Annotated in this window: 41 protein-coding genes and 4 pseudogenes (1 of these 45 running past the window's edge); 23 read left to right on the forward strand and 22 right to left on the reverse strand. The window is 60.4% G+C overall.

The window, feature by feature from the left end; all coding sequences use genetic code 11:
* Positions 1-649: the 5' portion of a LysR family transcriptional regulator gene (locus AC07W4_RS04070; RefSeq protein ID WP_495031625.1), read on the reverse strand. It extends 302 nt beyond the left edge of the window; the window shows 649 of its 951 coding nt (coding positions 1-649); its start codon is at positions 647-649; its stop codon lies beyond the left edge, outside the window.
* 405 nt (positions 650-1,054) lie between these two features.
* On the opposite strand from AC07W4_RS04070, the gene AC07W4_RS04075 reads away from it, so the two are divergent.
* The 10 genes from AC07W4_RS04075 (at position 1,055) to AC07W4_RS04120 (ending at position 13,689) form a co-directional block, all read left to right on the forward strand.
* Positions 1,055-1,384, forward strand: a complete 330-nt coding sequence (locus tag AC07W4_RS04075; RefSeq protein ID WP_495031587.1) for a DUF485 domain-containing protein — start codon at positions 1,055-1,057, stop codon at positions 1,382-1,384.
* Positions 1,381-3,030 carry a cation acetate symporter gene (locus AC07W4_RS04080; protein ID WP_495031588.1) on the forward strand — a complete coding sequence of 550 codons (1,650 nt, stop codon included), beginning with the start codon at positions 1,381-1,383 and terminating at the stop codon, positions 3,028-3,030. Before AC07W4_RS04075 ends, AC07W4_RS04080 begins: the two co-directional genes overlap by 4 nt.
* A 173-nt stretch (positions 3,031-3,203) precedes the next feature.
* Positions 3,204-4,454, forward strand: a complete 1,251-nt coding sequence (locus AC07W4_RS04085; RefSeq protein WP_495031589.1) for an OprD family porin — start codon at positions 3,204-3,206, stop codon at positions 4,452-4,454.
* A 288-nt stretch (positions 4,455-4,742) separates the two neighbouring features.
* Positions 4,743-6,446 (forward strand): AMP-binding protein, encoded by a 1,704-nt coding sequence (locus tag AC07W4_RS04090; RefSeq protein ID WP_495031590.1) that lies wholly within the window; start codon positions 4,743-4,745, stop codon positions 6,444-6,446.
* A 103-nt stretch (positions 6,447-6,549) separates the two neighbouring features.
* Positions 6,550-8,058, forward strand: coding sequence for a CoA-acylating methylmalonate-semialdehyde dehydrogenase (locus AC07W4_RS04095; RefSeq protein ID WP_495031591.1), 1,509 nt, complete (start codon positions 6,550-6,552; stop codon positions 8,056-8,058).
* Positions 8,059-8,147: 89 nt separating this feature from the next.
* Positions 8,148-9,038: a 3-hydroxyisobutyrate dehydrogenase gene (gene mmsB, locus AC07W4_RS04100; protein ID WP_495031592.1), complete on the forward strand. Its 891-nt coding sequence runs from the start codon at positions 8,148-8,150 to the stop codon at positions 9,036-9,038.
* Positions 9,039-9,040: 2 nt separating this feature from the next.
* A complete protein-coding gene (locus AC07W4_RS04105) occupies positions 9,041-10,129 on the forward strand; it encodes an enoyl-CoA hydratase/isomerase family protein (RefSeq protein ID WP_495031593.1) in 1,089 nt (362 codons plus the stop codon).
* 18 nt (positions 10,130-10,147) lie between these two features.
* Complete coding sequence (locus AC07W4_RS04110) at positions 10,148-11,299, forward strand: acyl-CoA dehydrogenase family protein (RefSeq protein ID WP_008050927.1); 1,152 nt, start codon at positions 10,148-10,150, stop codon at positions 11,297-11,299.
* Positions 11,300-11,365: 66 nt separating this feature from the next.
* On the forward strand, positions 11,366-12,994 hold the full coding sequence (locus AC07W4_RS04115; protein ID WP_495031594.1) for a methyl-accepting chemotaxis protein: 1,629 nt from the start codon (positions 11,366-11,368) through the stop codon (positions 12,992-12,994).
* On the forward strand, positions 12,991-13,689 hold the full coding sequence (locus AC07W4_RS04120; protein ID WP_495031595.1) for a TetR/AcrR family transcriptional regulator: 699 nt from the start codon (positions 12,991-12,993) through the stop codon (positions 13,687-13,689). Before AC07W4_RS04115 ends, AC07W4_RS04120 begins: the two co-directional genes overlap by 4 nt.
* Before the next feature lie 4 nt (positions 13,690-13,693).
* Here AC07W4_RS04120 and AC07W4_RS04125 read toward each other — a convergent pair whose 3' ends face one another.
* Together AC07W4_RS04125 and AC07W4_RS04130 are read right to left on the reverse strand one after the other, a co-directional pair.
* Positions 13,694-18,103 carry a response regulator gene (locus tag AC07W4_RS04125; protein WP_495031596.1) on the reverse strand — a complete coding sequence of 1,470 codons (4,410 nt, stop codon included), beginning with the start codon at positions 18,101-18,103 and terminating at the stop codon, positions 13,694-13,696.
* A gap of 54 nt (positions 18,104-18,157) precedes the next feature.
* Positions 18,158-19,315, reverse strand: a complete 1,158-nt coding sequence (locus tag AC07W4_RS04130; protein WP_495031597.1) for a response regulator — start codon at positions 19,313-19,315, stop codon at positions 18,158-18,160.
* A 270-nt stretch (positions 19,316-19,585) separates the two neighbouring features.
* On the opposite strand from AC07W4_RS04130, the gene AC07W4_RS04135 reads away from it, so the two are divergent.
* Positions 19,586-20,287, forward strand: coding sequence for an EthD domain-containing protein (locus AC07W4_RS04135; RefSeq protein WP_495031598.1), 702 nt, complete (start codon positions 19,586-19,588; stop codon positions 20,285-20,287).
* 50 nt (positions 20,288-20,337) lie between these two features.
* On the opposite strand, the gene AC07W4_RS04140 is transcribed toward AC07W4_RS04135, so the two are convergent.
* The 5 genes from AC07W4_RS04140 to AC07W4_RS04160 form a co-directional block, all read right to left on the reverse strand.
* Positions 20,338-21,336 carry a 3-hydroxybutyryl-CoA dehydrogenase gene (locus tag AC07W4_RS04140; RefSeq protein WP_495031599.1) on the reverse strand — a complete coding sequence of 333 codons (999 nt, stop codon included), beginning with the start codon at positions 21,334-21,336 and terminating at the stop codon, positions 20,338-20,340.
* Positions 21,336-22,442, reverse strand: a complete 1,107-nt coding sequence (locus AC07W4_RS04145) for an NAD/NADP octopine/nopaline dehydrogenase family protein (RefSeq protein ID WP_495031600.1) — start codon at positions 22,440-22,442, stop codon at positions 21,336-21,338. The genes AC07W4_RS04140 and AC07W4_RS04145 overlap by 1 nt, the downstream gene beginning before the upstream one ends.
* A 96-nt stretch (positions 22,443-22,538) precedes the next feature.
* Positions 22,539-23,513, reverse strand: coding sequence for an AraC family transcriptional regulator (locus AC07W4_RS04150; RefSeq protein WP_495031601.1), 975 nt, complete (start codon positions 23,511-23,513; stop codon positions 22,539-22,541).
* An 85-nt stretch (positions 23,514-23,598) separates the two neighbouring features.
* On the reverse strand, positions 23,599-24,960 hold the full coding sequence (locus tag AC07W4_RS04155) for a spinster family MFS transporter (protein ID WP_495031626.1): 1,362 nt from the start codon (positions 24,958-24,960) through the stop codon (positions 23,599-23,601).
* Between the two features lie 160 nt (positions 24,961-25,120).
* Entirely contained in the window at positions 25,121-26,371 is a 1,251-nt protein-coding gene (locus AC07W4_RS04160; protein WP_495031602.1) for an OprD family outer membrane porin, read from the reverse strand.
* Between the two features lie 599 nt (positions 26,372-26,970).
* On the opposite strand from AC07W4_RS04160, the pseudogene AC07W4_RS04165 reads away from it, so the two are divergent.
* Positions 26,971-27,567 (forward strand): annotated as a pseudogene (locus tag AC07W4_RS04165) (transposase); the annotation flags it as partial.
* Here AC07W4_RS04165 and AC07W4_RS04170 read toward each other — a convergent pair.
* Entirely contained in the window at positions 27,554-28,447 is an 894-nt protein-coding gene (locus tag AC07W4_RS04170; RefSeq protein ID WP_495031603.1) for a LysR family transcriptional regulator, read from the reverse strand. The pseudogene AC07W4_RS04165 and the gene AC07W4_RS04170 sit on opposite strands and share 14 nt — an antisense overlap.
* Before the next feature lie 132 nt (positions 28,448-28,579).
* Between AC07W4_RS04170 and AC07W4_RS04175 the strand changes: the two genes are divergently transcribed.
* The 4 genes from AC07W4_RS04175 to AC07W4_RS04190 all read left to right on the forward strand — a co-directional run bounded on the left by AC07W4_RS04175 (position 28,580) and on the right by AC07W4_RS04190 (position 31,516).
* Positions 28,580-29,560 (forward strand): aldo/keto reductase, encoded by a 981-nt coding sequence (locus AC07W4_RS04175; protein ID WP_495031604.1) that lies wholly within the window; start codon positions 28,580-28,582, stop codon positions 29,558-29,560.
* Positions 29,561-29,647: 87 nt separating this feature from the next.
* Complete coding sequence (locus tag AC07W4_RS04180) at positions 29,648-30,337, forward strand: carboxymuconolactone decarboxylase family protein (RefSeq protein WP_495031605.1); 690 nt, start codon at positions 29,648-29,650, stop codon at positions 30,335-30,337.
* Positions 30,338-30,432: 95 nt separating this feature from the next.
* The gene (locus AC07W4_RS04185; protein WP_495027918.1) at positions 30,433-30,744 is read left to right on the forward strand and encodes a putative quinol monooxygenase; all 312 of its coding nucleotides are present in this window, start codon (positions 30,433-30,435) and stop codon (positions 30,742-30,744) included.
* A gap of 190 nt (positions 30,745-30,934) precedes the next feature.
* Positions 30,935-31,516, forward strand: a complete 582-nt coding sequence (locus AC07W4_RS04190) for a hypothetical protein (RefSeq protein WP_495031606.1) — start codon at positions 30,935-30,937, stop codon at positions 31,514-31,516.
* Between the two features lie 53 nt (positions 31,517-31,569).
* Here AC07W4_RS04190 and AC07W4_RS04195 read toward each other — a convergent pair.
* Positions 31,570-31,809 (reverse strand): annotated as a pseudogene (locus AC07W4_RS04195) (NYN domain-containing protein); the annotation flags it as partial.
* Between the two features lie 272 nt (positions 31,810-32,081).
* Here AC07W4_RS04195 and AC07W4_RS04200 point away from each other — a divergent pair.
* Positions 32,082-33,134 (forward strand): alpha/beta hydrolase family protein, encoded by a 1,053-nt coding sequence (locus AC07W4_RS04200; protein ID WP_495031607.1) that lies wholly within the window; start codon positions 32,082-32,084, stop codon positions 33,132-33,134.
* 237 nt (positions 33,135-33,371) lie between these two features.
* Here AC07W4_RS04200 and AC07W4_RS04205 read toward each other — a convergent pair.
* Positions 33,372-34,910, reverse strand: a pseudogene (locus AC07W4_RS04205) (DUF1254 domain-containing protein).
* 22 nt (positions 34,911-34,932) lie between these two features.
* The gene (locus tag AC07W4_RS04210; protein ID WP_495031608.1) at positions 34,933-36,447 is read right to left on the reverse strand and encodes a DUF1254 domain-containing protein; all 1,515 of its coding nucleotides are present in this window, start codon (positions 36,445-36,447) and stop codon (positions 34,933-34,935) included.
* A 240-nt stretch (positions 36,448-36,687) separates the two neighbouring features.
* Between AC07W4_RS04210 and AC07W4_RS04215 the strand changes: the two genes are divergently transcribed.
* From AC07W4_RS04215 to gfa, 4 genes are all read left to right on the forward strand, one after another.
* Positions 36,688-36,747 carry a two-component regulator propeller domain-containing protein gene (locus AC07W4_RS04215; protein ID WP_495031627.1) on the forward strand — a complete coding sequence of 20 codons (60 nt, stop codon included), beginning with the start codon at positions 36,688-36,690 and terminating at the stop codon, positions 36,745-36,747.
* 142 nt (positions 36,748-36,889) lie between these two features.
* Positions 36,890-37,762, forward strand: coding sequence for a GNAT family N-acetyltransferase (locus AC07W4_RS04220; RefSeq protein WP_495031609.1), 873 nt, complete (start codon positions 36,890-36,892; stop codon positions 37,760-37,762).
* Positions 37,762-38,655: a polysaccharide deacetylase family protein gene (locus tag AC07W4_RS04225; protein ID WP_495031610.1), complete on the forward strand. Its 894-nt coding sequence runs from the start codon at positions 37,762-37,764 to the stop codon at positions 38,653-38,655. The genes AC07W4_RS04220 and AC07W4_RS04225 overlap by 1 nt, the downstream gene beginning before the upstream one ends.
* 278 nt (positions 38,656-38,933) lie before the next feature.
* Positions 38,934-39,512 carry an S-(hydroxymethyl)glutathione synthase gene (gene gfa / locus AC07W4_RS04230; RefSeq protein ID WP_008046900.1) on the forward strand — a complete coding sequence of 193 codons (579 nt, stop codon included), beginning with the start codon at positions 38,934-38,936 and terminating at the stop codon, positions 39,510-39,512.
* Between the two features lie 169 nt (positions 39,513-39,681).
* Here gfa and AC07W4_RS04235 read toward each other — a convergent pair whose 3' ends face one another.
* From AC07W4_RS04235 to mhpA, 7 genes are all read right to left on the reverse strand, one after another.
* Positions 39,682-41,001 carry an outer membrane protein transport protein gene (locus AC07W4_RS04235; RefSeq protein ID WP_495031611.1) on the reverse strand — a complete coding sequence of 440 codons (1,320 nt, stop codon included), beginning with the start codon at positions 40,999-41,001 and terminating at the stop codon, positions 39,682-39,684.
* A 150-nt stretch (positions 41,002-41,151) separates the two neighbouring features.
* Entirely contained in the window at positions 41,152-43,053 is a 1,902-nt protein-coding gene (locus AC07W4_RS04240; protein WP_495031612.1) for an acyl-CoA synthetase, read from the reverse strand.
* Between the two features lie 2 nt (positions 43,054-43,055).
* Positions 43,056-44,012 carry a fumarylacetoacetate hydrolase family protein gene (locus AC07W4_RS04245; protein ID WP_495031628.1) on the reverse strand — a complete coding sequence of 319 codons (957 nt, stop codon included), beginning with the start codon at positions 44,010-44,012 and terminating at the stop codon, positions 43,056-43,058.
* Positions 44,013-44,187: 175 nt separating this feature from the next.
* A complete protein-coding gene (locus AC07W4_RS04250) occupies positions 44,188-45,279 on the reverse strand; it encodes a VOC family protein (protein ID WP_495031613.1) in 1,092 nt (363 codons plus the stop codon).
* Between the two features lie 87 nt (positions 45,280-45,366).
* Positions 45,367-45,981: a TetR/AcrR family transcriptional regulator gene (locus tag AC07W4_RS04255; protein WP_495031614.1), complete on the reverse strand. Its 615-nt coding sequence runs from the start codon at positions 45,979-45,981 to the stop codon at positions 45,367-45,369.
* 353 nt (positions 45,982-46,334) lie between these two features.
* Positions 46,335-46,979 (reverse strand): TetR/AcrR family transcriptional regulator, encoded by a 645-nt coding sequence (locus AC07W4_RS04260; protein WP_495031615.1) that lies wholly within the window; start codon positions 46,977-46,979, stop codon positions 46,335-46,337.
* 2 nt (positions 46,980-46,981) lie between these two features.
* Positions 46,982-48,640 (reverse strand): bifunctional 3-(3-hydroxy-phenyl)propionate/3-hydroxycinnamic acid hydroxylase MhpA, encoded by a 1,659-nt coding sequence (gene mhpA, locus AC07W4_RS04265; RefSeq protein WP_495031616.1) that lies wholly within the window; start codon positions 48,638-48,640, stop codon positions 46,982-46,984.
* Positions 48,641-48,856: 216 nt separating this feature from the next.
* Here mhpA and AC07W4_RS04270 point away from each other — a divergent pair.
* Positions 48,857-48,981: pseudogene (locus AC07W4_RS04270) on the forward strand (winged helix-turn-helix domain-containing protein); the annotation flags it as partial.
* 106 nt (positions 48,982-49,087) lie between these two features.
* Here AC07W4_RS04270 and merR read toward each other — a convergent pair.
* Positions 49,088-49,486 carry a mercury resistance transcriptional regulator MerR gene (gene merR, locus AC07W4_RS04275; RefSeq protein WP_495031617.1) on the reverse strand — a complete coding sequence of 133 codons (399 nt, stop codon included), beginning with the start codon at positions 49,484-49,486 and terminating at the stop codon, positions 49,088-49,090.
* A gap of 201 nt (positions 49,487-49,687) precedes the next feature.
* On the opposite strand from merR, the gene AC07W4_RS04280 reads away from it, so the two are divergent.
* Entirely contained in the window at positions 49,688-49,912 is a 225-nt protein-coding gene (locus AC07W4_RS04280; protein ID WP_495031618.1) for a GDCCVxC domain-containing (seleno)protein, read from the forward strand.
* Positions 49,913-50,198: 286 nt separating this feature from the next.
* On the opposite strand, the gene AC07W4_RS04285 is transcribed toward AC07W4_RS04280, so the two are convergent.
* Together AC07W4_RS04285 and AC07W4_RS04290 are read right to left on the reverse strand one after the other, a co-directional pair.
* A complete protein-coding gene (locus AC07W4_RS04285) occupies positions 50,199-50,963 on the reverse strand; it encodes a tetratricopeptide repeat protein (protein WP_495031619.1) in 765 nt (254 codons plus the stop codon).
* A gap of 223 nt (positions 50,964-51,186) precedes the next feature.
* The coding region (locus AC07W4_RS04290; protein WP_495031620.1) for a beta strand repeat-containing protein at positions 51,187-54,651 on the reverse strand (3,465 nt) is incomplete at its 5' end.

Genomic DNA, 54,651 nt, shown 5'->3' on the forward strand with positions numbered 1-54,651 from the left:
GGTCGTTCAGGTAAAGCAGCTTGAAGCTGAAAGCCAGGTCTTCGACGTAGGTCACGAACGGGTGGCCGGCCAGGTCCTCGCGACAGCTGATCGGCGGATGATTGGCCAGGTACTCTGGCGTTGCATACAGGCGCAAGCGGTAGTCGCACAGCCGCGAGCACACGTACGGACCACGCTCGGGCCGTTCCAGAGTGATGGCGATGTCCGCCTCGCGCCGTGACAGATTGATGAAGTGCGGGACCGGCAAGATGTCCGCCGAGATATTCGGGTAGTGCTCGAGGAAGTGGCTCATCTGCGCAGTGATGAAACAGGTCCCGAAGGCTTCTGTACAGCCGATACGCAGGTGCCCGGAGAGTCCCCCGGTGGTGCCGAAAACCTGCTCGCAGGCTACCAGCAGCGTACTTTCCAGGGATTCGGCGTGGCCGACCAGACGCTGCCCCTCCACGGTCAGGACAAAACCGGAAGTCCGCGATTTCTCGAACAACAGGGCGCCCAGGCACTGCTCCAGGGCGCGGATGCGCCGTGACACCGTGGTGTAGTCCACTCCCAGGCGGCGGGCCGCGCCGCTGGCGGTGCGGGCACGGGCAACTTCGAGGAAGAAGCGCAAGTCGTCCCAGTTCAGTGGGTTCTGCGTTGTGCGTTTTTGCATATCCATCGGGCTTTTCTGCCAATACATATGGGAAATATGCACTTATATACTCGCATCTCACCCAGCTTGGCCAGCGTCGTTTTCAGGCCGGGAAGGCACCCTCCCCAATAATAAATATCGAGGGCTGACAGCATGAGCGCATGGATAAACACCGGCTTGCACGCCGGACACAAGCAACTGCGCAACGGCGCAATCGCGGCCACGATTCTTGTCTGCCGTCGGCCCGAGCGGCGGCACCACGCCGCCCTCGCGCACCGCCCTCTCTCCACCGCAAGGTCCTCCGGGCGGCAATAACTCCAGCACATCAGCATTCAGGTGGCGTCCCGCATCGGGTCGCTGCCCGGGTACCCGTACGCCCCTCAAAAGGCCGAACAACAAAAACAACTACAAATGCGGAGCCTCACCATGACGACCGACCACCCGAACCACGTCCAGACCTGTGCACGGGTCAGGGCCAACCCCAAGTTCCAGCGCCTCGCGCGCCAGCGTTCACTGCTGGCCTGGACGCTGAGCGGCGCGGTCCTGGCTATCTACTACAGCTTCATCATGGTGGTGGCTTTCGCCCCTGCCTGGCTGCACCTGCCGCTGTACGACGGCAGCCACCTCAGCCTCGGCATGCCAATCGGCGTGACGATCATCCTGTTGTCCTGGCTACTCACCGCCTGGTACGTGCACAGCGCCAACACCCGCTTCGATGTACTCAGCTCGCAGATCCTGCAGGAGTCCCGCGCATGAAACGCCTGTCCGCCCTTCTCGCCCTCAGCCCTGTGCTGGCCCATGCCGAGCCCATCATTGCGCAGAAGCAACCGCTCAACCTGCACGCCATCGGCATGTTTTTCGTCTTCGTCCTCGCCACCCTGCTGATCACCTGGTGGGCGGCACGACGCACCCGCTCCGCGGCCGATTTCTACAGCGCCGGTGGCGGTATCACCGGCTTCCAGAACGGCCTGGCCATTGCCGGTGACTACATGTCGGCGGCCACTCTGCTGGGCCTGTCGAGCATGGTATTCGCCAAGGGTTACGACGGCTTCGTCTACATCATCGGCTTCTTCGTCGGCTGGCCCATCGTCACCTTCCTGATGGCCGAGCGCTTGCGCAACCTGGGGCGCTACACCTTTGCCGACATCGTCTCCTACCGCCTCGATCAAACCCGCGTGCGCAGCTTCGCCGCCCTCGGATCGCTGACCGTGGTGTGCTGTTATTTGGTGGTGCAGATGGTCGGTGCCGGTCAACTGATCAAACTGCTGTTCGGTCTCGACTACCGCACGGCGGTGGTGGTAGTCGGACTGCTGATGCTGGTCTATGTGATCTTCGGCGGCATGCTCGCCACCACTTGGGTACAGATCACCAAAGCAGTCCTGCTGCTGGCGGGCGGCACCACCCTGGTGCTGATGGCCCTGAGTCGCTTCGACTTCAGCTTCGAGACGCTGGCCGCCCAGGCTGTGGCCGTGCATGCCAGCGGCGTGCAGATCATGGGCCCCGGCACCTTGCTGGCCGACCCGATCAACGCGGTGTCCTTATCCCTCGGACTGGTCTTCGGCATTGCCGGCTTGCCGCACATCCTGATGCGTTTCTTCACTGTGCCCAATGCCAAGGAGGCGCGTAAATCGGTGCTGTTCGCCACAGTGTTCATCGGCTTCTTCTTCCTGGTGGTCTGCGTCCTGGGCTATACCGCCATCGTCATCGTCGGCACGGACCCTCAGTACTACGTCGATGGCAAGCTCGGCGGGGCCATGATTGGCGGCGGTAATATGGTGGCCATGCACCTGGCGAAGGCGGTGGGCGGCAACCTGTTTCTCGGTTTCCTCTCTGCCGTGGCTTTCGCCACCATTCTCGCGGTGGTGGCCGGCCTGGCACTGGCCGGTGCCTCGGCCATCTCCCATGACCTTTACGCTTCGGTATTGAAGAAGGGCTGCGCCGACGAGAAACAGGAAATGCGCGTGTCGCGCATCGCCACCGTTTGCCTGGGCATCGTTGCGATTGCCCTCGGCATTCTGTTCGAGGGCCAGAACATCGCCTTCCTGGTCGGCCTGACGTTCGGCATCGCCGCCTCGGCGAATTTCCCGGTACTGATCATGGCCATGTACTGGGGCGGCCTGACCACACGCGGCGCCCTCTATGGCGGCCTGACCGGCCTAGTCAGCGCCTTGGCTCTGGTGATCGGCTCGCCGTCGGTGTGGGTCGGCGTACTGGGGCATGCCCAGGCGCTCTTCCCTTACGACCAGCCGGCGCTTTTCTCCATGCCACTGGCCTTCCTGGTCATAGTGGTGGCTTCCAGGCTTGACCGCAGCGAGCGCGCCGACCGCGAGCGCGCCGCCTATGCCGACCAGTTCGTCCGTGCCCAGACCGGCCTTGGAGCTGCCATGGCCAGCAGTCACTGACACTGCTTTTTCCGGGGCTGACGCCCCGAGCGCGAGTCCGCTCCTTTGCTTCGCGCTTTTTTACGCCCGACCTGCGCCCCTCGGCGCAGGACACCCCAAATGCGCCCTTCCCTCGCCAACTCCAAACGGCGCGGGAGCGGCTCGTCGACAACAAAAACAACAAAAGGCATCCAATGAAACCCACCACCCTTACCCTGCTCCTGGCCGGCAGCGGCCTCGCCGCACAGGCTCACGCCGACTTCCTGGCAGACAGCACGGCCAGACTGGAAACGCGCAACTTCTACTTCAACCGCGACTTCCGCCAGGCAAATGCCGCCCAGTCCAAGCAGGAAGAATGGGCCCAGGGCTTCCTGCTGCGCTACGAATCCGGTTATACCGACGGCATGATCGGTGTCGGTATCGATGCCCTCGGCCAACTCGGCATCAAGCTCGACTCCAGTCCCGATCGCGCCGGCTCCGGCCTGCTCAAGCGCGACAGCCAGCGGCCCAGGCGCGCCAAGGACGAGTATGGCGAACTGGGCCTGACGGCCAAGTTCAAGGCGTCCAACAGCGTGCTCAAGCTCGGCACCCTGACCCCGAAGTTGCCGGTGCTGCTGGCCAATGACTCGCGCCTGTTGCCGCAAACATTCCGCGGTGGCCAGTTGAACGTTCAGGAGATCAAAGGCCTGAGCGTCGATGCGGGGCGCCTGGATCGGGTCAACCAGCGCGACTCCTCGGACTACGAGAAAATGACCATCACCACCACCGGCGCCAAGGGCATTGTCAGTGGCCAGGCCCGCAGCGACGCCTTCAATTTCGCCGGCCTTGCCTACCAGTGGAACGACCGGCTGAACACGGGCTACCACTACGGCGGCCTGGACGATTTCTACCACCAGCACCAGTTCAATCTGGTCCACGTACTGCCGCTGGGCGCAGGCCAGACGTTCAAGAGCGACCTGCGCTACGCCCGCTCCACCGACGACGGCAACAGCAACATCGACAACAACGCCTTCGGCGCCATGTTCACCTATGCCCTGGGTGGCCATGCCTTGGGTCTGGGCTACCAACGCATGAGCGGCGAAACCGGCTTTGCCTACGTCAATGGCAGCGATGCCTTCCTGGTCAACTTCGTGCAGATCAACGACTTCGCCAACAAGGACGAGCGTTCCTGGCAGGCGCGCTACGACTACAACTTCGCGGCGCTGGGCATTCCCGGCCTGACCTTCATGACCCGCTACCTGTCCGGCGACAGCATCGATCTGGGCGCCGGCAAGCCCGACGGCCGCGAATGGGAGCGCGACACCGACATCGGCTACGTGGTACAGAGCGGCCCGCTGAAAAACGTCGGTCTGAAGTGGCGCAACGCCACGGTGCGCACCGCTCACTTCGGTAACGATCTCAACGAGAACCGCCTGATCCTCAGCTATACCCTGGCGCTCTGGTAAGTACCCGCACAAGGCGGGCGCTGCTTGCATCGCTTGACGGTGCGGGCAGTGCCCGCCTTGTGCATTTGCAGCGCATCAGGGATGCCGCAAGCCTGTGTTTTTTTGCACAACGTACCGGACTTTTTGAGCATTCTTATTTGATTTATGCCTGCCTATACTCGATTCAACCGCCTGGCCATGAACCAGGTCAGTCCCAATAAAAATAAACAGGGCACCCATCGTGAAGCCATCCTTGCTTGCCGTTGTCTCCGCACTTTCAGGTACCCGTGCGCGCCTCGGGAGACTCCAATGAACAACCACTGCCAACCCTTCCTGGCCGCTCGCGACTTCCTGCTGGCCCACCGTACCGACTACGCCACCGCCGTGCGTGACTTCCGCTGGCCGCAACTGAGCGAATTCAACTGGGCGCTGGATTACTTCGACGCCATGGCCGAGGGCAACCAGGCCAATGCCCTGTGGATCGTCGAAGAGAACGGCAGCGAACAACGCTACAGCTTCCAGCAACTGGCAGCACGCTCTAACCAGGTGGCCAATCACCTGCGTGCCCAGGGCGTGCGCCGCGGCGAACGCATCCTGCTGATGCTCGGTAACGACGTTGCCTTGTGGGAAACCATGCTGGCCGCCTTCAAACTCGGCGCCGTCGTCATTCCCGCCACCGCCCTGCTGACCCCCGATGACCTGCGCGACCGCATCGAGCGCGGCCATGTTTCCCACCTGGTAGTCGGTAGCGCCCATGTCGACAAGTTCGTCGGGCTGGGTGAAGGCTGCAGCCGCATCTGCGTCGGGCCGTCCCCCGCCGGCTGGACCCCGCACAGCGCCGCCTGCGAACATTCCGAGCAGTTCGAAGCCGAGGGCCGCACACTGGCCACCGACCCGATGCTGCTGTACTTCACCTCCGGCACCACTTCCAAGCCGAAAATGGTGCTGCACAGTCACCAGAGTTACCCGGTCGGCCACCTCTCGACCATGTACTGGATCGGCCTGCAGCCGGGCGACCTGCACCTGAACATTTCGTCCCCGGGTTGGGCCAAGCACGCGTGGAGCTGCCTCTTCGCACCATGGAATGCCGGTGCCTGCATCTTTATCCACAACACAGCACGCTTCAGCGCGCCAGCCCTGCTCGGCGTGCTGGAACGCTACGGCGTCACCAGCCTGTGCGCGCCGCCGACCGTGTGGCGCATGCTGATCCAGGAAGACCTGGCCAGCTACAAGTCACGCCTGCGCCTGCGGGAACTGGTGGGCGCCGGTGAACCGCTCAACCCGGAGATCATCGAGCAGATCCTGCATGCCTGGGGCCTGTTGCTGCGCGACGGCTTCGGCCAGTCGGAGACCACCGCCCTGGTCGGCAATACGCCCGGCCAGCGGCTCAAGCCGGGGTCCATGGGCCGTCCGCTGCCGGGCTACCGAGTGACCATGCTCGACCCTGATGGCGTGCCGGGTAACGAAGGTGAAGTGGCCCTGCCCCTGGACGTGCGTCCGCTCGGCCTGATGCTGTGCTACGAGGACAGCCCGGAAAAGACCGCCGAAGTGATGCGCGACGGCTACTACCGCACCGGCGACACCGCGCAGATCGACGAAGAGGGCTACATCACTTTCGTCGGCCGGGCCGATGACGTGTTCAAGGCCTCCGACTACCGTATCAGCCCCTTCGAACTGGAAAGCGCGCTGATCGAGCACCCGGCGGTGATGGAAGTGGCCGTGGTGCCAAGCCCCGACCCTGTGCGCCTGGCAGTGCCCAAGGCCTATCTGATCCTGGCCCATGAAGCCCAGGGTAGCCACGAACTGGCCGGCAGCATCTTCGCGTTCGCCCGCGAGCACCTGGCGCCCTACAAGCGGGTACGGCGTATCGAATTTGTCAGCGAGTTGCCCAAGACCATCTCCGGAAAGATCCGCCGGGTGGAACTGCGGCAAATGGAAACGCAGCGTCGCCAGGGCGACGCACGTGGCCCGCAGGAATACTTCGAAGAAGACTTCCCGCAACTCAAAGGCTGAACCCCGGGCCGGCACGCCGGCCCTTCCTGAATACAAATCTGACCGCTCGGCCACCCAGGCCGAGTGGCTTAACTCGACCCAAAGAAAGTAGGCAGAACTGAAAATGACCTCTTCCAGCATTCCAAGCGTCAAGCTCCTCATCAACGGCGAATTCGTCGAATCGCGCAGCACTCAGTGGCGCGACGTGGTCAACCCGGCCACCCAGGAAGTCCTGGCCCGCGTCCCCTTCGCCACCGCCGAGGAAATGAACGCCGCCGTGGCCAGCGCCAAGCAAGCCTTCAAGACCTGGCGCAAGACTCCGATCGGTGCCCGCTCCCGGGTCTTTCTCAAGTACCAGCAACTGATCCGCGAGAACATCAAGGAACTGGCCGCCCTGCTGACCGCCGAGCAAGGCAAGACCCTGCCGGATGCCGAAGGTGACGTGTTCCGCGGCCTCGAAGTGGTCGAGCACGCCGCCAGCATCGGTAATCTGCAGATGGGCGAACTGGCCAACAACGTGGCCAATGGCGTCGACACCTACACCTTGCTACAACCGCTGGGCGTGTGCGCCGGCATCACCCCGTTCAACTTCCCGGCGATGATCCCGCTGTGGATGTTCCCGATGGCCATTGCCACCGGCAACACCTTCGTCCTCAAGCCGTCCGAGCAGGATCCGCTGGTGACCATGCGCCTGGTGGAACTGGCGCTGGAGGCCGGGGTGCCCAAGGGCGTGCTCAACGTCATCCACGGCGGCGTCGACGCGGTGAACCTGATCTGCGATCACCCGGACATCAAGGCCGTGTCTTTCGTCGGCTCGACCAAGGTCGGCACCCACGTCTACAACCGCGCCACCCAGAACGGCAAGCGCGCGCAGTGCATGATGGGTGCGAAGAACCATGCCATCGTCTTGCCCGATGCCAACCGGCAGCAGACCCTGAACAACCTGCTGGGCGCCTCTTTCGGGGCCGCCGGCCAACGCTGCATGGCTCTGCCGGTGGTGATCCTCGTGGGTGAAGCGCAAACCTGGCTGCCGGACCTGATCGAGCGGACCAAAACCCTCAAGATCAATGGCGGCACCGAGCCGGGCACCGACATCGGCCCGGTGATTTCCTGCGCTGCCCTGGAGCGCGTCAACGGTCTGATCGCCAGCGGTGTCGAAGAAGGCGCCAGGCTTGAGCTGGATGGGCGCAACCCGAGCGTGCCGGGCTACCAGGACGGCAACTTCGTCGGCCCGACCATTTTCTCCGGCGTCACCGCGCAAATGTCGGTGTACCGCGAAGAGATCTTCGGCCCGGTGCTGTGCGTGATGCACGCCGCCAACCTGGACGAGGCGATCGAGATCATCAACGCCAACCCGAACGGCAACGGCACCGCCCTGTTCACCCGTTCCGGTGCTGCCGCGCGTCACTTCCAGGAAGAGATCGACGTCGGCCAGGTGGGCATCAACGTGCCAATCCCGGTACCGGTCCCGCTGTTCTCCTTCTCCGGCTCGCGCGCCTCCAAGCTGGGCGACCTGGGTCCCTACGGCAAGCAAGTGGTGACCTTCTACACCCAGACCAAGACGATCACCCAGCGCTGGTTCGACGAGGACGACACCGGCGGCGCGGTGAACACCACCATCACCCTGAAATGACCTTTGCCGGCCGGCGCCCGACGTCGGCCGACGACAAGCGCGCGCAGGATTTCCTGCGCCACTGCCCCCTATCGTAAAAGGTAGCCAACATGCATATCGGATTTCTCGGCCTCGGCAACATGGGCGGCCCAATGGCCCGCAACCTGCTCAAGGCCGGCCACAGCCTGACCGTCTTCGACCCCTTCCCCCAGGCGGTCGCCGCCTTGGTGGAGGCCGGCGCCAGCGCCGCCGACTCCCCCGCCGCCGTGGCCAAGGCCAGGGTTGAGGTGATCATCACCATGCTGCCGACCGCTGAACACGTGAAGCAGGTCTATCGCGGCAAGGACGGCCTGCTGGCCAATATTGGCCCAGGCGTGTTGTTGATCGACAGTTCGACCATCGACCCGCTGAGCACCCGCGAGGTGGCCAAGTACGCCCTTGCCCAAGGCAACCCGATGCTCGACGCGCCTGTATCCGGCGGCACCGGCGGCGCGGTGGCAGGCACCCTGACCTTTATGGTCGGCGGCCCGGACAGCGTATTCGACCAGGCCCTGCCGATCCTCTCGGCCATGGGCAAGAACATCGTGCACTGCGGTGCGGCGGGCAACGGCCAGGTGGCCAAGATCGCCAACAACATGCTGCTCGGCATCTCCATGGTCGGCGTCGCCGAAGCCATGGCCCTGGGTGTGGCCCTCGGGATGGACGCCAAGGTATTGGCCGGGATCATCAATACCTCCAGCGGTCGCTGCTGGAGCTCGGAGGTCAACAATCCGTTCCCGGGCGTACTGGAAAACGCTCCGGCTTCGCGCGGCTACAGCGGCGGATTCGGCAGCGACCTAATGCTCAAGGACCTGGGCCTGGCCACCGAAGCGGCCAGGCACGCGCGTCAGCCGGTCGCGCTCGGGGCTGTAGCCCAGCAGCTGTACCAGACCTTCAGCCTGCAAGGTAATGGCGGACTGGATTTCTCCGCAATCATCAACCTGTTCCGCGGGGAAGCCTGAACATGAGCGAGCAGCAAGCTCCGGTGCTGGCCAGCGTGCGCAACCGCGTCGGCCACCTGACACTGAATCGGCCAAGCGCGTTGAACACCCTGGACCTGCCCATGGTGCGTCTGCTCTGCCGACACCTGTGGGCGTGGGAGCAGGACCCGCAGATCGTCGCCGTGACCATTCGCGGCGCCGGTGAAAAGGCCTTCTGCGCCGGTGGCGACATCCGCATGCTGTACGACAGCTACAAGGCCGGCGACAACGAGCATGAGCTGTTCCTGGAGGAAGAGTACGCCCTGGACGAATACCTGCATGGCTACACCAAGCCAGTGCTGGCACTGCTCGATGGCTTCGTCCTGGGCGGCGGCATGGGCCTGGCCCAGGCGGCCTCATTGCGGGTGATCACCGAGCGCACGCGCATGGGCATGCCGGAAGTCGGCATCGGCTTTTTCCCCGACGTCGGTGGCAGCTATTTCCTGCCGCGCCTGCCGGGTGAACTGGGAACCTATCTGGGTCTCACCGGCTGCCAGGTGCGTGCCGCCGATGCCCTCTATGCGAACCTTGCCGACTACTACCTGCCCAGCGATCGGCTGGCCGAGCTGGATGCCTGCCTCGACTACCTGAACTGGACCGCCGCGCCCGACGAAGACTTGCAGGACCTGCTCGCCGACATGGCCACCGAGCGTCTTGCCGGGTCCGAGCTCAAGGCCTGTCGCCAGGCGATAGACGAGTATTTCGCCTTGCCCGATGTCCCGGCCATTCACGCCGCGCTGCAGCGCGAACAACGTCCCGAGCTGCAGGACTGGGCCGAGCACACGGTCAAGCTGCTCGACAGCCGCTCGCCACTGGCGATGGCCGCGACGCTTGAGTTGTTGCGCCGTGGTCGTTACCTGAGCCTGGCCGAGTGCTTCGCCCTGGAATTGCACCTGGACTACCAGTGGTTCGAAAAAGGCGACCTGATGGAGGGTGTGCGCGCCCTGATCATCGACAAGGACAAGTGCCCACGCTGGAACCCGCCAACCCTGGCAGAGCTGGTACCTGCCCGGGTGCAGGCCTTTTTCAACGACTTTGAACGCGCCTCCGGCAAGCCCGCACGCACCGCCTGATCGGCAGGAGACATTGCAATGCACGATATCGAATTGACCGAAGAACAACGCATGATCCGCGACATGGCGCGCGACTTCGCCCGCAGCGAAGTCGCGCCCCATGCCCAGGCCTGGGAGAAGGCCGGCTGGATCGATGACGCCGTGGTGGCGCAGATGGGCGAATTGGGCCTGCTGGGCATGGTCGTGCCGGACACCTGGGGTGGCAGCTACACCGACTATGTGGCCTACGCCCTGGCCGTGGAAGAAATCTCGGCCGGCGATGGTGCCCTCGGCGCGCTGATGAGCATCCACAACTCGGTGGGCTGCGGCCCCCTGCTGAAATACGGCACCCCCGCGCAACAGGACAGCTGGCTGCCGCTGCTGGTCAGTGGTCAAGCGATCGGCTGCTTCTGCCTGACCGAGCCACAGGCCGGCTCCGAGGCGCACAACCTGCGCACCCGTGCCGAACTGCGCGACGGCCAATGGGTACTCAATGGCGCCAAGCAGTTCGTCAGCAACGGCAAGCGCGCCAGCCTGGCCATTGTCTTCGCCGTCACCGATGCGCAGCTGGGCAAGAAGGGCCTGTCGGCCTTCCTGGTACCCACCGACAACCCCGGATTCGTGGTCGACCGCAGCGAACACAAGATGGGCATCAAGGCCTCCGATACCTGCGCGGTGACCCTGAACGACTGCACCATCCCCGAGGCCAACCTGCTGGGTGAACGCGGCAAGGGCCTGGCCATTGCCCTGTCCAACCTGGAAGGCGGCCGCATCGGCATCGCCGCCCAGGCGCTGGGTATCGCCCGCGCCGCCTTCGAGGCTGCCCTGGGCTATGCCCGCGAACGCGTCCAGTTCGGCAAGCCGATCATCGAGCACCAGAGCGTGTCCAACCTGCTCGCCGACATGCACACCCGGCTCAACGCCAGCCGCCTGCTGGTACTGCATGCCGCGCGCCTGAAAAGCGCCGGTCAGGCGTGCCTGTCCGAAGCCTCCCAGGCCAAGCTGTTTGCCTCGGAAATGGCCGAGCGCGTGTGCTCCAGCGCCCTGCAGATCCATGGCGGCTACGGCTACCTGGAGGACTACCCGGTGGAGCGCTACTACCGCGACGCGCGCATCACCCAGATCTACGAAGGCTCCAGCGAAGTCCAGCGCCTGCTGATCGCCCGCGAACTGAGTCACTACGCGCTCTGACCCCCTCCAGCCGGACGCGACTGCCGCGCCCGGCTTTCCCCTGTCCTGCCCCTTGTGGAGCTGCCCATGCCCGGCTTGCGCAATATTTCCATTAGCCGTCGTCTGTGGCTGATCTTGCTGACATCCATCCTGATGCTGCTGATACTCGCCGGCCTGATGCTCAAGCAGAGCCATGGTGACCTTTATGCGGCCAAGGCGCTGAAAACCCGCCATGTGGTCGAGACCGCCAGCGGCATCCTGCGCCACTTCCAAAGTCTGGAAGGCCAGGGTCTGACTCGTGAACAGGCGCAGCAGCAGGCCATCGCGGTCATGCGCGACTTGCGCTACGACCACGGGGATTACTTCTGGCTCGAAGACCTCGACACGCGAATGGTCATGCACCCCAATGCCAGGCTCGAGGGCAAGCGCATGGCCGGCACACTCGATCCGGACGGCAAGGCGCTGTTCGACGAAATGGTCGCCACGGCCAAACGCGATGGCGCTGGCCTGGTGAACTACCGCTGGCCCAGGCCGGGTTCCGACGCGCCGGTGGAGAAGGTTTCCTACGTCGAATTGTTCAAACCCTGGGGCTGGATCGTCGGCTCGGGCATCTACATCGACGACGTGCAAGTCGAGTTCCGCCGCCAGCTACTTCAGGCCTTCGTCATATTGGTGACGATCACCCTGCTGCTCAGTGCGCTGATCCTGCTGATTGCCCGCAGCATCGCCTCGCCACTGGCGCGGGTGGTCGATGCCATGGAGAACATCGCCAGCGGCGAGGCCGACCTGACCCGCAATCTGGATAACCGCTGGCGCGATGAACTGACAGACTTGAGCGGCCATTTCAACGTGTTTACCAACAAGCTGCGTGGCGTGATCGGCCAGTCCATACAGTCCGCCGACAGCCTCGACCAGGCTTCGAAGTCGCTCGGCGCAATCGCCGCCGATAGCCAGAACCACAGCCAGCAGCAATCACAACAGATGGAGTTGGTGGCCGCCGCCATCCACGAGGTCTCCTACGCTGTGCAGGAAGTGGCCAGGAACGCCGAGCACGCCGCCAATGAAGTTCGCCAGGCCCAAGAGCAGGCACGTCTGGGCCAGCACAACATTGACAGCAGCCTGCGCCAGATCGACCAGTTGTCCGATACCATCGGCCAGGCTGTCGAGGTGATCCAGAGCCTGGCCAACGAAAGCACTCAAATCGGCAGCGTGCTGGAAGTGATCCGCGCCATCGCCGAGCAGACCAACCTGCTCGCGTTGAACGCTGCCATCGAGGCAGCGCGCGCTGGCGAACAGGGTCGCGGCTTCGCTGTGGTGGCAGACGAAGTGCGCCTGCTGGCCCAGCGCACCCAGCAGTCCACCGCGCAAATCCAGGACATGATCGAGCGCCTGCACGGCAACTCGCAAGCCGCGGTGAATGTCATCAATGCCAGCAGCCTGGCCGCTCGACAAACCGTGGAGCAGGCCCACCAAACGGCGGAAAGCCTGCACCAGGTACTCGGCGCGCTACGCAATGTCACTGAACTGAACGCCTCGATCGCCAGCGCCACCCTGGAGCAGTCACACGTGGTCGAAGACATCAACCAGAACGTGACCCGCGCCGCCTCCCTGGCCAACGAAAGTGCCCAGGCAGCGGACCGGTCCAACGAGGCGAGCCAGGAACTGGGCCAACTTGCCGGTCAGCTCAATCGGCTGTTGGGGCAGTTTCGCGTATGAGGTGGATGAACAACATGCAGCCCTCCAAATCTCTTTTTGCGGTGTCTGTCGACGAAGAGCGCAACACGCGCTACCTGGAAACGCGGCACAAGGCGGTCGAGCTGTTCGCCAGGCATGGTTTCAGCCGGGTCAGCATGCGTGACCTGGCCACTTGTCTGGGGATCACCGCCGGCTCCCTCTACAACCACATCGAAAACAAGGAGGCACTGCTGTTTGAACTGATCGAGGAGCTCTACGAAGCGTTGCTTGACAGCGCCAGCCTGGTGACCCGGCGCAAATCCGCCCCCACTTTACGACTGCACGGTTTGCTTGAGGCGCACCTGCGGCTCCACGAGCGAATGGCCGCGCATTTCCGCCTGGCTGAGTACGACCTTCATTGTCTGAGCTGCGAACAGCAAGCCTCGATTCTGACCCTGCGCCGACGCTACGAAGAGCATCTGCTGGAGGCCATGGAGCAACTCACCGGTAAACCGACTGGCGCCCCTCTGCGCGCGACCATGAGCGGCATCGTTTCCCTGCTCAATCAGCTACCGGCCTGGGTCGGGGAGCCCCGGGCCGGCATTGGCGCACGCCGCAAGCTGCTGCATGAGATGGTGATGGGTGCTCTGCAGGGTGCATTGCGGGCAACTCAGGGCGCAGACCTGATGGGCATTGCCATCGCGGCGCAGATGGTCGATCCGCTGAAGTTGCGTTGATCCCTCAGGACAGGTTTTCAAGCAACTCCAGCGCCTGATCGAAATCGAAGCTCTGCGCTTGTCGCACAACCCTGAGCAATTGCTCGGTCATCCGCGGGTCTGAAGCCAGCCCCTGCAGTTTGAGCAAGGCCGTCAGCGCCTGGGTGTCGCTCTCGGCCAGCAGAGACCGGACGTGGGCCAATTGCGCATGCCATTCACTGCCTTGTGGCGCGCATGATGAGTCGGCGGACGATGTCGGTTCGCCGAGCACCGATAAGCCCTCCAGCACCGTTGTCAGGCAACGCTCAACCTCCACCAGCCGGTCAGCCAGGCCCTGCTCCGCCCCATTGCTCGCCCCATCGTTCAGGCACGCCAGCTCCAGCGCGGCGGCGGCGTTCGCCAATTCAACGGCACCGATGTTGCCCGCCGTACCGCGCAGGGTATGGGCCAGCCTGGCCGTCGCCGAAGGATCGCCCTGGCCTTGGGCAGCCAGGAACTCGGTGCAAAAAGCCTGGTGGCCGGAGCGAAACTTGCGCAGCAGGCGCAGATAGAGCTCGACCTTGCCCATGCAGGTGCCCAGGCCCGCTTTCAAATCAATACCGGGAAGGCTGGCAGGCAGGCTCGCCGCCGACACCGGGGTGAGCGGCGAAACGTCGGCCGACATCACGCCACGGTCAGCTCGTGGATGTATCCACTTGGCCAGGGTGGCGAACATGTCGTCGACGTTCAAGGGTTTGGTGATGTGGTCGTTCATGCCGCAGGCCAGCGCCCGCTCACGGTCCCCCGCCATGGCGTCGGCAGTCATGGCGATCACCGGCAGAGTCGTCCAGCGTGGCTGCTCACGTATCTTGCGCGTCGCGGTATATCCGTCCATCACCGGCATCTGGCAGTCCATCAGCACACCATCGAAGTCTGCGTCACGCGCCAGTTGGTCGAGCGCTTGCGCGCCGTGAACGGCCAGGCACAGCTCGATCCCGGCGCTCTCCAGCAGTTCACAGGCCAGCTCGCGGTTCAGCTCATTGTCTTCGACCAACAACAGTCGCGCGCCACGCAGGCTCGCCATGATGCTGGCGCTCTGGCCCAATCGCTCGCCGGCCCGGGTATGGGCCTCGGGGATCTTGCCGAGCACCGTGCCCAGCGCCTCAAGCAAAGTAGACGGCGTCACCGGCTTGGTCAGTACCACCGGTAATTGAATGCCGTGGCGACTGGCCTCTTCACGGGCCTCCTCGCGACCGAACGCAGTGACCATGATCACCGACGGTGTCTGCGCCAGCTTGGCGGCCTGCATCTGGCGCACCGTTTCCACGCCGTCCATGCCAGGCATGCGCCAATCCATCAGCACCAGATCATAGGGCAGCACCTTCGCTTCTGCCTCCACCAACATGGCCAGTGCGACCCGGCCACTTTGCGCGACGTCCACCTCCACGCCAAAACTGCGCGCCATGCTGGACAGGATCGCGCGCGCGCTGGCGTTGTCATCGACCACCAACACACGGCTGCCAAGCAATTCGTCGGCGGTCACCATGCGCCGTGGATGGCTGTCGCGTTGTACCCCCAGGCTCACCTCGAAATGGAAAGTGGAACCCAGGCCCGGCTCGCTCTGCACCCAAATGCGCCCTCCCATCAACTCCACCAGATGCCGGGAGATGGCCAGGCCCAACCCGGTGCCACCGTACTTGCGGGTGGTGGTGCTATCGGCCTGGCTGAAGGGTTCAAACAGGCGCGAGCATTGTTCGGCGTTCATGCCGATCCCGGTGTCACGTACCCAGAAATGCAGTTGCGCCTGCTCTCCTGCCGCGCCCCGCTGCTCTACACCGAGCACGATCTCGCCCTGCTCGGTGAACTTCGTCGCATTGTTGCCCAGGTTGATCAGCACCTGGCCAAGGCGCAACGGATCGCCGATCAAGGCGGTCGGCAGTTCGGCATCGGTGCTGAACAGCAATTCCAGGCCTTTGTCCTCGGCTTTGAGGCCGATCATGCTGGCAAAACCGTCGAGCACAGCCTCGAGGTGAAAGGGAATGTGCTCAAGGTGCATTTTGCCGGCTTCGATCCTGGAGAAGTCGAGGATGTCGTTGATGATCACCAACAGGTATTCCGCCGAGCGATGGACCTTTTCGATGTAGTTGCGCTGGCGGTGGTCGAGTTCGGTTCGCAATGCCAGGTAGCTCATGCCGATGATGGCGTTCATCGGCGTGCGAATCTCGTGGCTCATGGTGGCCAGGAAGTTGCTCTTGGCCCGGGTCGCCTCTTCCGCGGCCTCCCGTGCGCGCTGCACCTCGGCCTCGGCGGTCTTGCGGTCGGTGATGTCGAAGTACCAATTGGCCTCCATGCCCCGCTCTCCCAGCGTCATCGTGACGGCCGAAACCAGTACGTCGAAGCGCTCGCCTCCCGCGCGTTGCAGGGTGGTCTCGAAGTTCAGCACTGCACCTTGCGCCGCCGCTTCGTGAAAGCTCTGGTGTGCCTGCGGGTCGACCCAGAACTGCGCCGGATCCGTACCTTCGAGTTCAGCCAGACGCGTCCCGAACAGACTGTCGAACTGCGGATTGCAGTAGGTCGGGCGGCCATCGACGTCCCTGATCACCATGGCCACCGGACTGCTGTCGAGTACTGCACGCAACTGTGCCTCACTGGCCTTGAGCGCCGCCTGCAGATGACGCCGTTCACTCACGTCGCGCACCGAAGCGCACACGCAGACGCCGCCCCCCTCCAGACTCGGCAGATGCGAAAGGCTGATCTCCGCCGAGAACAGACTTCCGTCTTTGCGCACGCCTTGCAGGTCGTCCAGGTTGGCCCCCATCTGGCGAGTCTCGCCGTGGGCCATGAAGCCTTTGCGCAACGCCTCGTGGCGCCCACGACTGGCCAACGGCACCAGGCGATCGATGGTCTCGCCGAGCAACTCGCCAGGGCTATAGCCGAACAACTGATCCAGTTGGCGATTGGTGCGCAGGATTTGCCCCTGCGCATCCACCACCAGCATGCCGTCCGGCGCCGCTTCGATAATCCCGCGATACCAGGCCTCGGTGGCGCGCAACGCCGACTGCTGGGTTTCCAGTGCCTGGGCCTGCTGTTCCAGTTGCAGCGCCTGTTCCGCCATCTCATTGGCCTGGCGCCGGGTTTCCGCCAACAGGGTCTTGACCGCCTGATTACGCTCCAGAATCGCCATGGCCGCGGCCAGGCGTGGGGTGGCTTCCTGCAACAGCAGCCATTCACGCTCGGCCAAGGGTTCCAGCCCGGCCAGTTCGAGTACGCCCAGTAACCGCTCGCCACGGACAATGGGTTGCAGCAGCAGGCAACGGGCCGGGACCTCGCCAAGGGGCGAGCGCAAACACCAGTATTGCTCCGGCATCGCCTGAAACTGACGCGGCACACGATCCACCGCGCACTGCCCCAACAGACCATCGCCGAACATGACTTGCGCCTCGGGTGGCCGCTCGGAATCGGTGGCATAACGCCCCATCAGCAGCAGCGTACCGGCGTCTTCCTGTGCGCTGTACAGCACCCCCTGGCAGATTCCGTGCAGACCGGCCATGCATTGCAGAAACACCTGCGCCAGTTCGGCCGGGGTTTCGGCCTGCTGCAGATCGACCTGCAATTGGGCGGTATGGGCCTTGATCCAGCGCTGGCGCTCAAGCTGTTGGGACTCTGTCTGCAGTTTGGCGATGGCCCGCGCCAGATCGCCGGTCTCGTTATTCAGGTCGGTGTGGGGAATCGGTTGATCGAGCTGCCCGGCGGCCAAGTGATCTACCGCCACCCGCACGCGGTTGAGCGGGTGGCGGATCGACTGGCTGACGACCCAGGACAACAGCAGCGCCAACGACAAGCCACCGAACAACAGTACGTAGGTCAGCATGGTGCTGCGTTCGGCAAACCCGGCAATGTCCTTGGCGGTGTCGCGAATCGCGGCTTCCTTGATCTGGGCGGTCGCGTACAAAAGGCCGTCGGCCTTCTGGGCCAGTTGCTGGAATTCGCTGCTATTGAGCAGCACCAACGCCTTGTTCTGCTGGCCCTGGTCGATCAATACAAAGGCCTGGTCGCTTTGACGCTGCAACTGTTGCAGCAACAGGTCGAACTCGGAGAGGCGCGCCAGATTCTCCGCGCGCGTTATGGTCACTTTGGCATGGGCCACCGCCTGCTGCAGGCGCTCGCGGATATCCTGCAACTGCTGCCGGGACTCGACGCGAATCTGCGCGCTGTCGGTGCCCACCGCGCGCTGCAGTGCTTGCATCATATGGGGCAATTGCACACGTGCTTCCTGCAAGTGCTCCATGCCGACCAGTTCCTGCAGATAGAGGTTCTGCATGTCCTGCTTCAGCGATTGCTGGGTGCGCAGGCTTTGCACGCCGAGCACCAGCACCAACAGCAGCAGCGCTGAAAAACCCAGGATCAGTTTGTGAAGCAGCGCAAGGCGCTCAAGCAGGGTACGCAATCGAGCCATGACTATCCTCGTGGACCTGATGAAAACACTGACATAGAGGTGGTAGTTGCCGGTTCACGGAGTCTGGCCGATACGCTCCAGGGCAGCCCGCTTGCGGGCCATGTCCTGATCAGAATCGGCGAAACGCTCGGCAATGGTCTGGAACTGTTCAACGCAGGCCAGGAAGGCATCGCAGATGTCCGGATCGAAATGCGTGCCTCGCCCCTGGCGAATAATCTCGACCGCCTGCTCGTGGGGCATCCCCGCTTTATAGACCCGACGGCTGATCAACGCGTCATAGACGTCCGCCACTGCCATCAACCGGGCGCTGATGGGGATGTCGTCACCCGCCAGCCCTTGCGGATAGCCACTGCCATCCCATTTTTCCTGGTGACTGTAGGCAATCTCCTTGGCCAGGCTGAGGAACTCGGCGCGAATACCGAGCTGATCCTCGGCATGCTCAATGGCGTCACGCCCCAGCGTTGTATGAGTCTTCATGATCTCGAACTCTTCCTCGGTGAAGCGCCCCGGCTTGAGGAGGATATGGTCGGGAATGCCGATCTTGCCGATGTCGTGCAACGGCGCCGACTTGAACAATAACGCGATGGTGTCCCCGGTGAGAAAGTGACTGAAGCGCGGATGATCACGCAGATGCTCCGCCAGCACCTTGATGTAATGCTGGGTGCGCCGGATATGGTTGCCGGTTTCGTTATCGCGAGTCTCGGCCAGTGAAGCCATGGCCTGGATGGCCACATCCTGGATCGCAATCACCTCGCGGGTCCGGCGCGCCACTTCCGCTTCCAGATAGTCGTTGTGATCGCGCAGGAAGTCCGCCGCCGCCTTGAGCTTGAGCTGGGTATCCACCCGCGCCAGGACCAGCGCCGGCCTGATGGGTTTGGTGATGTAGTCGACGGCCCCCAGTTCCAGGCCATGGATCTCGTCTTCAGTCGCGGCCATGGCCGTCAGAAAGATGATCGGAATGTCGCGGGTACGCGGGTCGCGCTTGAGCTGCCGGGCCACTTCATGGCCAGACAGCCCGGGCATCATCACGTCCAGCAGGATCAGGTCCGGGAGTGTGTCGCCCTGCAGTACGCGCAAAGCCTTTTCACCGCTATTGGCGGCCTTGACCCGGTAGCGATCCTTGAGCAGATCCGTCATCAGCATCAGGTTGTCAGGCGTGTCATCGACCACCAGCAGGGTCGGCGGACTGTAATGACTCTGTTCGGTGCTCATGGCGGATGGCTCCCTTGCCGGCAATAGACATCCCGAGGCAACACTTGCACTGCCGCCCCAGCGCAAGAAAGCTTAGCTGCAGTTCTCCAGGGCTGCCCGGCGTCGAGCGGCGCAGCCATCGCCCTCATATTGCTGGTCAATAGTCTGTTTGAGGTATTACCCGGCGCGGGCCTTGATTGACTATGACGCCAGGGATTTCCGGTCATCCGGATGGACCAGGCAGCACGACCGCCGCCCCATCCATCAACCGCAACGAGGAGCTTGATAGCTATGGAAAAAGTCATCTATCTGCTGTGGCGTGATACTCAAGTCAGTCCTGATACCTTCGCCCATCGTCTGCGCAGTGAGGTTGCCGGGCAATTGCAGGCACTCGGTGCCCATGGTGTGCAATTGAACCTGTGCGATGCCGATGTGCAGCCAGCCGCCGGTCTGCGCCAGGAAAACAACCGGCCATTGCCCGATGGCAGCCTGTCGCTGTGGCTGGACAGTGCCAACGGGGCGGCTCGTCGCCCTTTCGACCAATTGATCGGCTCGGCAACGGCGCGCATGGCCGCCTACCTGGTCTGCGAGTCGGTCGCCATCGCCAATACCCGCTTCCCTGCAAAGCCCGGTGAGCGTACCCACGGCTTTGCCCAACTGGCCCTGCTGACCCGCCCTCCACGCCTGACTCCCGAGGCCTGGCTGGACGTCTGGCGCAATCATCACACGGCGGTGGCCGTGGACACGCAAGCCAACTTCCAGTACGTGCAAAATCTGGTGGTGTCGGCACTGACCCACGGCGCCCCACGGATCGATGCCATCGTCGAAGAATGTTTTCCGCCAGCGGCCATGACCGATCCCATGGCCTTTTTCGATGCAGCGGGCGACGAAGGGAAATTCCAGCGCAACCTGGCGGCGATGATGGACAGTTGCAGCCGCTTCATCGATTTCGACAAGATCGACGTGCTGCCCACCAGCCAGTACTGCCTGTAGAACCGGCAAATCGCCAAGGGTGTCAGGGCCCGGCCTCCGGGCCCTGATGCTCAGGCCTGTTTCAAGGCGCCATCGAACGCGAGCGTCAGCCCCGACAACTCCAGCTTGCGCACAAAGTCGCCGAGGCGCTGCTGCTTGTAGGCATCCACGTCCACATCACGGTAGTCGTAGAAACCCTGGCCATCGCGCAAGCCATTGCGGCCGTTTTGCATGTTGTCGGCGATCACCTGCGGCGATTCGAAGCGCGGTGACAGCGCGCCGCTCAGGTAGCGCGAGGCGTAGTACAAAGTGTCGCCGCCGCCCCAGTCGATGAATTCAAGCAGGCCCAGCACCGAGAAGCGCAAACCAAAGCCGACACGCACCGCGGTGTCGATATCTTCTGCGCTGGCCACGCCTTCCTCCACCATCCGTGCCGCTTCGTTCATCACCAATGCCTGAATGCGCGGCACGATGTAGCCGGCCACCGGATTGCACACCACGGGCACCTTGCCGATGCGCTTGAGCAGTTGCAGCAGCCGTTCGACCACCTGCGGGCAGCTCGCTTCGCTGCGGCTGACTTCCACCAGCGGCATCAGGTACGCCGGATTGAGCCAGTGCGCGTTCACGAAGCGCGCAGGCGTGCTGACCATTTCACTCAACTCGGTGACCAGGAAAGTCGAGGTGGTGGACGCGATGATGGCCGACGCCGGGACATGCTCGCTGACCCAGGCGAAGGTCTCCTGCTTGACCGCGATGACTTCCGGCACCGCTTCGAACACCAGGTCGCACTGAGGCAGTGTCGCCGCGGCCTGGGATTTTGATTGCACCGTCAGCCGGGCTATCGCGATGTCCGCCTGGTCCCCCTCGAGCACACCAAGGCGTACCAGCATCTGCAATTCGCTGCGGATGTTGTTGCGCACACGCTCGAAGTAGCCGTGCCGTTCCTCCTCGGAGCGATCCTTGATGTCGATGAGGGTGACCGGCAAGCCCGCATGGATGAACGCCAGGGCAATGCCCTCGCCCATCCGGCCGGCGCCGACCACGCTGACTTGGGGCAGCGCGGCGTTCATCAGTTGTAGCCCTTGGTCAGCAGTTCGGTCATCTGCGCCCGACTCAGTTTGGCCAGACCGAGATTTTCCAGGGTGCGGCCTTCGGCGTAGAGATCCCGTGCAGCGACGACCGAGGCAATGCTCAGCAGACCCTGCGCGACCGGAGTCGGCACACCGGCCCAGCGGCCGACGGACACCAGGAAGGACAGGCCCAGGCGTGTGTCTTCAAGCATGTAGCGGTGCTTCTGCAGGTCGATGTCTTCGCGCCAGTCGCCGCTGTCGGTCAGCTTGCCGTGGGCACCGCGACCGTACATCCACTCATCGCCTTCGGTGGTGTTGTAGTGGTCGGCCAGGGGGAAGTGCGGAGCGCCGTAGGTCAGTGCTTCGCGCACGGCCATGCGCTCGGCATCGAGCTGGTTGGTCACGCGACGGATCGACGGTTGGGTGCCTTCGTTATGAATGTCCCAGGCCTCGAAATGCTCCAGGGGACCGGCGTTCATCATGATCAGCGGCGGATGGATGATGGGGCCTGCGTTCATCAGCGCACCACTCAGGGCGTCTTCAATCGGCTCGACGCTCGGGTAGGCCTCGCGCAGTACCGCGAAAGCATGCTCGGACAGGTTGCTGGGGAATACGCCGGTTGGCAGGCGGGTGGCGTAACCGCTGATCACCAGGTCGCTGGCGCCATGCTTGCGTACCAGATACGGCAACGTACCGGTTTCAGCGAAGGCGACCTTGCTCCGGTTGTCCGCATCGGCCATGGCCTTGGCGAACACGAAACTGCCGAAGGTGCCCGGTGGCAGGAACACCACCTGACCGTCGTGCAGGTGCGGCGCAACATGTTTGGCCAGGTCTTCGTGGGCGGTTGACGGCAGCGGGATGATCACCAGTTGCGCGTCGCCCAGGGCTTCGGCCAGGTCGTCGGTGAACGACAGCTTGTCGCCCTGCTGGCCGACGGACAATTTGCGAGTGCCCTTGTAGTCCTTGATGGTCAGGCTGCCGATGGCCAACAGTTCTTTAAGCGCGGCGCAGTCTCGACGCCACAGGCGGGTCTGGTGCCCTTTTTCAGCCATTTCGACAGCAGCGGCGTAACAGCCGTGACCACCACCCAGCACGGTAATATTCATGCAGATACTCCTTTTTGTCAGAGACTCGATCCTATCGAGCCGCTCCGTCGCGCACTTATCCGATTGCGCAGCCGACTGACGGATTGCGCAGGAGTCTCAATGCTTCTGCCGCCGCAGGGTGTCCGACGGCAGGCAGCCATAGCGTTGCCGATAAGCGCTGGAGAAATGCCCGAAACTGTTGATGCCGTGACGCAACAGGATATCGGTGACGGTTTCACCGCCCCTGCCCTGTTTGAGCGATTCGTGGATCACCGCCAGGCGACGGTCACGGATGTATTCGACCGGCGCCTGCTGAAGGAACTGGTTGAAACCGTTTTGCAGAGTGCGCACCGAGACGCCACACAGTTCGCTCAGGGTCGTCAGGCTGATCGGTTCGTCGAGGTGTTCCTCGATGTAGTCACGGGCCTTTTTCACGTGGTGCGGCAGCGGTGCGCGCGAGTCGATCAACAGATCCGCCGAGTAGTTGTGCGGCAGCTGTGTGAGCAGCAGTTGCATCAGGTATTCGGACAAGCCGCTGGCGAGACGCGAACCGTCCACGCCGCTGCCGTACAGCCGGCAGATGTAGTCCAGGGTGTGATAGAGGCTGACGACACCCGCGCCCAGGTGGTCGACGCTGACATCAAAGATCACCGACTGCCGCAGGCTGCGGCCGAGCAGGCGTTGCAATTGTGTCTCCAGGGCATCACGGTCGACGCGCAGGATCAGGTTGCGGCACTCGCCATCGGTGACGATGCGGCTTTGCGCGAACGGCGAGGAAACGCTCAGGTAGCCCGACTGCATCGCCGCGCTGCGCCGCCCGTGGGCCACTTCGCAGTGCCCCTGCAAGGTAATGCGAAACAGGTACTGATCGGCAATGTCGCCGATGGTGATTTCCACCGGCGCGCCATAGCGCAGGTCGAGCAGTGCCGAATCGCCGAAAAACACCCCGTTGAGCCGGGTGTGGATGGGCTCGTCACGCAGCACGTTGAAGCTGTGCGGGCACAGGTATTGGCTGACCTTGTCCTTGATCTCGCGGTAATCGGCCGAGCTGAGCAGGCTGTGCCGTTCCAGCAGGTGTACATCATTCAACATCAAGGGTTCTCCTGACCTGGAGCACCTCGGCCCCGCGCCCTTCAAAGGGAGCGAGGCCGGGGCGCCGATCGTGGACTATGACCAATCAGGCCCGGGTCGGATACTCCCGGGCATAGCTTTCCCGAAAACGACGGCAGCCACGCCAGAGCAGTAGCACCGTCAACGCCGATGCACCGGCGATCACCAGCGACATCGACGAACCGACTGCCGCGGGCGATCCGAAGTAGCGGTCGGTCAACAGCGCCACCAGCGTGGTGCCCAGGCCCAGGCCCAGCAGATTGCTGATCAGCAGGAACACCGCCGAGACCTGTGCGCGCACCTGGTTCGGCGCGAGGATCTGCATCGCCGCCGTGGACGCCGGCATCGGGAACGAAGCGAAGAACATCGCCGGCACCAACAGCGTCACCGACAGCCACAGTTGATCGGCTTGCGGGAACAGCACGGCCGGCACCGCCATGCCGAGGGCACCGATGACGCCGGTGCGCATGGCGGCGTCCTGATGACCTTTCTTGGCCAGGTAGTCGGTGAGCCATCCGCCGAACAGCACGCCTGCGGTATTGGCCACCAACAGTACGGTGCCGAGCATGTAGCCGGCCTCCATTGGCGACAGGCCGAACTTGCGGATGTACAGGGCCGGGCTCCAGCTCATCATGCAGAACAGGGCCATGGCGTAGAACGAAAAGCCCAGGTAATGGCAGGTGAAGGTGGCACGGTGGCGACCGAGGAAACGCAAGCCATCGCTCATCGCAACCTTCTTGGCCTGACCCTGTGCATCGACCTGCAGCCCCTTGCGCGCCGGGTCGCGCACGGTAAGCCAGATCAACAGGCCGACCACGATACCGGGCAGGCCGACAATGAAGAACGCCAGTTGCCAGGCCTTCATCGCACCGAGAACGGCGACTTCGATGGTGTTCATGTCCTTGAGCATCGCGATCACATAGCCACCCACCAGGAAGGCCAGGCCACCACCGACGAACGAGCCGATCGAGTAGATACCCACTGCGCGGCCGAGTTTTTCCTTGGGGAACATGTCGCTGAACATCGAGTAGGCCGAGGGCGACAGGGCCGCTTCGCCGACACCCACGCCAATGCGGGCGAGGAACATGTGCAGGAAGTTCTTGCTCATGCCGCAGGCAGCCGTCGCCAGGCTCCAGAACACCACGCCGACGGCGATGATCTTCGGCCGGGAGAAGCGGTCGGCCAGATAAGCGATGGGCATGCCCATGAAGGCGTAGAACAACGAAAAGGCCAGCCCGTGCAGCAAACTGAACTGGGTGTCGCTGATCTGCAGGTCGGCTTTGATCGGTTCGATCATCAGCGCCAGGATCTGCCGATCCACAAATGAAAAGATGTAGGCGATCATGCACAGGCCGACCACGTACCACTCGTAAATGTAGGTTTTCTTCTTCTGCTGTTGCAGGACCGCGTTATCGACCTGGATATTCACTAGTGTTTGCTCCTCTTGGAATCCGCTCATGGGCGCAGCGCGCCGGGTGACGGTGCACAGCGCACCGACTGGGAAGTTGCGGGGCAGATGTAAAGGACAAAGGGTTCGAACATGGTCAGGCCTCTTATTGTTATGGGGTCAAACTCCGGGTGGACCGGGCTTACCAGAACTTCCAGGTGTAGGTCGTGGCGAAACGGAATTCGTTGTAGTCGTAGCCGTACTTCTGTTTCACGTCGATGTTGCGCAGGTCCAGCCCCAGGCCTTGCAGCGCCCCGCTCTGCACCACGTAGCTGAGCCCCAGGAAGCGTTCGCTTTCCTGGTTGTCGCTCAGGTTGGCGCCACGGTCCCAGTTGGTTCCCTTGATGTAGCGGGTGTAGAGCTTCAACCCCGGCACGCCCATCCCGGCAAAGTCATAGCTGTAGCGCGCGCCCCAGGACTTTTCATCCGGGCGGACAAACCCCAGGGACGACCAGTGCACCAGGTAAGGTTGCGGGATAAACCCGTTCATCGTCGGGAACACGCTGTCACCGAGCATGCGCTGGTAACTGAGGCCAAACATGTGGGCGCCTTTGAGCAAGGTGAACAAGCCACCGTAGGAACGGTTGTCGATCTCACCGTTCAAGGCATTGCCATCTTCATTGTTATTGAAGTAGCGCAAGTCGGTCTTGAGTTTGTAGCCATTACCCAAGTCAGCCATATGCATCAAGCCGAAATAGTGCTGCTGATAAATATCGTGCAACACGCCATAGAAATAACTGGCTTGCAGGTTCTTTGTAATGTCGTAAGTGGCGCCGCCGAAGTCCAGGCCATCACTGTCGAGATTATCGGTGGAGCCAAACTTGTACAGTTTCTCGTGGTTGGAAGATTCCCGTGTCACGGCAGACCAGAACCGGCCACCGGTCATCGTCAATCCATCGACTTCCCTGGACTCGACCACCGCCCCTTGATAGATCGTATCCAGTTGCCGACTGGTGTCATCGTACGCCACCGGCAATTGAGGGCGAAGGTCACCGACCTTCAACTCGGTCTTGCTGTAGCGCATCTTGAAGGTTGCACCGGCGCGACTGTAGTCATCCGCCGTCTGCTGGTCACGGACGCTGAAAGGCAGCGAACCGTCGTTGCCCGATGAATCCAGGCGCACTGCGTATTGCGCATCCACATCAAGGCCGATCGCCAGGGCCGTGTCGGTGTAACCGGACGTAAACTGTGCATCGAACCCCTGAGACCAACTATGCACTTCAGAAACCGGCGCATTGTTATTGGTGTAATTACGGTGCAAGTAGAAGTTACGCGTATCCACTTTCAAGTGACTATCATCAACAACATCGGCATAGGCTGCCAATGGCGAACAGATCACTCCCAACACGCTGGCAATACCAAGCCCACGGCAAGATTGTTTTACCTGAAGCATCTAACTTCTCCACATCTGTATGTGCTGGGCACTGTATTTATAGGAGCAGATTCGAACTAAAAGTTAAAAATGCCGGCAGCCGAACACCGAGCCTTCTTGCGCAGGAAGGCGAATTGCATCTGGGATATAAAGAACGACGGGTTCGAGCATTGTCAGGCCTATTGTTGTTATGGGGTAAAGCGCCAGGCGGGCTCAATGCAACAGCCAGCCAAGACGACACGCCTCTTGTCTACCCAAGGTAAGTCAGCAGGCGCCGCGCCGATATCGAGATGAACAGCATTCGTTGGGGGGAAATCTTCAACCCGGCTAAAGGTTTCCCTTAGTCGACTCAAAAGCGCAGGGCACACAGTGGGCAATGGCAAGCCTGAATTGCATAAGCCTTCCTTTAGCGAGGTCTTGTTGTTGGATGGGCCCTAAGCTAGCGATTGCACTGCCTGCCAACCTCCCCGATTGCGCAGGCGATTCTCCAATTGCGCAGCCTGATGCAGACCGCTTGAGTACTGCACTGGGCTCTGTACGAAATCAGCCGAAACCAATTTGAACTCCAGCGGGGTCGAGATTCAGTAAAGTCCGCGTCCATCAAAGGCAGGAGCCCAACGATGGCCAAACGGTACGAACTCCCCGATGCAGCCTGGGATTTGGTTGCGGATATCTTCGATGAACCTCGCCGTAGCGGGCGTCCCCGAACAGATGATCGCGTGATGCTCAACGGCATCCTTTGGGTGCTCTGTTCTGGCGCTGCCTGGCGCGACATGCCTGAGCGCTTCGGCCCATGGTCAACGGTCTATCAACGTTTTCGTGACTGGCGTAGTCGCGGAACGTTTGACCAATTTCTATTGTCGGGCGGGCAAGCCATTGACATCACTTATGCCCAGCCGTTGCTGGATGAGGCGTACATACCAGGCTTGCGCGGTCGACCTCGCAAACGCTGGCGATGGTTGTTGGCTGATAAAGGCTATGACGCCGAAGCTTTGCGCCGCTACTGCGACCGGTATCGGATGCAACCGGTGATTCCTCTGCGCAGCATGAAGCGTAAACCCAAGCCGGGGTTGCCGAGACTGTTTGATCGTCCCAAGTACCGGCAGCGCAATATCATTGAGCGCATGTTCGGCTGGTTGAAGGAGAATCGCGGCATCGTTACGCGTTTCGACAAGCTTGCGAAAAGTTATGCCGCGAAGCCCCCTAAGCCTTGTAGCGGAGAGCATTGGCAACAAGTGCGAAGGCTGGCAAGGATTGCCTCCGGCTCGGATAGTAAAGGTGATATCCCGGAAAAGTCGGCGACCAGTCCTCAAGAACACGGATCAACCGGCCATCCTCGACATAGGCCTGGACAACATCCTCCGGCGCATAAGCCAGCCCGTATCCTTCCAGAGCGGCGGACATTGTCTGGGGTGAGGTGTTAAAGATCATCTGCCCGGGCACCTGAACATGCAGCGCTTTACCGGCCTTGGAAAACTCCCAGGCATACAGGCCACCATGAGTGGGCAACCGCAGGTTCGCGCAGTTATGGGTGGTCAGATCCTGGGGAATTTGTGGCTTTTCACGATGGGCAAAGTAACTCGGCGAGCCCACGACAGCCATGCGAAAGTCAGGGGAAATTCTGACTGCGATCATGTCTTTTGCCACCTGATCGCCTATCCGCACCCCCGCGTCATAACGTTCAGCGACGATATCGATCAACCCGTAGCCGATATTGATCTCCAGGGTGAGGTCGGGATATTCCGGCAGCAACCTGGAGAGTTTCGGCCAGAGAATGGTGGATGCGGGATGGTCGTGGGACGTTATCCGAATAGTCCCTGATGGCTTGTCGCGCAACTCTCCCAACGCGGCGACTTCTGCTTCTATTCCCTCGTAGTAAGGCACAAGACTGGCGAGCAAACGCTCGCCGGCTTCGGTCGGCGACGCCCCGCGTGTGGTGCGGGTCAACAAGCGGATTCCGAGACGCTCTTCAAGACTACGGATGCTATGGCTGATAGCGGATTGGGACACACCCAGATGGGCAGCGGCCCTGGTGAAACTGCGCTCGCGCGCAACGGTGATGAACACTGCAAGGCTATTGAAATCGCTCTGCGCCATGATGAATTTATCTCATACCGGTTATCGCAGTATGCCACTTCTTGAATGGATCAGATCTTTTTAAAGTAACTGCATCCCCAATAACCAAACAGTTTGTGGGTTGGTTTCCAATACCCTCAAAGGAGATGGATGATGCAAAAGCGCAAAATCGGCAGCAACGGCCTCGAAGTTTCAGCCATTGGTCTGGGCTGCATGGGCCTGACATTCGGCTATGGCCCCGCCACTGACAAAGCGGATGCAATCAAACTCATCAGGGCGGCCTTTGAGCGTGGTGTCACCCTCTTCGATTCGGCAGAAGCCTATGGGCAAGTCAACGAAGAAATGGTGGGCGAAGCCGTTCAACCATTTCGCGAGCAGATCGTCATCGCGACAAAATTCGGTTTTAAGGACGGCAATCCCGCCGCTGGGCTGGACAGTCGACCTGAGCGCATCCGTCAGGTGGCGGAAGAATCACTCAAGCGCCTGAAGACCGACTGCATTGACCTGTTTTACCAACATCGCGTCGATCCCAATGTCCCTATGGAAGATGTTGCCGGGGCCGTGCGCGACCTCATCACCGAGGGCAAGGTCAAATACTTTGGCATGTGTGAAGCTGGCGTAGACGCTATCCGTCGTGCCCATGCAGTGCAGCCGCTGTCGGCACTTCAAAGTGAGTATTCGATGTTCACCCGTGAGCCTGAACTGGAAATAATCCCAACTCTCGAAGCGCTCGGGATTGGATTCATTCCCTTCAGCCCGCTGGGCAAAGGGTTCCTGACCGGGAAAATAGATGCCGGTACGACCTTCTCTAGCGGTGATGTACGGAACAATCTGCCTCGATTTGCTGACGGTGCCCGCGAGGCCAATCACCATCTCGTCGCCCTGATCGGTGAAATCGCCCAGCGCAAGCAAGCAACCCCGGCCCAGATTGCATTGGCCTGGCTGCTGGCACAAAAGCCGTGGATTGCGCCTATCCCCGGTACAACCAAGCTGCATCGCCTTGAAGAGAACGTAGGCGGAGCAACCGTGCAATTGACCGCAGAAGACCTTCGTGAACTCGGTGAGGTTCTGGCCAAGGTGCCTGTACAAGGTGAGCGTTACAACGCGCAGATGATGAAAAGCATCAACCGTTAAGCGTTCTTCAGCGCCTGACGGTGTTTCTTCAGGGGCACCGTCACACGCTCGTTTCCCACTATTCACCTGCACGAGCGATCAATCACTATGAAGTCAGACGAAGCGAACTTCGCCGTACCGGCATTTGCACGCTACACCCAGGACGTGCTTCTGGAAGAGATATGGCAGCGTCCGCAATTGCTGCCCCGGGATCGCAGCATCGTGACCGTTGCCGCCTTGATTGCACGGCATCAGCCAGCCGAAATGGCTCGCCAATTCGATTTGGCGTTGAACAATGGTGTTACGCCCACCGAACTGAGTGAAGTCATCACTCATTTGGCATTCTATTCAGGCTGGGGCAATGCCACATTGGCGGCATCCATAGCCAAAGACGTATTTGAGGCCCGCGATATCGCGCCAATCGCGTTGGCGGATGTACAGGACAACATGCTCCCAGTCGACGAAGGCTTTGAACAGATGCGCGTGGCAGCGGTAGAACAGATGATCGGGCCTGCATTCGACGCGCTCGCAGGCTATACAACTTCGGTACTGTTCCATGACCTGTGGCTGCGCCCGGCACTGACTCCCCGTGATCGCAGCCTGGTCACGGTCGCAGCCCTGGTTGCAGTGGGGCAAGCCGCTCAAATCCCTTTTCATGTGAACAAAGCCATGGAGAACGGCCTGACCCAAATTCAGGCTGCTGAAATCATTACGCATCTGGCCTTCTACGCCGGTTGGCCGAACGCAATGTCGGCGGCAGCCATCGCCAAAGAAATATTCGAAAAGCGCTCCGAGTAAAGCGCTTGGCAAATCTGGTGCGGTACGTTGAATGACCGGCCGTGAATCGGTCATTTCGCACCAGCTAAGGGTTCCTCTAAATCCAGGGTAAAAACATGCAAAGCACCAAATTCGAAGAGCGGCACATCATCTGCGAGCTTCGCTGCGATGATTGCAACACCGAGCGGGTTAAAGCCTTGATTTTGCAATTTGTTGAGCCGGCAAGAGCGGAACCCGGTTGCCTGTATTACGACCTCTATCAGAGTTTCGAAGCACCCAATACGTTTTACATAATCGATGGCTGGACAAACCAGCAGGCGGTCGAAGAGCACGCCGGCAACCAGCATGTCGCCAGCGTTATGGAAGAGCTACGTCCACTGCTCACTTTCGGCCCCGTTATTACGCTCAATGCTCGTGTAAGTAACTGAGGTCAATCGGCTCGTTGTACTTATGGGTAGCGCTAACGGTTATCCATCTCAAATTTGCCCCATAGCGGTCATTGGATAATGTCCTCCATGAGTCAGTTTCAGCCGGTCGTGGAAGGCAGAGATCGGCCAGAAGCGGACCTTCAAATCATCTACTAAACTGTGGTCGATTCAGTATGATGGGACGATAGCTATGAGGTTTTATGTTCTGGCTGCGGTAGTGTTAGCTGCTGTGTGGATATGGAGTAGTGTTGTCACTGAAAGCCAGCAGGTGAATTATTTTTTGGTTGATGGTGTGAAGTACTGTTTGAACTCAGATGTGATTTCAAGAGGAGTTAGTTCAGAAGAGGAGCGTCAGTCGATTTTGATCAGCGGTGTAGATATCGTTGGCAGCAATGTTGAGAAGATTAGGGTATTTCTTGAACGTAACGATGCTGGAATGAATGACCCAGGTAGGTCTACCTACGAGTTCATCAAAAGTAGCAGCGGTACCTTGGAGTTGGTGGAGGCGACGAATGATTTCGTGGTCTTTCGCTCTGATCAAGCTGACCTAAAGAAATTTCTGATTTTTAAAGATTTACGCGATTATGAGTATTTTCGCTTTGACTGTATGTTTCAGTCTATCTGCTCTATTCGTGGCGCGTACGAAGGAAAAATTAGTTTGAGCGTGGATTTTCATCCTGGTGAAAAAGTATTTTCTAATGTTGAGGTGTTGAAGCTTTATCGGGCGGTTAAACATATTGTCTTCGGGGCTTTTGTGATGCATCAATGTTGAGTTCATCGCTAAAGTAGGTTTTTTCTGAATATGCTACTGCCCAAACTCTGGAGCAGCAGGTCTATTGCGTCGAAGGTCAAGGCGCTGTCTATTGTGTTCTTACCTTTGGTGTACGCGAACTGTTGGATGGGCTGAATCGAATGTTCGAGCAGCACCTTCTTCCATCCACCCAACTGAAGATCAATCCCATCGTCATAGATCCGTTTGACATTGGCAACGCCGTACTTGGCGATTTCTTCGAGTAAATCTTCGGCAAATGCTGCAGCGGTAAGTCTTCTGTTCCTTGCGTGAATTTGGAAGTGACTGCTTCTGGCCGAACGCGAACTTGGCCGAGCGTCTGCTACTGGCCGGTTACGGCCCTTCGCGACAGGCAGAAAACGACTGTGGATTCAACCGGTCAATGCAGATAACGAAAACTATGCATGTCAGTCGGAGTATCGGCTTTAATGTCGATGCGGATTCACCTGCACACGGCGCTGGATTTCTATAATTTGCGAGATGTGATGCACGCTATCGGTGGGTTTCAGGTTCTGAACCCCTATCTAAATCAAGGAAGAGAACCCCATTGAAACCAGCTCTCGGCGCCCTGTTTTTAACCTGTCTGACGACCAGCGCTCTCGCTGACGTCAACTCTGTCGGCTTCCAATCCTCCACCCTGCCGGACCCACACAATGAGCGTCCGCTGGAGATGGTCGTCTGGTATCCCAGTACAACGACCGTCACCCCACAGTTGATCGGCGACGATGTGGTGTTTGTCGGTGCTTCTGCGGTTCGCAACGCGCCACCCTCTGCTGGCGAGCACCCATTGGTGGTGCTCTCCCATGGATTCAGAGGCAATTGGAACAATCAGAACTGGTTGGCGAGTGCATTGGCCCATAAGGGTTACATTGTCGCAGCGGTCAACCACCCCGGCACCACGACCCATGATCGCAGCCCGCAAGCGGCGGCGCAGTTATGGCAGCGGCCCATTGACCTGCATCGGGCCATTGAGGCGGTCACCACTCAACCTGAAAAATTTGGCGTGGTCGCAAAGCGTCAAATTGCTGTAGTGGGCCATTCACTCGGCGGCTGGACCGCAATGGCGATCGCCGGTGCTCGTTTCGACCCGGCCCTGTTTGCCCGTGATTGCAAACTCCATCCGCAGTTATCCAGTTGCACCAATTATCAAAAGATCGACCCTGAGAGTACTCCGGCATTAAAGGCTGGTCTGGCCGGCGATTTGCGCGATCAACGCGTCACCGCTGTGGTTTCTTTGGACCTGGGACTCTCGCGCGGGATGACCGACGAGAGCCTTGCGGCTCTGCCGGTGCCGGTGCTGGTTATCGCTGCCGGCGCACCATCGGTGGAACTGCCTGCTCAGTTGGAGTCCGCCAACCTGGCCACACGCCTGCCCCAAGCGTCCAGCCGCTATGTCGAGATCAGTGACGCCAGCCATTTCAGCTTCTTGCCGATTTGCAAACCGGGTGCAGTGGCATTGCTCGAAGAGGACACTCCTGGCGATGGCATCATTTGCGGGGATGGCGACAATGCTCGCCCGCGCGAGGTAATCCAACAGCAGGTTACGTCACTGATCAGCGAGTTTTTGACGCAGTCCGCGAACAACAAAGTGGAGCTCTAGGATTGCTGGCACTCGGCAACTCAGCAGACCTGAAATTTGCGTAAGAGCGCAATTTTTGTGTCGAATCCAGCCACCTGTTACGATCAAAAACGTTTTTACACAGCCTCGGCCGATATCTGCCCATCACGAAAGGCAGATGTCGGCCAAAAGCTGCCGGTCAACGGTCTCTGCTTAAAGCCTCCCTCGTTGGCGATCTCATCCGCATTATGTTTACCTCCCGACATCGGCAGCCCAACGTCACTTCACCTGCTCGATGTCACCGGGCTTCCAGCTCTTATCGATGGCGGGTTCCTTCGGGCCGTAGAGTCGGATGATGGCGAAATAACCTTTACCTGGCACAGTGGCGAGCCAGTTGGCTTTCTTGCCTTCGGGTACTTTGGGTCCGAGGTAGAGGTCGGTGCTGCCGTCGGCGTTCTGCACCGGCTTGTCACGCGAACCGAGCGAGGGGAACGGCTGGCCGTTGTCGAGACCGGAAGCATTGGCGGCATCGTAAAGCGTCACCGACCAGAACAAGGCGGCAGGAATGTTGGCCGGCAGGCTCAGGTGATAGCTGGTGTCACCCGACAAAGGCGTGCCCCCGCTGTCGGTGAAACTGATCATATATTTGGCACCCTTGCCTGGGGTTTGGGACATCATTCCCGGGCTTATCGAGTAGTAGTTGGTGAACATCCAGATTCGGGCATCGAGGGCCAGGTACGGATATGCTCCGGCGACATTTTCCCAACTATCATTCTTCGACCCGCCCGGATTCGCGGGAGTACCGTCGGCGAAAGGATTAAGCCACTGGCGGTCTGGATAGACTCTATACGAGAGACCATTCGCCTTGTCTGAAAAGCCAATGACACGGCTCATTTCGTAGCCGGTCCTGGCGGACCGATCGAGGATCTCGCGTGTTCGCGCATCAGGATTGAACGGTTGCCCCTTGACGATGCCGATCGCCGCCAGCATGCCAAGCCAATCGGAACCGGCGAGGTTGGCGCCTTCACTGTCCACAAGCAGCTTGAGTTGATCGAAGGCATTGCCGTCGCTGCTCGGCAGCATGTTGACCGGGACGCCGGAGGCATCGGGGAATATCATCGGTTTCGCCCCGGCCGCGCCGTTCAGTGGATATATCTTTGTCTGTTCAAGATGCGTAACCGCCGGCGTCAGATTCTTCGGGTCTTCATAGAACCCGCGCAGAAAGACAAAGACATTGTTTGTGGCAGAGCGGTACACGTAATAGCCGTCCGGCACTTCGCCCTTGTAGCCGGGTGGCAAGAGGAGAAACTTGCCGCCCTTTCCCTCATCCGGTCCAAACAGACCAACGTCACCGAAGAACTTGCCACCATCGACCGGGATGGGACGCTGCCAGACATCCAGCAGGATGCCTTGCAACTCAGGCGGCGCTTCCATCACCAGCGGTCCATCCCTTCCCAAGTCGATATAGCTCATCGCGTAGAGGACATCGGAGTTGGGGGTCGTCACCAGGGTCTTGGCGTCAAGTCTGCGCTTCCAGATCGGCAAGACGTTGTAGCCGGCGCCGAATGTCTTTTCCGAGCCGACCTGCATGCCGAGGGTGTTGATCAAAGGCAGCGCCCAGAGATACGTCTGCGTCGCCCGTTGAAAAAGCAGTTCGTCGCGTAGTATCTGCGCGGCCTCCTTCGTAGGTCAGCCTTGCGTGAACGGCAGGTCGGCGAGTTTATTGAAGCTGGCTTCCTGAGCGGAGGCCTGCGTTGCCAATTCGCTCATTACTAACGCGCCCACGAGCGCAGCGGCGATCAAGTTCTTTGGATTCATGGTTGCGTCCTCTGCCGTTTGATCACTTCACCGTCGCGATGGCCGGTGGCTGCCACGTGCCGTCGAGTATGGCTTTGTCGGCCCAATAGGCACGGATGTAGAGCGAGAATGGGCCGCTGGGGGCCGGCAGCCAATTACTTTCCTTGTCCTTGCCGGGCGTCTTGGCGCCGGCATAGAGCGTCAGCGACCCGTCCGTGTTGTATTTGAGATTCTTGTTCTTCGTGCCCAGTGAATTGCGCTTTAGCGCGTTGGGATGAAACAGGTGGACGTCGTTGTATAGCGTGAGCGACCAGAAGCCCTTGACCGGTGGCAGCTGGCCCTTGGCAAAGGTGACGGCATAGGTGTTGTTTCCGTTGAGTTGCTTGCCCTGGCTATCGTTGTCCGTGTAGATATATTTCGTCTCTTCCGGGCGGTTGTCGTACATGTTCGACTTGGCGGTGGCGGTCCGGTTGAGGTAGTCGGTTCCCCATTGGGCATTGTTCACCGGCGAATTCCAACCATTGCCGGCGGCACGACCGTTGTTGCTCCACCGCAGGAACGGCGAAATCATCTCGTGCTCAGCCCCGACAGCGGTAGCCTTGAGCGTCTGCATGATTTTCGGGTCCTTGGCGGCGGCGTCCAGCACACTGCCGATCCAGTTATAGAGGGCTTCCTCGCCTGGCAGCGGCGGCACGCTTTTCATCACCGCAGGTAGTTCGTCGAAAAAGGTTTCCGGGTTCACCCACGAGGCCTCCCCTTTGCCGCTGGTCTTCGGCGTGGGGAAATGCGGTAGATTGCTCCAGTCCTTGGACTTCATCTTGCCGTCGAACTCCGACAACGGGTAGTAGACGATCTGGCTGATCACCGGCTGGACGGCTTTTTGGTCCTCAGCGCTGTCATCGATGAAGATACGCGGAACGACAAAGGCCAGCGACGTGGAGGAGCGCACCACTGCCGTAATGCCGGCTGGAGTTTCGCCCTTCCAGTTTGGGCCGACCATCATGTAGAAGCCGGGTTTGGTGCCGTAGGCCTTACCGATCTCGGAGAATTCGTCGGTGCGCGCGTCATAGTGGGCGTAGACCCAGAAACGATCACCAAAATCCGGGACCTGGAAGACGATGGGCTCTTTGTCCAGCGTCATGAAGCCGGCGCCGTACGCGACATCCTGGTTGGGGCAAGCGATGAAGGTTTGGTCCGGGCTGACGTACCCGGTCAACATTGCGTTCCGGTTGAACGCGATCGGTATCACGCCACCCAGCAAGCCGGGTTCGGGGGCCTTCGAAAAAGCGTTGCCACGGTTGGCCATGTTGACCAGCGGCCAGCCCCACAGGTAGGCCATGCGCCCCACCGATTGCACGTAGGCCGTGGTCATGGCGGTGCCGCTCGCCGGGCCGGGAACTTCGCTGGCGGTTGTAGGGATCGCCACCTGCTGTGCCTGAGCGTTACCCGCCAGCATCAGGAAGGCTGCCCCGACGCCCAGTAAAACGGTCAAGGATCGACGATCAGTTTCCTTGACCCGATAATTTCCTCGGCTGGCAGCACAAGATTCAGTCGACATGTTCAACCTCCAAACTCCGTGAATACGTGAATGGATGCCGAAAGACATGCGGAAAAGAAGGGGTCAAACGTTGTGGCGACTGGACCCCTGCGACAGCACCGCGGCGGCACGCCGATTGATTGTAGCAGTCCGGAATCAGACAGCTTTGGCTATTCGGCCAGCGCTCCACGGGTGCAGCCGCTACCGTTCGCTTCGGGCCTGCCTATGGCTAAACGGCCTCCCATTCGTTGACTGACTGCTATCTGCGCTCTCGCTCAAGACTCCGACGGGCAGCTGTGGGTCGGATACAGCCCTTGGTGACAGGCAGAGATCGGCCAGAAGCAGTCACTCAGCGCGACAATGGCGTGACGATCTGGATCAATACTCAGGTTGAAGCTATACCGAAAGGGTTCAGAGTGGGGATGGACCACACGCTCGATTAACGACTGAGGAGAACTTCGCGGTGTCGAATCAGCTGGTCATACGCAACATGACCCGTCCCGAACTGGACGAACTCGTCGATTGGGCTGCCCGTGAGGGCTGGAATCCCGGCCTTCACGATGCCGAGCTGTTCTGGGCTACGGACCCTGCCGCCTTCATCGCGGCGTACCAGGGCGGTGAATTGATCGGCGGCGGTGCCATCACCTCCTACGATGGCGAATTCGGTTTCATGGGCTTTTTCATCGTCCGGCCTGAATATCGCGGTCAAGGTCTGGGCAATACCCTCTGGCACGCACGCCGCGAGCGACTCCTCGCCCGCCTGCGTCCAGGCGCGAGCATCGGCATGGACGGCGTCTTCGCGATGCAGGACTACTACGCCAAGGGTGGTTTCGTCTTCTCCCATCGCAACATGCGTTTCCGTGCCAATCTCACCGCCCGCCCGACGACCTCGCAGGTAGACGGCCAGGACATCGTCCCGTTGGCCACTTTCCCGTTCGATCAGGTTGCCGATTACGACCGCGCCTGCTTCCCCGCCCCGCGCGCAAGCTTCCTGAGCGGGTGGATAGCCCAGGCCGACGCACTCGCCGTGGGTTGCCGGCGCGAGGGCAGGCTAAGCGGCTATGGCGTAGTAAGGCGCTGCCGGGAAGGCTACAAGATCGGCCCCTTGTTCGCCGATGACGCCCTGGCAGCCAATGCCCTCTACGCTCGCCTGGCGGAATTTGCCGAGGGTGGCCCGCTGTTTCTCGATGCCCCGCAGAATAACCCCGCCGCGATGGCGCTCGTGCACCAACAGGGCATGATCGAGGTGTTCGGCTGCGCACGCATGTACCTCGGCCCTCCTCCGGCGATCGCGCACGAACGTGTGTTCGGCGTCACGACCTTCGAGCTGGGCTGATGTCCACTCGCGACCTCATCGGTTACGGCGGCTGCCCACCCCACCCGCGATGGCCCGGTGAGGCGCGCGTCGCGGTCCAGTTCGTACTCAACATCGAAGAAGGCGCGGAGTCATGCATCCTCAATGGCGATGCACAGTCGGAGGCCTGGCTTCACGAGCTGCCGGGGCGCCCTGTGCGCGTGGGGGAACCGGACTTGAGCGTCGAGGGCATGTACGAATACGGATCGCGCGCAGGTGTGTGGCGCATTCTGGAGCTGTTCAGCGCCCGAGGCCTGCCGCTGACCGCCTTCGCCGTCGGCCGGGCACTGGAACTCACCCCGGCGATCGGCCATGCGCTCTGCGCTGCCGGGCATGAGGTTGCCGGACATGGCTACCGTTGGCTGGACTATCGCGACATGCCTGAAGACCAGGAGCGGCACCATATCCGCCTCACCCTCGACGTGATCGAGCAGATCTGCGGTAAACGCCCCACAGGCTGGTACACAGGAAGGGTCAGCCAGAACACCCGCCGCCTGTTGCGTGAGGAAGGCGGGTTGCTCTATAGCTCGGACGCCTACAACGATGATCTGCCCTATTGGCTCCCGGGTTCGCCCGCCCACCTGGTGATCCCTTACACACTGGTCAACAACGACGCCCGCTATCTGCTGCCGAACGGTTTCGCCTGCGGTGAAGACTTCTTCCGGCTGCTCAAGGACGCTTTCGACCTGCTGTGGCAGGAGGGTGCGCAACACCCGAAGATGATGAGCATCGGCCTGCATGGGCGGATCAGTGGCCATCCTGGTCGTGCGATGGCGCTGGCGCGCTTTCTCGATTACGTGCAAGGCCACGACGCGGTGTGGATCTGCCGCCGCGAAGAGATTGCCAGGCACTGGATCGCCCGATTCCCCGCCTGAGTGGCTGTGGACTCCACCTGAATTCGGCACACTCGCCCGAGCGCCGACCCTGGCCGCGCTCGAGGCGTCATCGCAGACTATTCTTGATCTGGGTAACCGACCGGTCGCACCGAAGGAGGTCACTCGTTTATGCACTGTGTCCTTTTCGAAATCCGCCGCGGTTCGATCGGATGCGTGAAGGCAAATGGATCCGCGCGGTCATGGAGTTCCGCTGAACTACCGGACTGGGGCACGGCCCCAGGCACTTTTGTCTGACACCCTGAAACGGAGACGCCAGCATGAGCACCTTGCAACTTCACCCTGCACTGGACAATGGTATCCAGCCCGCCGCCGCGAATTTCACAGGTGGCACTCTGCAATGCCTGTGTGCGACCGACAAGGTCGAGATCAGGATCGACGCACAAACTCTGCATAACCACGCGTGCGGCTGCAGCAAATGCTGGAAACCACAAAACGCGACATTCGCCGTCATCGCCGTGGTGCCTCGAGACAAGGTCAGCGTCATTGCCCACGGCGAAAAACTGGCGATTGTCGACGAAACCGCCACCATCCAGCGCCACGCCTGCAAACAGTGTCACGCCCATCTCTTTGGGCGCATCGAAAACAAGGACCATGCGTTTTATGGCCTGGACTTCGTCCACACCGAGCTTTCGCCACAGAGCGGATGGGCTGCGCCGGGATTCGCGGCGTTCGTGTCCTCCATCATCGAAACCGGCACACCGCCAGCGCAAATGAAGGCTATCCGCGAGCGCCTGCGCTCGATCGGCCTGGAGCCCTATGACTGCCTGTCCCCGGACTTGATGGACGCACTGGCGACTCATGTCGCCAAACAGAAAGGCCTGCTCCCCGCCGCCTGATTGATCGGAAGCCGCGGTCTCTTTTCCGGACCGCGGCTCCGATTCACCTTTGATGTTGTGCGCCCCCACATAATTAACCGGGGGGGCTGCAGGCACGCTCGGGTGATCGTAAAACGGCCAAAGCTGTTACTCAATCGGTTCGTAGTTGAAATGCTCTGGGTCAGGTCGATTAGTACCGATAGGTTGCCTGTATTGAAAATCCATTCGCACTATTTTCGTATTTGGCACTGTATTGCGGTTGAAGACCGGAGTTGTTCGACTGATTTACTGAGACTTTGGAGTCCCAGAGATAACCATAAGCAAAGTCTATCGTCAGATCGGAATTCGGAGAGTAAGCGCCTCCCAGGGTCACGGCCTGGCGATTCCCAACCGGTATGCGCACGCTGCGATCGGCATTTCTGATGGGCGACGGATCATAGGCGTAGCCTGCGCGCAGCAGCCATTGTTGGTTCATTTGGTAGGATGCGCCAACTGCGGTGGCCCAAGTGTCACGCCAGTTCATTTCTTCGGTCACACTTCCCAGGCCAGCCGCCTGGCCCAAGGGGGAAAGACCGCTGTTGACCGCCTCTACCTTCTTGATCCGGCTCCAGCGTTTCCAGGTGGTCCCCAGGTATCCCGTCCAGCGACTATTGAAATGATGGGTGATAGACGTATCCACGGATTCGGGCATTGTGAGGTCTATCTTGTTGTCATACTTTCCGTCCAGCGGGATGACGCTCGGGGAGCCGGAAACCTCAGTATGCCCTTCAAGTTCATAGTCCACCTTCGAGTGATAGTTGATCCCCCAACGGGTAGCCTCGGTAAAGTCAACCAGGATGCCGACGTTGTACCCAAGCGCGGTGTCATCGCCTTTGATGGTGACCAGTGTGTCCTGGCCATTGTTCAGGGCGCCGGTGGCCAGGTAGTTCTGAAGCTTTGCATTGAAACGGTTTATGGTCGGTCCGCCACCAATGGACACGTAGTCATTGATCCGATAGGCAATGGTAGGCTGCAGGGTGATCTCCTTGGTCGTACTATAGGAACCATGGTAGCGGCCCTGAAAACTGCTCTCGTAGTCATTGATCAGGCCACTCGGAGCATAGAGACCCAGGCCAATCGAAAAACGATCATCAAGCGGCGTCGACATATAAGCGAAGGGCACAACCCCCAACGGTACCGAGTCCCCTTTATTCGTTCCCGTGGCACTGCTCTGCGCATCACTGATGTCATCGCTCACCGCGACGACCGCGGCTCCGCCGGAAATCTCACTACGCTTCAATTTGGTTAAGCCCGCCGGGTTGCCAAAGATGGTGCTGGCGTCCAGCGCGGAAGACGATCTTCCCGCATAGGCAGTTCCCGCGCTGCTTGCACTTTGTTCGTTCAAGGCAATGCCATTGGCCCCCGCGCTCGTGGAAGCGCTGAGTATTGCCGCGGCACCTGCAAACTTTATCCAGGAAGACACTTCTCGCACAGCTGAGTGACACGGGGTTGCACGGTTGCTCAGATTCATTTCCTACCTCGTATTGTTGTTATTGATTGGTGCGCAGGCAAAGCTTCGCCTTCCGGTGCACTTGGCAGTGCCGGTTGGGGTTGATCGAAGTTGTGAAAGGCCCTGGCTGACTACTACCAGGGCTGAGGCGCCGAACTTACGCAGTCAGGATCATTTGAGCCACTCCACCTGAAAGCTATAGCGACCAAGAAGGAGGGCCAGGGACTCTTGATTTCTCCCGGCACGGATGCACGCGACTAATCCACGTTGTTCATGCGCAATGACCTCGACCTCGATGTCCTTCAGACACATGCGTTCCACTTCCTGCCGAACTACTCGGGTCACCTCGCGCTGCTGCAAGGCAGGCTTGAAAATCTTGCCAACCGCCGTCAACGGCAGTGCTTCGAGGATATCGATCCGCTTGGGAATGGCCGCCCGCTCACTGATGTGGCGCTGAGCAAACTGCTCAAGTTCTTCAACATTGCAGACGTGGCCTGGTCGCAGCTGCACGTAGGCGACCGGCACTTCACCCGAATAGGCATCCGGGCTACCGATGGCAGCAGCTAACGCCACCGCTGGATGGGCTTGCAGAGCCTCCTCGATTTGCTTGGGATCGATATTGTGGCCGCCGCGGATGATCAGCTCCTTTTTGCGCCCGGTCAGCCAGAAGTAGCCATTTTCATCCTGGCGACCCAGATCGCCCGTGTTCAGCCAGCGCTGACCATTGATGTTGATCCACAGGCCCCGGCTATGGCTTTGTTCAACGTAACCCTCGAACAGGTTGGGACCTGTGATGGTGATCAGCCCGGTTTCGTCGGTGTCGGCGTCGCGCAAATACTCTCCAGCGTCATCGAGCATGACTGCGCGCATGTCCTGGTAGGCAATCCGTATGCCGATGGAGCCGATGTAGCGCTCGCCATGGGGTGGATTAACCGAGGAAACGCATGCGCCTTCCGTGAGTCCGTAGCCTTCGAGGATCTTCACTCCGGTCCGACTTTCGAACTCCCGGAAAAGCTCGACCGGCATCGGCGCGGCACCACACATGGCATAACGAAGGCTGGACAGGTCACGGCCTTCCAGCTCGTTTTGCAACAGTGCGGAATAGACGGTAGGAACGCCGGAGAAGAAGTTGATGCCGAAGTGCTCAACCATCTCCCAGAATCGTGGGATCACACCCTCGCCGCGATAACCTTGCGGCGTTCCGAGGATGACATGATCACCTTGGGTCCAAGGCATCAGGCCTGTCACCAGCTGTGCATTTACGTGAAATAGCGGCAGCCCGCAAAAAATGACCTGGCCACTCCCATGTGGTTGCATGTGCGTGGCCATGGCCCACGCGTTGAAGACCTCCGCCCCATGGGTACGCATCGCTATCTTGGGCAGCCCGGTGGTACCACCGGTGCAGAAGTAAGAGGAACGATCCTCAGGGCGCAATGCCCGGTTGCTTTTCAGGTGCGTGGCTGGCTGAGCATCCATCAACGTCCGTAATTCGTGAATCGTAGCCCCCCTGTGCAACTCACGTTCTTTCTCTGCAAGGGATTCAAGCGATTGGCACTGAGCTACATCAACATAGGGTCCCATGCCAACCCAAACGACGTGCTTGATTTCGGGAAGTTGATCCAGCTGCGAGGCCAGCTTGGGCCACAAGTCGCTGCCCGGCGTCGGTGCGAGCGTTACCACCACGCTGGCCTTGGCGGCCCGTAGCAAGGCAGCCATTTGTTTGGCTTCTTGCAGCGGATTGACCGCCATGACGACACCGGCCGCTTCACCCCCCCAGATAGTGAAGTGGGTTTCCGGCAGGTTGGGCAGGATGAAGGCCAGCACTTCACCCGGGGTAATGCCCAGGTCGTGGAAGGCATTCGCCGCGCGAGTGATATCTTCGACGAGTTCGGCATAGCTCCAGTGGTGTGTGTTCCTGAAGCAGCTGGCGTCGGCGAAGAAACTCAGTGCGGGCGCATTGGGAGAAAGCTCGGCTGTACGCATCAGTGCTTCATAGGTGCTGCCAGCCAAGCCACGCTCCGATAGCGGAACCTGCTCGATATTTTCAATGTCGTTCAGAGATCGCACCATCATCTTCAGGCTTCCTCTACGACTCGGTTGCGTTGCACACCCAGGTCAATCACGCCATCCGCACTGCGAATGTGCGCTTCGACGACGTCTCCAGGCTTGAGATACTGCGTCCGCCCTTCCTGTGCCTTGAGGAAAAGCTTCCACTTGGTGGCTTCTGGCATCAGGGCCGCAATGCGCTGTTTGGCCGGCGAAGGGATGGTCAGCGCGCATCCCGCAGGAGTACCGGTGGCGATCAGGTCGCCGGGGGCAAGATCTTGAACGGCGGATAGTTCGGTCAGGGTTTCAGCGGGGCCATACACCAGGTTGGCCGTGCTGTCGCTTTGTCGCACTTCACCATTGACCGTCAAGCGCAACTGCAATGCTTTCAGGTAATGCATGTCCTGGGCATCCAGAAGGCAGAGATAAGGACCGACCGGGCCAAATGTACGGAAGCTCTTGCCCTTGTAGAACTGCATCTGCGGGATCTGAATATCGCGTGCCGAATAATCATTGACGATGACCACGCCGGCAATGAACTCGTGCAGGTTGGCATCGTTGACGGTTACTGCGCCGCTGATTACGCGTTTCATCACCAGCCCGAGTTCGATCTCATAGTCAAGGAAACGGACGTTGCGCGGCTTGATAAGGACGCTGTCTGCGGCCACCAGGCAACTGGTCGCCTTGGTAAACATCATGTTGTATTTCTTCGCATCCGGGTCCATGCCCGACTCGATCATGTGCTGTCGGTAGTTGGCCCCTTGACAGACGAACTGTTGATTGCGGGTCACCGGCGACAGCAGTTTCACTTGGTGCGCCTCCAACTGAGTACCATTGAGTTGAGCGAGGTCATCGATACGGTTGTGGCTGATGAAGTCACCCGTGGTCTCAAAAGTACCCGGGACAATCGTGATACGGTCTTGGCGTAGCACGCCCCAGTGGATACCGTTCTCAAACTCAAAGCGAACTACGTGTACAGCAGACATTGAAGGTACTCCTGGAGCAGCGTTTGTCCCGCGCTCGACGGCGCGAGAACTGTGGTGTTGTTCTGAGGGTTGGCTGGCGACGCTGTAGATCAACGAGCCGCCGGCGATCAAGGCACCGGCTTTGAGCACGTCTCGCCGGCCATATCGTGCAGCGTTGCCCGACATGGCGGCCGCTCTACCCGAACATCCGCATCAGCGTGATCAACTTGCGAATCGTTAAGTCGGGGCTGCGCCGCAGGTTACGGATCAGGGTTCGTACATTGCCGACGCTCATCCTGGGTTTTGTAAAACTCTTGGGCATACGCTGCCCCCACTGCGCCATAGCCTCGGGACTCACCGGATGGATGCCCACGGGTTGGATGGCGGTAAAGATATCCCCGTCGCAGTAGTGCTCGTGCTTGTCACCCCAAGGGTCTTGCCAGTAATCGAAGATCTGACTGCCCAGGATGTGCCGACCGATTCCCCATGAGTGCTCCCAACCCCGCTCTCGCAGGACCCGTTGCCCCATGCCCACCGCATCTGCGTCGACAACTTCATAGGCGCTATGGCTGTAGGTAGCCATGAACCCCTGCGCGATCGCGAGCGTATGGTGATCTGCCGGCCTGTCACCGAGATCAAGGCGCATGAAAGCGACGATGGGGGTGCCGTCGGGGAGTACCTGTACATCGCTGGGAATGAACCCGAAATGCTGGGTGTACCAGGCACAGGTCGCCTGATAGTCGGCCACTTCAATGACGATGTGACCCAGTTTCAGCACTTCAGGCGGTGCAATCGGTGGGCGCTGTGTGGCGTTGATTCGCGGCTGTTCTTGCGCCAGATTCCAAGGCAGTGGGGCCCTGTGTTCCAGGGTTTCACTGAGCGTCTGGTCGCACACTGCCTCGACGATAAAGCCGGAAGGATCGGTCAGTCTGACGTAATGGCCGCCGCCAGGATGCGTCGACGTCTCGATCGATGACGAACCTGGAATTTGCGTCAGCCTTTTCAGATCATTGAGCGATTGGACTGCCAGCCCGAACCCGACAAAGCATGCATTTTCTGCACGGTGGACACGGTAACAATAGGGAGCCGGTTCAGTGCCGCGCAGATAGAGCGTTTCGGCGTTCTGATGACTGACGGTCAGGCCGAAGTCTGTCAGGAAATGCGCCGCCTCCTTCAAGTCTGGCCTTTGAAAGATCAGGTGAGTCAGGCCTTGGGCTTTAACCGTCGGTTGCGGATGCCGGACAGGCTGTTGTGTTGCCAACCGGGGCATTTGATTTTTGTTATTCATTGTTCTTGTTTTCCAGTTTTCAGGGCAAAGCGATCCCCGACCCCCTGAAAATTCCAGGGGTGTTTTTTGTTGAGTCGGTTACCGCGCTCAGTCGAGAGGAGGAAGTACCGGCAACTCTCTGGTTGCCAGCGCTCTTGCCTCCTCGAGAGGCACACCCAATGCCCGCAGCACCAGTTCCGCGGTGTCAGATCCTGATTCGCGCCACGTCCTGTGCCCTTCCAGCACCAGAAAAATCGAGCCCAGGACGCTGCTCGATATCAGCGTCAGTATTGAGAGCAATTGCTCCTGCTGAAACTGGTAGCGCCCGTTGGAAAGACCGTTCAGAAGATCCGTAGTCGCTTGGCTGCTAAACATTTCGCGCAACGAAGAATTGCTCATGGCGAACTTATGGATGAATGCGCCCCACTGGGAGTCCTCGTGCGCTCGACGGATGAAAAATCGAATGCCATTGGCAAGCCGCTGAGCCGGATCGGAGAGGGAATTGAAGCTCTTGTTGACGCGCTCATGCATCTCCCTCGCAAGCTGGCCAGCGACTGCCTCAAACAGGCTTTCCATGCTGTCGATGTTGCTATAGACCGTTCCGCGCGCCACTCCGGCCTCTTGTGCGAGGTCGAGAATGTTCACTTGTGAGGTACCTCTTTCAGCGAACAGGCGAAAGGCGGCTTGATGAATGCGGCGCTGTGTTGGATTTAGGGATTCCACGGTTCTCTCTCCAGGATTACCTTGTGGGTAGATTGAACACTCGTGTTCAGCGTGCGTCAACAACGTTTTTTCAATTGAGTACGTCAGCCTCAATAAAACCCGTTATAAACCCGAAAATAGAGGGTTAAATTGATTTGGCAGGATCGATTGAGGGCGCCGCACATCGACACGAATGAACACACATGTTCATCTACGTATCTTATTCGTGGCTCGCCTTCTCGGCAGGCCATCAAGCTGGCCCTGCCAAGCCAGTGGATGGCAGGTCAGGACACCGAAGTGGAGCCCATCGTCGCCAGGCGAAGAACGTCGGCAATGGATTGGCCGGGCTTGGCCGGCCGCGGATGACATCAGGATCAGGGTAGCGGCTTACCGGCGATTCTCCTGGCTTTGGCAGGTGTTACGCCCAGAGCCTTGAGAATCATCTCGGCGACCCGCTGGTCGTGTTCCACCACTACACGCCCTTCGACAACCGAGCGCATGGCTCCGGTTGTGCACGATACGACCATGTCCAGGGCGACCCCCTCGTCCTCATAGGCGAAAGTCCCAGCGCGCAGACCTTCACGCAGGTCGCCCAGCACATGAGCAGCCAGGCGCGAGCGCATGGCCTGATCGGAATAGATGATGCGCAGCAGTGCGTTGGCCCATTGATGGTCGTACGCGGCCCGGCATACGAACATGCGCACACCAATCGAAAGCCGCTGTGCACCGCAGTGCACGTCCGAACTCAGGGCGGAAATGGCATCGGAGAACTCACTTGCCATGGCGATTCCAACCGCCTCGAGTACTTCGTCGCGCGTTCGAAAATAGTTGTAGATGGTGCCGTTGGATACCGCCGCTTCCTCGGCTACCTCGAGCAGCGCGATCTCCCCCACCTCCTTGCGTGCGACAAGACGCAAGGCCGCGTCCACCAGGCCACGGCGAGTGCGCTCACGCTTCTTGTGACCTCGAGTGAGAGGCTCTTGCGTAGTTGCTTCTGAAGGAACAGTGGAGGAAGGCATCTTCAGGCTCTTAATCGAGGGGGCTCGTTGATGGTAATGGAAATGCTGTCAGGAGTGGCGTCTTCGCTAACCAGCAGGTCCCTGCAGCCCCGAAGAAGACTGCCTGCATCGAAGCCAGGGGCGTGGTGCATGATGATACGGTCGGGACGAACCGCGACGAGCGTTCCTTTGGCAGCCAGCGGCAGGATGTCATGGTTCATGTCTTCAATGAAGTCACAACTGCCGCCGGAGCGTTGCCCGCGTGTTCTGATCTCCAGGAAGTGGCCACCCATTTTTTCCCAGGAAACGATCTGGTCAGTGGTTAGCAGCGACAACGGATCAACACCGAATCCAACCAGGGTCAGGTTGTCTCCAAGCGCATCGTCGCTCAGTTTGATCTGCTTTTGCATGTTGCGAACCCAGGCTTGGGGAAACAGGCTGCCACGTACCAGCTTGTCGCCCCGACGATGCTGCACGAACAGGCCGTGCTTGAAGGTGTTCTTCGGTTTGATGTCCAACTGCTCGAAGTACCTTCTGGTAGCGGAAGTCAACGCCAGCATGCGCATCAAGCCGTGGATGAAAAAAGCTGCGATCCTGTTCTGGGGCATCACCAGACGGCCCATGAGTTTCGCTAGATCGATCATCGCCTGGGCATGAGGGCGGCGCTCTTGGTCATAGGTATCGAGTATTGCAGGCGCGGCATGGCCACGAAGGACCCAGGCTAATTTCCAGGCCAGGTTGGCGCCATCTCGAAGTCCCGCTACGAGGCCTTGCCCGACAAAAGGAGGGGTGATGTGCGCTGCATCGCCGGCGAGGAAGATACGTCCCTTGCTGAATCTGTTGCAGCAGCGCGCGTGGAATCGATACACCGCCTTGCGCTCGATTTCCAGCTCCTGCGGGTTGATCCATGGCGCGATTAACCGGGCTATGCTTTCCGGGCTTTCCAGCTCTTCCCGGGATTCACCTGGTTGCAGCATGAATTCCCAGCGCTCCCTTCCACCGGGTGCGGGCATGTGCGGCGTTGGACGTCGTGGATCACAGATAAATTCGATGTGATCAATGGCAGACTCATGCCGGTTCCTGGCATCGACAATCAGCCAATCCTCTGCATAGGTTTGTCCTTCGAACTCCTGGCCAATCAGTGCCCTGACCCTGGAGCTTGCGCCATCCGCACCGATCACATACTGGGCGCAAACGGAATGCGAGTGTCCATTTTGATCCCGTACGGTGGCCACCACGCAATCCGGCTCCTCGACCAGATTCTCCAGCTCGAAACCACCCAGACTGGTCACTGACTTCAGCCGGGAAACCTGGCCGCGCATCGCGCGCTCGAGGTCGGGTTGATAGAACGTCACAAGCTTGGGATGGCCATCGATACACCCTTCAGTATTGGCTCGACCGAATTGCCCGAGGACCGGAGAGTGCATCTTCACTTCAGGGATAACGATCTTCTCAAAGGCGTCTTCCGACAATCCGGCGAGTTGCAGGATGCGCAGGGCTTCGTTGTCCAGAGCAATGGCACGAGGCATCAGTACGATTTCATGGAGCTTGTCCACCACCAGGGTCGTCACCCCATAGCGGCCGAGCAGCGCCGCGATTGTCGCCCCTACCGGACCGTTGCCGATGACCAGCACATCGACAGCGGTGGGAAGCAGTTCGGTACCTTTCTTGTTGTTGTTCATCTCGAGCCCTTGTTGTGATTGAAGTCGTGAGGCGCGCAGGTCTCATCGTCAGGCAAGGCCAAGGTATGTAAAATTGAGACAAATTTCAATATTGATGTTTTTGTCATTATTTTTTCTGGAGCATTACCGCACCGTGATGAGGCCATGTGAGCTATGCGGGAGGCCAGTTTCCGACCGGTGAGGCCTGGCTTGCGAGTCGATCAGCGTTGTTTTGGAGTGACCACGGATGCCTTGCTTGATGCCGTGGGGGGCATCGGTTCGCCAGCGATTCGGTGCTTGAGACAGCCATCAGCGATCTGCGCAAGGTGCTGGGCGACGACCCCAGGCAGCCCCGCTATATCGCGTGGAGCACTACGGCACCGGCGAACCGTACCTGCCAGCGGCCTTGCAATTGCACTGCACGGGTTGCTGGCCTGACGCCTGTGCATGATGCCCTGCAACCAGGCATCACTCCCTGTTCAGCACATCGATGATAGGGCAAGCGGCCCCGCCGGCACCTGCATCGCACTCCTGCACCAGTGCGCCCAGTACCTGCCGCAGTGCGGCAAGGTCAGTCATCTTTTGCTCGATCAGGGCCAGCTTGTGCACGGCCAGTGCCCGAGTCTCGCGACAAGCGCAGGCCGCATCAAGTGTCAGCAGTGTGCCCACCTCATCCAGCGTGAATCCCAGCGCCTGCGCCCTCTTGATGAAGCGCAGCCGTTTGACCTGCTCCGGTAGATAGCATCGATAACCGCTGAGCGGCTTTGGCGGCTCATCCAGCAAGCCGCGTCGCTGGTAATAGCGAATAGTCTCGATGTTCACCCCGGCAGCTTGCGCAAACTTGCCGATACTCAGCCCTGTCGTCATCACACGCCCCTTGATTCTGTACTCAGGTACGGAGTGTAAAGTGACCTTAGGTTAGATCAGTTCAATGGAGAAAACGATGGCTCGGGCTTCAGCGCAAACCGTCAGGCTCGACGTTCAGAAAATGACCTGTCCGGCATGTCCGATCGCGGTCAAACGTTCACTGGAGCTGTTATCCCTCCACCGTTCACAAGCGAGGCAACCATGAGCGCCGTCATCCTCGAATCCGTGTTGACCTGCCCGCATTGCGGTTTCGCCAAGCGCGAAGCCATGCCCACCGATGCCTGTCAGTTTTTCTACGAATGTGGCAGTTGCAAGACCCTGCTACGCCCGGCCCCCGGTGACTGCTGCGTGTTCTGTTCGTTTGGCACGGTGAAGTGCCCGCCGATTCAGGAGCAACGCGAATGCCGTGGTACGGGCTTGTTCTAGGTTCATTCGGTTTATCGGACGCCCCTGACGCGCCTCAAACCGTGATTATGGGAGGTCAGTGTCATGTGGAATCACTCTCTGGTGCTCGTGGTGATCTACCTGACTATCACCCTCTGCATCGGCTGGTTGTATACCATTGCACTCCTGTATTGGCTTTGATCCGATTGGTGACGATCGGTCAGTGCACATTTGGTAGCGCTTTCGGCAGGTAGCTTTGTTCCGATCACAGTCGTTTGCATCCCTTCGCGACGATCGGCCCCCTGACCGGAAGTGGCTACCTGGAAACTCAACCGTGCACCAGGTAGGCTCCTGACGGAACCCGATATCGCAGCTTCTTGCATTTGCCGGGTGCAGGCTGATGCCCCGGTGGACGATCAGGAAACCAGATTCGGCATTTACCCGGAGGCGGCATATGGCCGCGGGGAATCTCAACCTCAGCGTACGCCCGCTGAGGCTCGACACTAGCCATTTGTATTGTTCCCTCGGGCCCGGCTCTACCAGCCACCGGCGCATCCGAAACCCGATCTGTCTCTGCGCCAGCGAAGTTGCCAGCGTCGCGCCCAGTGTCCGGAGTGGATTGCTCGACAACCGCCATTTGCGCTTCGCGACGCCTTTGAGCCTCCTCTTGCAGCCCCTTCTGTACTGCGACCAGGTCCTCTTTTGCATTGGGTGGGGTACCCGAAGACTGGGCCTGCTGCGCCGCCTGGATCAGTTGGAAGTTGCGGCTGCGTAACGCGACGTTGCGACCAACCCGCAAATTCGAGCGCGCCGCCAGGGTTTCAGCCTGCTGGTACTGCCCCTGCTGAAGACGCAACACGCCGAGGTAATGCAGCGTCGCGGGATTGTTAGGCTGGATATGCAGGGCACGCTCCAGCGTGGCAGCGGCCTGGTCCAGTTGGCCATTTTCATACTGCCGCGAGGCGGTTTCGATCAGGGTGGTTGATGCGCTGTTACTTTGCGCAGGCGCTCTTCGCTCGGCGGCAACCGAACAAAGCGACGCGACGGCGCAGAACGCCAGGATGAGTCCCGACAGAAAACTCTTGGTTGGCATCAGGGGGGCGAACTCGGCTGATCTCGGACGGCACGCAAGTAAAACAGGCCAAAGCGCTGCTCGGCATCTGTGATACGGGGCCCCAATTGACCTGGGCAGTCCCCTGAAGTTCCCACTGCAAAGGCCACCGCGGCCAGGACTTTACCGCCAACAGACCCCATCGCGGATTTGTTCGCGATGGGGTCTGCAACCGCGTAGCAACGTGTGGCCAGCAGCAAAAGCATCAGGTCGTCAGGATAAAGTCCGTCTGGTCGATACCTGCACTGTTAACACCGACAAGGCGAATAGTGTCCACTCCGATCCCGATCACCGTGTCCGCCCCGTCAGCCGCAATGCTCACGTTGGCAGCGAACGTCTCGCTGCTGATCCCCAGCCCCGAGATATTGAGCAAGTCCTGTCCTCCGGCCGGATCGATATCGAAGCCCTGGATCGAGTCGTTGCCGAAGCCTGCCGCAGCAAACATGAAGGTATCGTTGCCGAAGCCGCCGTTGAGCGTGTCGTTGCCCAGTCCACCGAAGAACAGATCGTCACCCGCACCGCCGATCAGAGTGTCGTTGGCCTGGCCGCCCAGCATCTTGTGGTTTACCGCCGCCGCATCGTAGGCCAGTTCACTGCCGCTGCCCTCGGCGTTCGCCTGCAAACCCGCGGCCGCGTATTGGCCATTCATGGCAACCTGCGCCACATGCGCACCGTCACTCACGCTCAGCATGCCGCCGGTGCCTGTGTCATTCGCCGAATAGGTGATCTGCGTGTTGGCGCCGAACGCAACATCGCCAAAGTCCAGCTTGTCACCTGCGGCAAAACCGCTGACGCTGCCACTGAACGCCGCCGACACATCGAGCTTGAGCGTGCCTGCCGCGCCGCTGTCGAACGTCACATGCTGATCGGAGGCAGCACCGAACTCCAGTATCGCCGAACCGCTGATAGTCGCGCTTCCCGCGCCACTGGCATCTGCGTGGACGGTGATGTTGCCATCGTTCGCCCACAGGCTACCGCTGTTGAGGAGCGCACTTTCAATCACCAACCCGCCGCTGCCGCTGGCTTGCAGCACACCTGTGTTGGTGACGGGGCTGCTGCCGGTATCGATCACCAGCGCATTGACGCCGCTGGCAAGGATCAGGCCCGAGTTGACCAGCATCATCTGCCCCGCGCCCAACTGGCCGGCACCCGAGATGGTGTTGTCGGCATTGGTGAGCACCGTGTCCGCACTGCCACCAAAGATCACGTTCTGCGCGCTGTCGGACAGCACCACTTGCCCGCCACCGCTCAACGTCGCTCCACGGAACAGAATCTCGAGATCGGCCCCGCTGCCGGTGGAGCCGAGCGCTATGGTGCCGCTGTTGTCGATGCTGCCACCGAACGGCATGATCGCGCCGTCGGCAATGGTGAGGGTGCCCGTATTGGTCGTGACCGGGTCCACATCGAACAGTAAGTTGGCCGCGCCCAACGCCGCCGCATCCACGCCGTTGACCGTGATCGTCTGGTCGGCGCTGATGCTGAGCACGGCATTGCCGTTCGCGTCATTGGCGATACTCACATCCGCAACATCGTTGACGCCCGCGAAGCCGATCAAGTCGATCTTGTCCGCCGCCGCATCGAAGCTGTAAATGACGTTGTTGCCGATCGGCCGGGCGAACACGAAGGTGTCGGCACCGGACGAGCCGGTCAGGTTGTCGTCGGTGGACAAGGCGAAGATCGGCGCGCCTGGGGCATAGATTTCGACGTTGTTGAACACGTAGGCGCTTGCCGGGCTGCCGTCGCTGTTGCTCCAGTGCATGTTGACATCGAGCACCAACGCACCGGCGAAGTCGCTTGGAGTTGTCACAGTCAATGCGCCGGGATCGCTGGTCTGCACGGTCCAGGTGCCATCGCCGTTGTCGGTTCCTGCATTGAACGTCCATCCCGAGGGAACACCGCTGATGGCCACCGTCACGGGGCCGCTAATATCGGCCAGTGGAACGTTGAGGGCCAGATTGACGGGTTCGCCGGCAACGCCTGCCGGAAGGTTTGCACTGCTCCCGGCCGCACCAGGATTACCCGCCAGGTCGGTGTAGCTGTTCGCGGCAACGTCGACTTTTATGCTACCGCCCAGCGTTCTGGTCAGCGTTGCCGTGTAGGTATCGCCGTCAACCTGGGTAAAGTTACTGAAGGTTCCGCGTGGCGTTCCGCTCGTTGTCGTCATTGCTACATCAGACAGGCTGAAACCGCTCACCGTCTCACTGAACTGGAATGTGACCGTCGACGTTGAACCCATCGAACTCCCTAAGGCAGTCCCTGTCACTATCACCGTTGGCTGCACGGTATCAACCGGCGTCTCAACGACGTTCTGCACGTTCACCGTAATCGTCTGCGTGTCGATTCCGCCATTGCCGTCGGACACCTGAACGTCCACAACGTAGGCGTTGTCGCCGTCAGTACCACCGACATCCTGGGCATTCTCGTAATCGGGCGCTGAGTTGAACGTCAGCACCCCGCTCGAACTGATCGAGAACTTGCTGAAGTCCGTCCCGGCCGTATTCAGGAGCGAGTAGCTCAGCGTCTGCGCCGGCAGATCGGCATCGGTCGCCACCACCGTCGTAACCGCCGTGGTGTTCTCCGCCACATTGACCGAAGCCGTCGCACCACCACCGTTGGAGGTGATCACCGGGGAGTTGTCGTTGACTCCCGTCACGGTTACCGCGATCGCCTGGTCGTCAAACAGCGTGCCGTCCGACGCCCGCACAATCAGGTCATAAACGTTGTTCGTTCCCGAATCAGTCGGTGCTTCAAAGTTGGGTGCAGAGATAAAGCTCAGCACGCCCGTGCCTGAAACGATCGAGAACTTCGTGGCATCCGCTCCGCCGACGATGCTGTAGCTCAGCGTTTGTGCCGGCAGATCAACATCGGTCGCCGCCACTGTCGAGACCGCCGTGGTGTTCTCCGCCACGTTGATCGAAGCCGTCGCACCGCCACCGTTGGAAGTGATCGTCGGTGAGTCGTTGCTGCCGGCGATATGCACGGTGACCGAAGTGAGGGTGCCGTCGGCACTGCTCACCGCGAAGGTGTCGGTGTAGGTGATACCGGCGGCGAACTCGTTGTGGGCGGAATTGGCGACGTAGGTCCAGGCACCGCCGGTGCCGACGGAGAACTGGCCGTAGCTGCCGGCGGTGTTGGTTTGCGGGACGAAGGTTGCGGCGCTGTCGACGTCGCTGATTGTCAGGGTGCCGGCGGTGGTCAGCGCAGCATTGGTCTCGGTGAGGTTGGCGATGTCGGCGGACAGCACGGCGGCATCGTTGGTGCCGAGGATATGCACGGTGACCGAAGTGAGGGTGCCGTCGGCACTGCTCACCGCGAAGGTGTCGGTGTAGGTGGTGCCGGCGGCGAACTCGTTGTAGGCGGAGTTGGCGACGTAGGTCCAGGCACCGCCGGTGCCGATGGAGAACTGGCCGTAGCTGCCGGCGGTGTTGGTTTGCGCGACGAAGGTTACGGCGCTGTCGACGTCGCTGATGGTCAGGGTACCGGCGGTGGTCAGCGCAGCATTGGTCTCGGTGAGGTTGGCGATGTCGGCGGACAGCAGGGCCGCATCGTTGGTGCCGAGGATATGCACGGTGACCGAAGTGAGGGTGCCGTCCGCACTGCTCACCGCGAAGGTGTCGGTGTAGGTGGTGCCGGCGGCGAACTCGTTGTAGGCGGAGTTGGCGACGTAGGT

Source organism: Pseudomonas sp. GW821-FHT02A08 (assembly GCF_059422045.1).

Bases quoted from the DNA above. Each gene is read 5' to 3' on its own strand.
- mhpA (WP_495031616.1), bottom strand. From the start codon at position 48,640: ATGAACAACAACAAGAAAGGTACCGAACTGCTTCCCACCGCTGTCGAT.
- AC07W4_RS04285 (WP_495031619.1), bottom strand. From the start codon at position 50,963: ATGCCAACCAAGAGTTTTCTGTCGGGACTCATCCTGGCGTTCTGCGCC.
- AC07W4_RS04180 (WP_495031605.1), top strand. From the start codon at position 29,648: ATGAAGTCAGACGAAGCGAACTTCGCCGTACCGGCATTTGCACGCTAC.
- gfa (WP_008046900.1), top strand. From the start codon at position 38,934: ATGAGCACCTTGCAACTTCACCCTGCACTGGACAATGGTATCCAGCCC.
- AC07W4_RS04185 (WP_495027918.1), top strand. From the start codon at position 30,433: ATGCAAAGCACCAAATTCGAAGAGCGGCACATCATCTGCGAGCTTCGC.
- AC07W4_RS04240 (WP_495031612.1), bottom strand. From the start codon at position 43,053: ATGATGGTGCGATCTCTGAACGACATTGAAAATATCGAGCAGGTTCCG.
- mmsB (WP_495031592.1), top strand. From the start codon at position 8,148: ATGCATATCGGATTTCTCGGCCTCGGCAACATGGGCGGCCCAATGGCC.
- AC07W4_RS04130 (WP_495031597.1), bottom strand. From the start codon at position 19,315: ATGAGCACCGAACAGAGTCATTACAGTCCGCCGACCCTGCTGGTGGTC.
- AC07W4_RS04095 (WP_495031591.1), top strand. From the start codon at position 6,550: ATGACCTCTTCCAGCATTCCAAGCGTCAAGCTCCTCATCAACGGCGAA.
- AC07W4_RS04175 (WP_495031604.1), top strand. From the start codon at position 28,580: ATGCAAAAGCGCAAAATCGGCAGCAACGGCCTCGAAGTTTCAGCCATT.
- AC07W4_RS04135 (WP_495031598.1), top strand. From the start codon at position 19,586: ATGGAAAAAGTCATCTATCTGCTGTGGCGTGATACTCAAGTCAGTCCT.
- AC07W4_RS04125 (WP_495031596.1), bottom strand. From the start codon at position 18,103: ATGGCTCGATTGCGTACCCTGCTTGAGCGCCTTGCGCTGCTTCACAAA.
- AC07W4_RS04090 (WP_495031590.1), top strand. From the start codon at position 4,743: ATGAACAACCACTGCCAACCCTTCCTGGCCGCTCGCGACTTCCTGCTG.
- AC07W4_RS04225 (WP_495031610.1), top strand. From the start codon at position 37,762: ATGTCCACTCGCGACCTCATCGGTTACGGCGGCTGCCCACCCCACCCG.
- AC07W4_RS04085 (WP_495031589.1), top strand. From the start codon at position 3,204: ATGAAACCCACCACCCTTACCCTGCTCCTGGCCGGCAGCGGCCTCGCC.
- AC07W4_RS04190 (WP_495031606.1), top strand. From the start codon at position 30,935: ATGAGGTTTTATGTTCTGGCTGCGGTAGTGTTAGCTGCTGTGTGGATA.
- AC07W4_RS04145 (WP_495031600.1), bottom strand. From the start codon at position 22,442: ATGAATATTACCGTGCTGGGTGGTGGTCACGGCTGTTACGCCGCTGCT.
- AC07W4_RS04245 (WP_495031628.1), bottom strand. From the start codon at position 44,012: ATGTCTGCTGTACACGTAGTTCGCTTTGAGTTTGAGAACGGTATCCAC.
- AC07W4_RS04210 (WP_495031608.1), bottom strand. From the start codon at position 36,447: ATGTCGACTGAATCTTGTGCTGCCAGCCGAGGAAATTATCGGGTCAAG.
- AC07W4_RS04160 (WP_495031602.1), bottom strand. From the start codon at position 26,371: ATGCTTCAGGTAAAACAATCTTGCCGTGGGCTTGGTATTGCCAGCGTG.
- merR (WP_495031617.1), bottom strand. From the start codon at position 49,486: ATGACGACAGGGCTGAGTATCGGCAAGTTTGCGCAAGCTGCCGGGGTG.
- AC07W4_RS04115 (WP_495031594.1), top strand. From the start codon at position 11,366: ATGCCCGGCTTGCGCAATATTTCCATTAGCCGTCGTCTGTGGCTGATC.
- AC07W4_RS04075 (WP_495031587.1), top strand. From the start codon at position 1,055: ATGACGACCGACCACCCGAACCACGTCCAGACCTGTGCACGGGTCAGG.
- AC07W4_RS04260 (WP_495031615.1), bottom strand. From the start codon at position 46,979: ATGCCTTCCTCCACTGTTCCTTCAGAAGCAACTACGCAAGAGCCTCTC.
- AC07W4_RS04120 (WP_495031595.1), top strand. From the start codon at position 12,991: ATGAGGTGGATGAACAACATGCAGCCCTCCAAATCTCTTTTTGCGGTG.
- AC07W4_RS04080 (WP_495031588.1), top strand. From the start codon at position 1,381: ATGAAACGCCTGTCCGCCCTTCTCGCCCTCAGCCCTGTGCTGGCCCAT.
- AC07W4_RS04250 (WP_495031613.1), bottom strand. From the start codon at position 45,279: ATGAATAACAAAAATCAAATGCCCCGGTTGGCAACACAACAGCCTGTC.
- AC07W4_RS04140 (WP_495031599.1), bottom strand. From the start codon at position 21,336: ATGAACGCCGCGCTGCCCCAAGTCAGCGTGGTCGGCGCCGGCCGGATG.
- AC07W4_RS04150 (WP_495031601.1), bottom strand. From the start codon at position 23,513: ATGTTGAATGATGTACACCTGCTGGAACGGCACAGCCTGCTCAGCTCG.
- AC07W4_RS04235 (WP_495031611.1), bottom strand. From the start codon at position 41,001: ATGAATCTGAGCAACCGTGCAACCCCGTGTCACTCAGCTGTGCGAGAA.
- AC07W4_RS04105 (WP_495031593.1), top strand. From the start codon at position 9,041: ATGAGCGAGCAGCAAGCTCCGGTGCTGGCCAGCGTGCGCAACCGCGTC.
- AC07W4_RS04280 (WP_495031618.1), top strand. From the start codon at position 49,688: ATGAGCGCCGTCATCCTCGAATCCGTGTTGACCTGCCCGCATTGCGGT.
- AC07W4_RS04110 (WP_008050927.1), top strand. From the start codon at position 10,148: ATGCACGATATCGAATTGACCGAAGAACAACGCATGATCCGCGACATG.
- AC07W4_RS04170 (WP_495031603.1), bottom strand. From the start codon at position 28,447: ATGGCGCAGAGCGATTTCAATAGCCTTGCAGTGTTCATCACCGTTGCG.